At 42.3% G+C, this 57,671-nt stretch carries 43 protein-coding genes (2 of these 43 only partly in view); 16 read left to right on the top strand and 27 right to left on the bottom strand.

What is annotated here, in order from left to right:
• On the top strand, nt 1-624 hold the end of the coding sequence (locus tag J4E06_RS11020; RefSeq protein WP_349523963.1) for an alpha/beta hydrolase-fold protein. Its footprint begins 972 nt before the window's first position; the window shows 624 of its 1,596 coding nt (coding positions 973-1,596); its start codon lies off the left edge, out of view; its stop codon occupies nt 622-624.
• Between the two features lie 57 nt (nt 625-681).
• Nucleotides 682-1,848, top strand: a complete 1,167-nt coding sequence (locus J4E06_RS11015; protein ID WP_349523962.1) for a serine hydrolase domain-containing protein — start codon at nt 682-684, stop codon at nt 1,846-1,848.
• Nucleotides 1,849-1,973: 125 nt separating this feature from the next.
• On the opposite strand, the gene J4E06_RS11010 is transcribed toward J4E06_RS11015, so the two are convergent.
• From J4E06_RS11010 to J4E06_RS10990, 5 genes are all read right to left on the bottom strand, one after another.
• Nucleotides 1,974-2,273: an antibiotic biosynthesis monooxygenase family protein gene (locus tag J4E06_RS11010; RefSeq protein WP_349523961.1), complete on the bottom strand. Its 300-nt coding sequence runs from the start codon at nt 2,271-2,273 to the stop codon at nt 1,974-1,976.
• A 24-nt stretch (nt 2,274-2,297) separates the two neighbouring features.
• Nucleotides 2,298-2,699 (bottom strand): DoxX family protein, encoded by a 402-nt coding sequence (locus J4E06_RS11005; protein WP_349523960.1) that lies wholly within the window; start codon nt 2,697-2,699, stop codon nt 2,298-2,300.
• A 17-nt stretch (nt 2,700-2,716) separates the two neighbouring features.
• Nucleotides 2,717-3,340 (bottom strand): hypothetical protein, encoded by a 624-nt coding sequence (locus tag J4E06_RS11000; protein ID WP_349523959.1) that lies wholly within the window; start codon nt 3,338-3,340, stop codon nt 2,717-2,719.
• Nucleotides 3,341-3,497: 157 nt separating this feature from the next.
• Nucleotides 3,498-4,229 carry a GNAT family N-acetyltransferase gene (locus J4E06_RS10995; protein ID WP_349523958.1) on the bottom strand — a complete coding sequence of 244 codons (732 nt, stop codon included), beginning with the start codon at nt 4,227-4,229 and terminating at the stop codon, nt 3,498-3,500.
• Between the two features lie 84 nt (nt 4,230-4,313).
• The gene (locus J4E06_RS10990; RefSeq protein WP_349523957.1) at nt 4,314-4,892 is read right to left on the bottom strand and encodes a Crp/Fnr family transcriptional regulator; all 579 of its coding nucleotides are present in this window, start codon (nt 4,890-4,892) and stop codon (nt 4,314-4,316) included.
• A gap of 175 nt (nt 4,893-5,067) precedes the next feature.
• On the opposite strand from J4E06_RS10990, the gene J4E06_RS10985 reads away from it, so the two are divergent.
• Nucleotides 5,068-5,748 (top strand): DUF4386 domain-containing protein, encoded by a 681-nt coding sequence (locus tag J4E06_RS10985; protein ID WP_349523956.1) that lies wholly within the window; start codon nt 5,068-5,070, stop codon nt 5,746-5,748.
• Nucleotides 5,749-5,763: 15 nt separating this feature from the next.
• Here J4E06_RS10985 and J4E06_RS10980 read toward each other — a convergent pair whose 3' ends face one another.
• The 3 genes from J4E06_RS10980 to J4E06_RS10970 all read right to left on the bottom strand — a co-directional run bounded on the left by J4E06_RS10980 (nt 5,764) and on the right by J4E06_RS10970 (nt 8,412).
• On the bottom strand, nt 5,764-6,339 hold the full coding sequence (locus J4E06_RS10980; protein ID WP_349523955.1) for a Crp/Fnr family transcriptional regulator: 576 nt from the start codon (nt 6,337-6,339) through the stop codon (nt 5,764-5,766).
• Nucleotides 6,340-6,461: 122 nt separating this feature from the next.
• Nucleotides 6,462-6,929: a VOC family protein gene (locus J4E06_RS10975; protein WP_349523954.1), complete on the bottom strand. Its 468-nt coding sequence runs from the start codon at nt 6,927-6,929 to the stop codon at nt 6,462-6,464.
• Nucleotides 6,930-7,671: 742 nt separating this feature from the next.
• Complete coding sequence (locus J4E06_RS10970) at nt 7,672-8,412, bottom strand: NUDIX hydrolase (RefSeq protein ID WP_349523953.1); 741 nt, start codon at nt 8,410-8,412, stop codon at nt 7,672-7,674.
• 85 nt (nt 8,413-8,497) lie between these two features.
• Here J4E06_RS10970 and J4E06_RS10965 point away from each other — a divergent pair, with 85 nt between their 5' ends.
• Complete coding sequence (locus J4E06_RS10965; RefSeq protein ID WP_349523952.1) at nt 8,498-10,126, top strand: carboxylesterase/lipase family protein; 1,629 nt, start codon at nt 8,498-8,500, stop codon at nt 10,124-10,126.
• A gap of 364 nt (nt 10,127-10,490) precedes the next feature.
• Nucleotides 10,491-11,528 (top strand): PfkB family carbohydrate kinase, encoded by a 1,038-nt coding sequence (locus J4E06_RS10960; RefSeq protein WP_349523951.1) that lies wholly within the window; start codon nt 10,491-10,493, stop codon nt 11,526-11,528.
• Nucleotides 11,529-11,654: 126 nt separating this feature from the next.
• On the opposite strand, the gene J4E06_RS10955 is transcribed toward J4E06_RS10960, so the two are convergent.
• Genes J4E06_RS10955 through J4E06_RS10945 form a run of 3 tightly spaced genes read right to left on the bottom strand, consistent with a single transcriptional unit; the run spans nt 11,655 to nt 16,156 of the window.
• Nucleotides 11,655-13,307, bottom strand: coding sequence for a sodium:solute symporter (locus tag J4E06_RS10955; protein ID WP_349523950.1), 1,653 nt, complete (start codon nt 13,305-13,307; stop codon nt 11,655-11,657).
• Nucleotides 13,308-13,335: 28 nt separating this feature from the next.
• The gene (gene xylA / locus J4E06_RS10950; RefSeq protein ID WP_349523949.1) at nt 13,336-14,661 is read right to left on the bottom strand and encodes a xylose isomerase; all 1,326 of its coding nucleotides are present in this window, start codon (nt 14,659-14,661) and stop codon (nt 13,336-13,338) included.
• A gap of 10 nt (nt 14,662-14,671) precedes the next feature.
• Nucleotides 14,672-16,156 (bottom strand): xylulokinase, encoded by a 1,485-nt coding sequence (locus tag J4E06_RS10945; protein WP_349523948.1) that lies wholly within the window; start codon nt 16,154-16,156, stop codon nt 14,672-14,674.
• A gap of 277 nt (nt 16,157-16,433) precedes the next feature.
• On the opposite strand from J4E06_RS10945, the gene J4E06_RS10940 reads away from it, so the two are divergent.
• On the top strand, nt 16,434-17,483 hold the full coding sequence (locus J4E06_RS10940) for a LacI family DNA-binding transcriptional regulator (protein WP_349523947.1): 1,050 nt from the start codon (nt 16,434-16,436) through the stop codon (nt 17,481-17,483).
• On the opposite strand, the gene J4E06_RS10935 is transcribed toward J4E06_RS10940, so the two are convergent.
• The 6 genes from J4E06_RS10935 to J4E06_RS10910 are packed head-to-tail and all read right to left on the bottom strand — an operon-like array spanning nt 17,469 to nt 22,727.
• Nucleotides 17,469-18,755, bottom strand: coding sequence for a TRAP transporter large permease (locus tag J4E06_RS10935; RefSeq protein WP_349523946.1), 1,287 nt, complete (start codon nt 18,753-18,755; stop codon nt 17,469-17,471). The genes J4E06_RS10940 and J4E06_RS10935 overlap by 15 nt on opposite strands.
• Entirely contained in the window at nt 18,745-19,221 is a 477-nt protein-coding gene (locus tag J4E06_RS10930) for a TRAP transporter small permease (RefSeq protein WP_349523945.1), read from the bottom strand. The genes J4E06_RS10935 and J4E06_RS10930 overlap by 11 nt, the downstream gene beginning before the upstream one ends.
• Nucleotides 19,221-20,195: a TRAP transporter substrate-binding protein gene (locus tag J4E06_RS10925; RefSeq protein ID WP_349523944.1), complete on the bottom strand. Its 975-nt coding sequence runs from the start codon at nt 20,193-20,195 to the stop codon at nt 19,221-19,223. The genes J4E06_RS10930 and J4E06_RS10925 overlap by 1 nt, the downstream gene beginning before the upstream one ends.
• Entirely contained in the window at nt 20,192-20,863 is a 672-nt protein-coding gene (locus tag J4E06_RS10920) for a bifunctional 4-hydroxy-2-oxoglutarate aldolase/2-dehydro-3-deoxy-phosphogluconate aldolase (protein ID WP_349523943.1), read from the bottom strand. Before J4E06_RS10920 ends, J4E06_RS10925 begins: the two co-directional genes overlap by 4 nt.
• A gap of 19 nt (nt 20,864-20,882) precedes the next feature.
• Complete coding sequence (uxaC, locus tag J4E06_RS10915) at nt 20,883-22,325, bottom strand: glucuronate isomerase (protein ID WP_349523942.1); 1,443 nt, start codon at nt 22,323-22,325, stop codon at nt 20,883-20,885.
• A gap of 21 nt (nt 22,326-22,346) precedes the next feature.
• Nucleotides 22,347-22,727 (bottom strand): hypothetical protein, encoded by a 381-nt coding sequence (locus J4E06_RS10910; RefSeq protein WP_349523941.1) that lies wholly within the window; start codon nt 22,725-22,727, stop codon nt 22,347-22,349.
• 239 nt (nt 22,728-22,966) lie between these two features.
• Between J4E06_RS10910 and J4E06_RS10905 the strand changes: the two genes are divergently transcribed.
• From J4E06_RS10905 to J4E06_RS10885, 5 genes are all read left to right on the top strand, one after another.
• Nucleotides 22,967-25,084 carry an alpha-glucuronidase family glycosyl hydrolase gene (locus J4E06_RS10905; RefSeq protein ID WP_349523940.1) on the top strand — a complete coding sequence of 706 codons (2,118 nt, stop codon included), beginning with the start codon at nt 22,967-22,969 and terminating at the stop codon, nt 25,082-25,084.
• 16 nt (nt 25,085-25,100) lie between these two features.
• Nucleotides 25,101-25,841: an SDR family NAD(P)-dependent oxidoreductase gene (locus J4E06_RS10900; protein ID WP_349523939.1), complete on the top strand. Its 741-nt coding sequence runs from the start codon at nt 25,101-25,103 to the stop codon at nt 25,839-25,841.
• A gap of 26 nt (nt 25,842-25,867) precedes the next feature.
• Complete coding sequence (gene uxuA / locus J4E06_RS10895) at nt 25,868-27,043, top strand: mannonate dehydratase (protein ID WP_349524002.1); 1,176 nt, start codon at nt 25,868-25,870, stop codon at nt 27,041-27,043.
• A gap of 47 nt (nt 27,044-27,090) precedes the next feature.
• Entirely contained in the window at nt 27,091-28,278 is a 1,188-nt protein-coding gene (locus J4E06_RS10890; RefSeq protein ID WP_349523938.1) for an endo-1,4-beta-xylanase, read from the top strand.
• Nucleotides 28,279-28,371: 93 nt separating this feature from the next.
• A complete protein-coding gene (locus tag J4E06_RS10885) occupies nt 28,372-28,746 on the top strand; it encodes a hypothetical protein (RefSeq protein ID WP_349523937.1) in 375 nt (124 codons plus the stop codon).
• 30 nt (nt 28,747-28,776) lie between these two features.
• Here J4E06_RS10885 and J4E06_RS10880 read toward each other — a convergent pair whose 3' ends face one another.
• From J4E06_RS10880 to J4E06_RS10870, 3 genes are read right to left on the bottom strand one after another with little or no spacing between them, the layout of a single operon-like run.
• On the bottom strand, nt 28,777-30,735 hold the full coding sequence (locus J4E06_RS10880; protein ID WP_349523936.1) for a sialate O-acetylesterase: 1,959 nt from the start codon (nt 30,733-30,735) through the stop codon (nt 28,777-28,779).
• Between the two features lie 35 nt (nt 30,736-30,770).
• The gene (locus J4E06_RS10875; protein WP_349523935.1) at nt 30,771-33,752 is read right to left on the bottom strand and encodes a glycosyl hydrolase 115 family protein; all 2,982 of its coding nucleotides are present in this window, start codon (nt 33,750-33,752) and stop codon (nt 30,771-30,773) included.
• A gap of 20 nt (nt 33,753-33,772) precedes the next feature.
• Nucleotides 33,773-34,888, bottom strand: a complete 1,116-nt coding sequence (locus J4E06_RS10870) for an endo-1,4-beta-xylanase (RefSeq protein ID WP_349523934.1) — start codon at nt 34,886-34,888, stop codon at nt 33,773-33,775.
• A gap of 209 nt (nt 34,889-35,097) precedes the next feature.
• On the opposite strand from J4E06_RS10870, the gene J4E06_RS10865 reads away from it, so the two are divergent.
• On the top strand, nt 35,098-36,414 hold the full coding sequence (locus tag J4E06_RS10865) for a glycoside hydrolase (protein WP_349523933.1): 1,317 nt from the start codon (nt 35,098-35,100) through the stop codon (nt 36,412-36,414).
• Between the two features lie 120 nt (nt 36,415-36,534).
• The gene (locus J4E06_RS10860) at nt 36,535-38,772 is read left to right on the top strand and encodes a CRTAC1 family protein (RefSeq protein WP_349523932.1); all 2,238 of its coding nucleotides are present in this window, start codon (nt 36,535-36,537) and stop codon (nt 38,770-38,772) included.
• Here J4E06_RS10860 and J4E06_RS10855 read toward each other — a convergent pair.
• The 6 genes from J4E06_RS10855 to J4E06_RS10830 all read right to left on the bottom strand — a co-directional run bounded on the left by J4E06_RS10855 (nt 38,769) and on the right by J4E06_RS10830 (nt 53,194).
• On the bottom strand, nt 38,769-42,059 hold the full coding sequence (locus tag J4E06_RS10855; RefSeq protein WP_349523931.1) for a VCBS repeat-containing protein: 3,291 nt from the start codon (nt 42,057-42,059) through the stop codon (nt 38,769-38,771). The genes J4E06_RS10860 and J4E06_RS10855 overlap by 4 nt on opposite strands.
• A 111-nt stretch (nt 42,060-42,170) precedes the next feature.
• On the bottom strand, nt 42,171-43,685 hold the full coding sequence (locus J4E06_RS10850; protein ID WP_349523930.1) for a carbohydrate binding domain-containing protein: 1,515 nt from the start codon (nt 43,683-43,685) through the stop codon (nt 42,171-42,173).
• A 78-nt stretch (nt 43,686-43,763) separates the two neighbouring features.
• A complete protein-coding gene (locus tag J4E06_RS10845) occupies nt 43,764-44,114 on the bottom strand; it encodes a hypothetical protein (RefSeq protein ID WP_349523929.1) in 351 nt (116 codons plus the stop codon).
• 388 nt (nt 44,115-44,502) lie between these two features.
• Nucleotides 44,503-47,793 carry a VCBS repeat-containing protein gene (locus J4E06_RS10840; protein WP_349523928.1) on the bottom strand — a complete coding sequence of 1,097 codons (3,291 nt, stop codon included), beginning with the start codon at nt 47,791-47,793 and terminating at the stop codon, nt 44,503-44,505.
• Between the two features lie 333 nt (nt 47,794-48,126).
• Entirely contained in the window at nt 48,127-50,046 is a 1,920-nt protein-coding gene (locus tag J4E06_RS10835) for a RagB/SusD family nutrient uptake outer membrane protein (RefSeq protein WP_349524001.1), read from the bottom strand.
• A gap of 10 nt (nt 50,047-50,056) precedes the next feature.
• Entirely contained in the window at nt 50,057-53,194 is a 3,138-nt protein-coding gene (locus tag J4E06_RS10830; protein ID WP_349523927.1) for a SusC/RagA family TonB-linked outer membrane protein, read from the bottom strand.
• Nucleotides 53,195-53,663: 469 nt separating this feature from the next.
• Between J4E06_RS10830 and J4E06_RS10825 the strand changes: the two genes are divergently transcribed.
• From J4E06_RS10825 to J4E06_RS10815, 3 genes are all read left to right on the top strand, one after another.
• Nucleotides 53,664-54,620 carry a glycoside hydrolase family 43 protein gene (locus tag J4E06_RS10825; protein ID WP_349524000.1) on the top strand — a complete coding sequence of 319 codons (957 nt, stop codon included), beginning with the start codon at nt 53,664-53,666 and terminating at the stop codon, nt 54,618-54,620.
• A 311-nt stretch (nt 54,621-54,931) separates the two neighbouring features.
• Nucleotides 54,932-55,537, top strand: coding sequence for a nicotinamide riboside transporter PnuC (pnuC, locus tag J4E06_RS10820; RefSeq protein ID WP_349523926.1), 606 nt, complete (start codon nt 54,932-54,934; stop codon nt 55,535-55,537).
• On the top strand, nt 55,524-56,537 hold the full coding sequence (locus J4E06_RS10815) for an acyl-CoA dehydrogenase family protein (RefSeq protein ID WP_349523925.1): 1,014 nt from the start codon (nt 55,524-55,526) through the stop codon (nt 56,535-56,537). Before pnuC ends, J4E06_RS10815 begins: the two co-directional genes overlap by 14 nt.
• A gap of 58 nt (nt 56,538-56,595) precedes the next feature.
• Here the strand turns inward: J4E06_RS10815 and J4E06_RS10810 are convergent, their stop codons facing one another.
• A protein-coding gene (locus tag J4E06_RS10810) for a sensor histidine kinase (RefSeq protein WP_349523924.1) crosses the window boundary here: on the bottom strand, nt 56,596-57,671 show its 3' portion. 7 nt of this gene lie beyond the right edge of the window; the window shows 1,076 of its 1,083 coding nt (coding positions 8-1,083); its start codon lies off the right edge, out of view; its stop codon occupies nt 56,596-56,598.

The following is a 57,671-nucleotide window of genomic DNA, read 5'->3' as shown; positions in this document are numbered from 1 at the left end:
AAAACAGAGCGCTGGAACAGCACGAACAGTTTAAGTCGCATTGGTGCCATTTTACTCAAGGAGGGAAGAACCTTGGAGGCTATCGAGGTTATGAAGCGTTGGGTATCATATCGCCCAAACTCCATAGATGCCCTAAACGAACTTGCCACTGCATATAAGGCCAATAATGATTTTGAAAAAGCTGCTTCTGTCATGGAAAAAGTGGAAAAGCTATCGAGCAAGGTCAATATTGGATTCAAAGCTCATAAAGATTCCCTAAACCATCTATTGGAACAATACTATAAGTTAAACCTTAAGGTTTTCCAACAAAACTCGACTCCTGAAGACATTGACAACATCTTTGAACTCTTCACGGACGATTTTACCTATGTGCACCCCAAATATGGAGGGGTGTATACCAGGGAAGACCTATATAACGGTTACATGCGCAACCAGAAAAATGGAGGTTATGATGGAAGTGTGGTGGACATTAAAGGGGAAAACAAAATTGTTGGGCTGAATGCCATAGCCGTCAGTAAACGTTTTATCAAAAGGGAAGAGGGTAAAATTGTGGAAGGCGATCCTCAAATGGCCCTCTTTGAATTTAAGGATGGAAAAATCTTTAGGATTTATGAGTATTGGTAGTTCCTAAATGAAATAGTTAAAAAACAAACTGAAAAATCAATTGAAAGAATGTACCGTATGAGAGCTCTTTTATCGTTTTTATGTATTGTAATGGGAGTTTGCTCCCTTCAATCACAACAGCAGACTGATTCGATAACCAAGGAATTGAAAAGGATACAGGAAAGCAGCAATCTTGTGGGCTTCGCCGTAGCTATTGTCAATAAAGATAGTATTGTTTACTCCAAAGGCTTTGGCTATTCGAACAAAGAGCAACAGCAACCCTATACAACAAAAACGGTCCAACCTATTGCCTCCATTTCCAAGACCTTGCTCGGAGTGGCCTTGATGAAAGCGCAGGAAATGGGTTTACTGGATTTAGATGACCCCATCAATGATCATCTGCCCTTTACCGTACAGAACCCATTTTATCCAAATGAGCCAATAACCATTCGTCAACTGGCCAACCATACTTCAAGTATCCTGGACACAGAGCACTACAACAAGATTTATATTTTCAACGATAGTATACCTCCGTTTTATGAAAACCTACCCCAAGAATCTAAACAGGGGGTGAAACAAGAAGTTGATATTTTTAATAATAATCAAATGATGCCGGCATCCCAATTTATTAAAAACCAATATTGTACGGACGGAAAATGGTATACGTCAAATAGCTTTTCAAACACGGTTCCGGGGTCTACATATGATTATAGTAATATGGGAGCAAATATTGCGGCTTATATTATTGCACAGGCGAGTGGTATGGAATACACCGATTTTTTACAGGAGCATATTCTGGACCCGCTCCAAATGGATAATTCCGGTTGGGCATCCAAAGATCATCCGTTGGAAAATGCTTCCAAGCTATACTGGTATGGTAATCCCATTCCCCAATATGAGTTCATTACCTATGGCGATGGCGGATTCATGACCAATATAGAGGACTTCAGTCAATATTTGATGGCGGTGATGAAGGGCCACAATGGGGAGAGTAATATTTTAAAGGCATCCAGCTATAAGGAAATGCTATCTCAGCCGGCCTCAAAAGAATTCAAAAAGAATGTTTTTTGGACTATTGATGATGAAAAAATCGGGCATAGCGGAAATGATCCGGGCATTATTTCCCATGCATATTTTCTTAGGGAAGGAAGTCATGGCATTATTGTGTTTGTCAATACTTCGGAAGTAAAAAACGATATGATATCGGTAAGGGATATCTACCGCACACTGCTTAAACATATGTAATAGCCCTAATGAATCTTTTTAAACCCTACTTAAACATTTCATAGAAGAATCATTCGAAGTCAACTTTAAGACCAAAAACAAATAGGAAATGAATATGGGCACATGTTTGCAATGCGAGTACGACCTTACTTCAATAAATCGTTTTTAACGTCCATATTGAACAATACTGTAATTTCATCACAATACCCGTTCATTCGTTGTAGATTTTCTATAGCAGTTTTTGGTAATTTTTGCCTTGCAGTTACCCAAGCTTTTTTATCTGGCCATTGCGCATAGGCAATATAGCTGCCCGTCTCGTTTTTATGGAGACGGGAGCCTAGACCTCCAGCATGTTGTATAAATGCTTCTGTTACAAGTTTCCATAACACCTCAAAGTCATTTTCCTGACCTTGGATAACATCAAACTGATATATTACTGCATACATGTTGGACCTATTTTATTCCTTTCATTAATCCCAAGAGTTGTTGGTTGAGATGGCATGCTTGCCTGCTCCACTATAGAAAAAGGCAATACCGGCTACAATATAAATAAACAGAAGGTCAATGGACCACCCTCCAAATTGGTTCAAGGTAAATAGGTTTTGGGTTTGCGCCATAAGTACGGCCAATAAACAATTAAATGACAAAATAAGCCCTGCCAAACGGGTCCTGAAACCTATGAGGAGCATTAAGGGAGCGATTATTTCACCTACAAATACGCCATTGGCCAGAAACAAGGGTAAACCATAGGTTTCCAATAGGCTGCCTATAAATCCTGTACCGTTCTTGATTTTATCTATTCCATAAATGAGCATGGTAAAAGGAATGGCGATTCTAAATAAAAAAATAGCAATGGTTTTGTTTCGTTTCATGTTGTGACTATTTGATGTTAAAAATTATATTTTAAAAAAACGCCCGTGTTCGTCAATGTTTTTCGAGCGTTGTTGAACTGATCCAGATTTATGGCAAGCCCGGTCGTGAATTGTTTTTTGCGTATACCAATTTTAAGTTGTTGGAGTCCTCTTGCATACCCACTGGCATTAATGGTACCTGTGGCAAGAAGATTTATGTAACCCTGATTATTGTTTCCAAAAGAGGGTAAATAACTGGCTACAATAGATTGTTCAAATGAAAATCCATCTTGATACGTACTACCGGCCGAATAGGTAAAGCTAAATTGGTGCGATTGGGTAGTAAAGGATAACGACATGGTTCCAAAAGCACCAGGGTTTTTGATTCCTATGGCCGTGTTGGCTCTTATGTTTTTTGTAAGGGCATAGGAAATAGTATTTCTTATGAAATAAAGGTTGTTTAGATCGTTTCCGTATTCGGTATCAAAAAGGGTCAAATTGTCCACCGAAAGTTTTGGATTGATTGAATATTTGATCAGATGTTTGTAGGTCAACGATCGGTTGCCAAATACCACATCCGGGGCGAAACTTAATTCTTGACCAATAACCAAGGTTGAAACGGACAAATAAAATAGCGTGAATAAAGATGTGTTCCTATTCATTGTTATAGATTTTACCGTGGCAAACCTATAATCAATCAAAACCAGAATACTTAAGGTGGCTTAAGAAAGGACTGGATGAGATGCTTCAAATCGAAAAAGGTGTCTGTCTCCCATTTTTTTGAAAGAACGGACACCCTTATAGTGATGGAAGTATATTTTATAAATTCAAGGGCAAGGAATAACTCTCCAAAACCCCATGTGTTGTAAATCCCATTTTGGTATAAATGCGCTCTCCAGCCTGTGAAGCGACCAGATAGACTTTTCTACTTTGGTTTCTAATTGCTTGATCAATCAAAAATTGGGTCATCTTTTTTCCGAGTCCCAAGCCCCTATAACCTGCGTTTGTACCGATCATATGAATTCCGGAAACCCCATTTTTGTCCAAATACACCATGCCACAACTTGGAAAAGCATTTTCATGTTTGCCCAAGAAGAGCGCAAAGGATGGTTTGTTGATCAATGCACGTATGGTTGAAGGGCTAACCGGATAACCAAAGGATTCCGTGGCTACTTGGGCAAACAGTTCCGCTTCAAGTCGTGAACTTACCCCTATAAACTCAGATGCATCAATAGGGTCAAAATTGAATTCAGAAGTATCCAGGGCCATTGCTTTTATTTTTGATGTGGCCCTTAGCCCTTTAGACAGGAGAAGGTCTTTTATGGCTTCGTTTTCAGGAACGGCAATGGAGTTGGGCAGCTTTTCCGATATAATTTTTTCACATAGGGCATGGATATCCAACTTTTCCATAGTTAGGTCAAAAACCTTATTGGGCCAGGAGCCGTTCGTAGGTTTTGTAAAGGAAAAACCATTCTCCTTGGTCAGGAAATTTCCATGTTTTCCAATCTGTTCCCAGAACTCGAATAAATGTTCAATAATTTGCTTGTTCATGATCTATCCTGCATTGATTTGTTTGTCAGTGCAAACCTATTGCTGGAAGATTACAGTAATCTTAAGGTGTATTAAGAAATGGATTTATTTTATCTTTTTTCGGAGGGCACTTAAAAATTCAGGAGTAATGCCCAAATAGGAAGCAATCATATATTGAGGGACACGTTGTTCAATGCTTCTATATTTTGACCGGAATTCCAAATAACGCTCTTCGGCCGATTTGCTCATGGAATTAATGGTGCGGTCTTGCAGGGCAACATAGGCTTTTTCAAACTTTAATCTGTAGAACCGTTCAATAGCTGGAACTTTTTCGTAAAGTTCATTAAGGGTGTCTCGGTGAATTTGAAGCACTATTGTTGGTTCTAAAGCCTGAACAAATTGTTTGGCCGGGGTACGGGTCAGAAAACTGTATAGATCGTTTACCCACCAACCTTCAATACCAAATTGTACGATATGTTCTTTGGCCTCTTCATCCATATGATAAGCGCGTAAACATCCTTTGGCAATAAACCGCATGTGGTTGGAAACTTCCCCTGCAAAAAGTAAAACTTCTTTCTTTTTGAGATGAATTTCCGAATAGCTATCACACACGATGGATTCCTCCTCGTGGGTTAGTTTAATAGTTTCCTTTAAATGAGATAAGAGTTTATCCTTTGCATCCAAAATCTAGAAATTGATATAGAAAATTAATAAAAGTTCATTAATGAAGGCTTTTTTGGAACAAGCAAATTTATATTTCATTCAGATTTGTTTTGATTTTGAAGCGCTTATTGACCAAAGTCAATGAAGTTATTGCCGCCTGCCTCTAATTTTGCCCCAAAATCATTAAGAAGAAGTCATGAATATTAAGCAAGCACTTTTGGTATCGGGCATTAGCTACCTTTTGATTTTTATTTCAGGGTTTTATGCCAATTTTGCCATCTTGGAAACCATGGTGGTGCCCTCCAATGCCGGGGTGACCGTTTCCAATTTTCTGAAGGACCATTCTGGGTTGGGTTGGGGCATTGTAGGTTTTTTGGCTATGCTTGTTTTTGATGTGATCCTGGTGTTTTCCCTTTTTTTGGTGACTAAAAAAGTTAACCGAAAAGTAACGATGGTGGCCTCAGGTTTTCGACTGCTCCATGCCATTTGCTTTGCAATGGCTTTGATGTGCTTGATCGAGATTTACCAAATCACTGCTGATACTGCGGGGTTGGATATGGCAAGTTTACAGCAATCGGTCATGTATTTATTGCAACAGTTTGATGAAATATGGACTTGGGGATTGCTGCTTTTTGGAGTGCATTTGGCTTTTTTGGGCTACTTGTCCATTAAATCGGATATGATTCCCAAAGGCATTGGCTATTTATTGCTCCTTGCTGCCATCGGGTATCTGGTGGATAGTTCCGCCAAGCTCTTTATGTCCACTTATTTGGATTATGCACAAATTTTTGAAATATTGGTGGTGGTATTGGGCGTAGTGGGAGAGCTGTCCTTTACCATCTTTTTGTTGATCAAGGGATTTAAAAACGCTCAATAAAGAACTGATTAAGGCTTACCGTTGAGCGATTCGTTTTCTAATACGACTCAATGATTCCGGTTTTACGCCCAAATAACTAGCCAAATGATATTGTGGAACGCGTTGCAACAATTCCGGTCTATTTTCCATAAGGTCCAGGTATCTTTTTTCTGGACTGGAAATCATGAACTGGGCCAATTTATCTTGATAGGCCCCAAGCTCTTCTTCCACGGAAACTCTGCAAATAGACTCAAAACTGGGTACGCGCTCAAAAAGTTCCTGTTCTTTGTCTCGGGATAAAATGGCCAGCCTACAATCTTCTACACATTCCAAAAAATGATTGGAAGGGACTTTTAGATTAAAGCTCCGCAAAGAGGAAATGGCATCTTTTTCTATATAAAATTCAGTAGTTTTTTCCTCGCCATCGACCAAGTAATACTTTCTTACCAACCCTTCTATGTTAAAGTAGGACTCGTTGGAGACTTGTCCTTCCCGAAGTAAAACATATCCTTTAGCGAAAGTTTTGATAGGAATACATTCTGTAACCGCTTTGGCTTCCTCTTCGTTAAGGGTCAAAGCACCTTCGAGCAGCTGTACAATTTCACTTTTCAATTTGACGGTTTAGGTAAATGACATCAATGCCAAGACTAAACTATGAAATCATTTAACAACTTTTTACCAAATCAAAAAAATATGGGTATGTCCTGTAACTTTTACTTCTAAAAGCTATTTCGTTATTGTTTTGAAGTTATTCTCAAATAGTACCCGTCTGGATCTACCAATCGGAAATCTTCAAGTCCCCAGTTTTGCATGGTCAAAGGCCCGTGTATTGGATATCCACTTGATTTTACCTGTTCATAGATCTCTTTGATATCATCAACTTCCAGAACGATTTCTACCCCATAACCTTTATTTATAACGTTAAGGTTGGGATCAAAGTGGTGATCTTTGGAAAGTTTGCTAATCGGACCGATTCCGATGACTACATTTCCCTTCTTAACAGGTTGGTAGGACTTGTTGATTTTTTTACCCTCCATGGTAAAACCCAAAACTTCGGTATAGAAGTTGACCGATTTTTCCATATTCGAGGCGAATAGTTCCATTCTAAGGGTCATCCCAACCTCCTTGGGATCATTGTTTTTCCTATTGCAAGAATATCCGATTACTAAAAGGATCGATAATATACATAGCCTGCGTTTCATTATATTATTTTTTTTTTGTTTTACACATTATGTACGGCCTTGATGGCTGAAAAGCACATGTTTTTGATTTTTGTTTAACAACGACAAAGAAACAGGGAAACAGCTTTTCAGAACTTAACATAGGTTAAGAAATTAGTATGGTTCTGTCATTTTTTTACATAAGGTTTTGCCCCGCTCAATACCAAAAAAGTTAGTGCGCAGGGGTATGGTTCATTAAAATTTGTGAATTGCTATTTCTTGAACTGTGGTACGTCAAAATCGGTGTTGCCCGCGCTCATACATTATGTTTACAGAGACCCCGACTGAAACTTTATTAAGAACCGGCCCCATTGCCTTTTCCAGATTTTCTTTGTTTTCCATAAAAGGAATATGACCCGTTTCAAGACAAGAAATGAGGGCAGATGATATATCAAACACTAAAGATCTATGTAAATACAATCGCTGTCAAGTACCTAAAAGCAAGGATGTCCACAATATAATGTAGTTGGTTCAGCACTTATTGTTAAGGATTAACAAGAAACAGTACTCTTTTACCAAAGTAGGCAACATATGATATTTTGGGAATGGGCTCCTTTCATACTGTTAAAAATAAAATATTCCAATACCCTTCCTGATGTCAAATGTTGAAACTGAAGACGTTCCCCGCAAATTTTTAAGTCGATTTCGTGTTCCTCCTTTTTTTGAAAGGATGAACATCACAGGTAATTTCATCCTTATTGGCACCAACAACCTCATAAAACGCTTATTTGATTGTTTTCGGCACTTCTTTGGGCTTTTTAAAACTGTACAGGTACGGTGCCTTATGGGAGTTGCCAGAAAACCTTTTTTCATGGCGTACCAAGGTGTTTGCACTTAACATTTTTCGTTGGAACCCACTGCGGTTCAAGGGTGTTCCGATAATGGCTTCATAGACCTGTTGCAGTTCCTTCATGGTGAATTTTTCGGGAAGCAAGTTCATCCCCAATAATTTCTTATCCAGATTATCGCGAAGCGTTTCAAGTGCTTTTTCGATGATTTTTCGGTGATCCATCATCAAGGGGGGCAGCTCATCCAGGGAATACCAATCAATACCGTCGGACAAAGAATCAGGCTTGGGCACCACTTTTTCAAAATTGATCAGGGCATAGTAGGCCACAGTGATGAATCGATTCAGTAACCAGTCATTGGACGCTATATCGATACCGTTCATTTTTAAAATCCGTTTCATAGGTTCTGGATCAAACCTTTCCAAATCCCCAAAGGTCTGGAATTGCTCCAAATAAATATCCTCGATACCGGTTCGTTGTCGGACCCCTTGCTTAACAGCTTGGTCCAAACTTTCATTGTGTTTGATGAAACCGCCGGGAAGAGCAAAAAGACCGGTATTTCGATATTCCAAAACCAATATTTTCAACTTTCTGCCATTGAATCCAAAAATGACGGAATCAAAGGCAAGGTGCGGAATGTATTCCTCTTTGTTAAAAGGGTGTTTTTTTGAGCTCAAAATATTTTTTCTAAATTAAAGTACAATGTTACATAAAAACAAAGTATTATTGTAACATAATGTAACAATAGAAAAACAAAACACAATGAAAAAATTACAACTTGGTGTAGTTACGTTGTTTTGTGCGATGTTAAATCTTCACGCACAGCAAGATAACGCTTTTCCCGTTCAGGTCTTACTGGAAAATGGAGCAATTGAAGGCCTTTACGACACACATACAGGAATTCAGAAGTATTTTGGAGTCCCGTTTGCCAAACCACCTGTAGGGGAACTACGGTGGAAGGCTCCCCAGCCCTTGGAGCCTTGGGAGGGTGTCAAGGAAACAAAGGAGTTTGGGCCAAGGCCCGTACAGGCCATGGTATTTGGTGACATGAAATCGCGTTCCAACGGTCTAAGCGAGGATTGTCTTTACCTGAATGTTTGGACCCCGGCCAAACGCAGCGACAAAAACCTTCCGGTACTGGTATACTTTTACGGAGGTGGAAATGTAGCCGGGGATGCCTCTGAATATCGCTATGATGGTGAAAGCATGGCAAAAAAGGGCATTGTGGTGGTGACTACCAACTACCGTCTGAACATTTTTGGAAATTTGGCTCACCCAGAGTTGACTGCTGAAGCTCCATACAAGGCTTCCGGGAATTATGGTCAGTTAGATCAAAATATGGCCCTTCAATGGGTGCAACAGAATATTACAGCCTTCGGAGGCGACCCGAATCAGGTTACTATCGCTGGAGAGTCAGCTGGCTCCATCGGGGTCAGTGTACAGATGGCATCCCCACTTTCAAAAGACCTGATCGCTGGAGCTATCGGTGAGAGCGGGGCAGCCATTCCTCCCACCATGGCACCAATACCTCTAGCCGAAGCAGAAAAACAGGGTGCTCAGTTCCTTAAAGATGCCGGTATAGCGAATATTGACGAATTAAGAAAATTGAGTACACGAGAGATTTACGAGATTTATAATGAATCACAAAAATTTGGATTCCCTATGGTCATTGATGGATATTTGCTTCCCAAGCCAATACCGGAAATATTTGCCTCGGAGGAACAGGCGCAGGTTCCCCTCCTGGTCGGTTGGAACTCTGCCGAAATTCCTGGTATGGCCTTTACACAAGGCCCTATAACCAAAGAGGGTTTTGTGCAGAAAGTTAAGGAGGCCTACCCAGAGAATTACGCTGCCGTATTGGAATTGTATCCGCACAGTACGGCCGACGAACTGCAATGGGCGGCAACGAATCTGGCTTCTGATCGCTTTATTTCCTATAGTACTTGGAAATGGTTCGACTTACATCGAAACCATAGTGAACAACCGGTTTATCGATACCTTTACAGTAAGATAAGACCACCGCTCAGAGACAATAACTTGGTTTCTGGATTGGCAGGAGGCACCGCTGAAAAAGGGTCTGATGCAATTCAAATGCCAGAGGCCATTGGAGCGCCACATGCTGCAGAAATCGAGTATGCTATGGGAAATCTTCACCTTGTGGAGGATTATGCATGGACGGCTGACGATTACAAGACTTCGGAAACGATGCAACAATTTTTTGCCAATTTCATTAAAAGTGGTAATCCTAATGGTGAAGACTTGCCCAATTGGGATGCTGCTCAGGCTAAAGAGGAGGCTCCACCGGTAATGATCATCAATACGGAGAGCAAACAGACCAAGGCCGTTAAAGATGCGCGGTATGAATTTTTGGACAAGTCCTACAACAATTGATCGATATGTTTCGCTTGAACAGCGATTAGGATAATCTTATATTGGCGCTCATCCTTTTTTTGAGAATGAGCGCCATATCTAAAATAATTAAGGTTCAGGCTTTTTTCCTCCTGCAGTACATCAAGGCTTTTATTGGGCTGGTACCCTGCATAACGGGCCGTGAGCTCTAAAGGCTCGGGCCACCAAGAAAAACTTTGATGAAAGAAATAACCGGCCTGTAGATAATATGCCCTTTATAAGATGTTTAGATAAGTCTTCATAAAAACGTTATTTGTTAAAAAATCTTGTGCAGATACAAGCGCTATTTGCCAAGAATATAGTAGTTTGCTTATTGCAGTAAACTATGTTTAACAAATCAGTTAGAATGAAAAAAATAGTAACATTTGGAGAGATTATGCTCCGATTGGCACCCAAGGAACACCTTCGGTTTTCCCAAGCCTCGGAGTTTAATGCGATCTATGGAGGAGGAGAGTCCAATGTGGCAGTCTCTCTTGCCAATTACGGTCTCCCCGTGGAATTTGTGACGCGTTTGCCCAATAATGATATCGGGGAATGTGCGCTTATGGAAATGAGAAAGCGAAATGTAGGCACCAATCACATTGCGTTCGGTGGAGATAGACTCGGTATTTATTTCTTGGAAACGGGAGCCGTAAGTCGCGGTAGCAAAGTCGTCTACGACCGGGCACATTCTGCAATGGCAGAGATTCAACCGGGAATGATCGATTGGAAAGCTGTGTTCAAGGATGCCCATTGGTTCCATTGGACAGGTATCACTCCGGCAATTTCACAAGGCGCTGCCGATGCATGCCTTGAAGCGGTAAAAGTGGCCAGCGAAATGGGACTTACCATTTCTACGGATCTCAATTATCGTGCTAAACTTTGGAAGTACGGAGTGGAACCAGAAGCTATTATGACACCCTTGGTTTCCTATTGTGATATCATCCTCGGTAATGAAGAAGATGCCCACAAACACTTTGGAATCCATCCCAAGGGATTGGATGTGCACAAGGATGGCAAAGATGTGACAGCTGAAGCCTTTTTATCCGTTTGCGAACAAATGATGGAAAAGTTTCCACGCGCTAAAAAGGTGATCACCACATTAAGAGGTTCCATCAGTGCTTCCCATAATACTTGGGCTGGCGTTATGTACGATGGGGAAAAGATGTACAAATCACCCACTTATCAAATCACACATATTGTGGATAGAGTAGGAGGTGGGGATAGTTTTATGGGAGGTTTGATCTATGGGTTGAACACCTATGATGACGACCAGAAAGCGCTCGAATTTGCTGTAGCTGCCTCTTGTTTAAAACACACTATTTATGGTGATGCAAATATGGCCACCATTGCCGAGGTCGAAAAGCTTATGGAAGGTGATGCATCCGGTCGAGTTGCCCGATAATTTTTTATTTATCCGATAACGCAATCGATTGTGTTAATTTTTGTGGAAAAATGGAAAAATAGCCGTAAAAAAGTAAAAGCCCCGAACGTCGGGGCTTTTTTATGTAGTTTTTTTGAGCTCTAGTCTTTATCCGGTAAAGTACGATAAGATACCGATAACGATAACCACTAAGAGAACAGAGAGCACAATATCGATTGTACTGTAACTATCCTTTGAATTAATACGATCTTCTGGTGACAATGTGCCAAAGGATAGCCCTTTGATTCGTACATAGTCGGGAGGAGAAGTAGCCAATGTTACGGCAATGCAAAGGGCCACAGAAAAAATGAACATAAAAATGGCCATATGTGCGAAGTTCACCGATGCAAATTGGAACAGAAAACCGGATACCTCTGTACCTGCGGTAATCTGCGGTTGATAATAAATTTCAGACCCCAACCGCAGGATTAAAAGCACCAATCCAGCCAACAAAGTTGTAATCGCAGCTTTGGAGTTTACCCGCTTCCAAATAATGCCCAACAAGAATACTGTGGTCACAGGCGGAGCAATATAGGACTGTACATTTTGTAGATACTGGTACATGACCCCACCTCCAATTTTATCCATAATAGGAATCCAAATAATACCCAGGACCACAATAAGACCTGTCGCGATTTTACCAACGGTCAACAGCTCGCGTTCAGATTTTTCCGGACGTAACTTTTTATAGATATCAATGGTAAAGATGGTGGAGCAGGAGTTGAACACAGAAGCCAACGAGCTCATCAGCGCAGCCATAAGACCACCGGCCACCAAACCTTTCAATCCTACAGGTAGAAGTGTTGTTACCAGCATGGGGAATGCCCTATCTGCTCGTTCTACACTAAAAACCTCTGGATTTTGTATAGTCAATGCAAATGCAATGATACCTGGGATCAAGAAGATTAAAATGGGCATTAATTTAAGATAGGCCCCAAAAATGGCCCCTCTTCTACCAATTTTAATATTGTTGGCTGCCAAGGTTCGCTGCACAATATATTGGTCGGTACACCAGTACCAGATACCCACAATGGTTCCACCGAACAACAATCCTGTCCAAGGAAAATCGGGGTCGCTCATCGGCCTCCACATATTAAAGTGGTCAGGACTCACCGATGTCACCGTTGCATGCAATTGGTCCCAGCCACCCACTTCTTGCAGACCCAAATAGGTAATGATCAAGGAGCCCAAAATCAGGATAACGGTTTGCAGGGTCTCGGTATATATCACAGCTTTCATACCACCAATAACCGTATAGATTCCCGTAAATACCACCACTCCAATGGCCCCGTACCAAAAAGGTATTCCCAATAGTTCCGAAACCACGATACCTCCGGCGTAAATGGTTACCGAAACCTTTGTGAGCACGTAAGCGACCAAGGAGAAAATCGATAAAAACCACCGAGAACGGCTATCAAATCGTTTTTCCAAGAACTCGGGCATGGTAAACGCACCACTGCGAATATAGAACGGAAGGAACAACCAACCGAGCAATAGCACAATCCAGGCATGAAGTTCGTAATGGGCCATGGGGGTACCGGATTCAAACCCTGTACCCGCAAGACCTACCACATGTTCCGAACCAATGTTCGAAGCAAAAATGGAGGCTCCAATAACAAACCACCCCACATTTCTACCGGCCAAAAAATAGTCTTCGGTGTTCTTGTTTTTTTGGGATACCACCCAAACGGCAACACCTATCAAGGCCAAAAAGTAGATGCCCAGAACAATCCAATCCGGCTTTTCTAAAACTGATTCCATAATTTAGTTTGATTAGTTAACGAAGCGCTTAAATATATTGGTTGATGATATTCTCAAACAATTCTTGCTTGCCACTACGTTGTTTAATGTCTTGGTTGGCAGATGCATGCTTGTAAAGGTCTTCCAAACCAAGTTGGCCATCCTCAAAAGCTTTTCCAGTTCCTTTATCGAATGAAGCATATCGTTGTTTGCGCATTTCTCTGTATTTGGATTTGGTAAGGATTTCGTCCGCAGCAAGCAACGCACGTGCAAAGGCATCCATACCTCCGATATGGGCATGAAAAATATCCTCTAAATCGGTTGAATTTCTACGGACCTTGGCGTCAAAATTTACTCCACCGCCTTGAAACCCACCGGCTTCAAGAACGATCAGCATGGACTGGGTTAGTTCATAAACATCCACCGGGAACTGATCGGTATCCCATCCATTTTGGTAGTCCCCTCGGTTGGCATCTATACTGCCCAGTAAATTGTTATCCGCTGCAACCTGCAGTTCGTGCTCAAAAGTATGCTGTGCCAAAGTGGCATGGTTTACCTCGATATTCAGTTTAAAGTCATCCTGAAGACCATATTTGTTCAAAAAGCCTAGTACTGTGGCAGAATCAAAATCGTATTGATGCTTGGTCGGCTCCATAGGCTTTGGCTCTATAAAGAACGTTCCCTTAAAACCTTGTGCTCTTGCATAATCTTTTGCCATATGAAGGAACCTTGCCATATGGTCAAGTTCACGTCCCATATCGGTATTGAGCAGGGACATGTATCCTTCACGCCCTCCCCAGAAAACATAGTTTTCACCATTCAGTTTCATAGTGGCGTCAAGGGCATTTTTCACCTGCGCTCCTGCGGCTGCCAATACATCAAAATCTGGATTTGTGGCAGCTCCGTTCATATATTTGGGGTTGCTAAAGCAATTTGCCGTTCCCCACAAGAGTTTCACCCCAGAGGCATCCATTTTTTCCTTGGCATAATCCGTAATGATGTCCAATCTTTTTTCCGTTTCGGCCAGCGTGGCTGCTTCATCAATGAGGTCAACGTCATGAAAGCAGAAGTAAGGTGCTCCGATTTTTGTGATGAATTCGAAAGCGGCGTCCATTTTGTCCTTCGCTTGTTGAACAGGGTCTGTGCTGACGAACCACGGAAAGTTTTTGGTAGGGGCCCCAAAGGGATCGCTGCCCGCGTCATTGAAAGTATGCCAATAGGCAATGGCAAATTTGAAATGTTCTTTCATCGTTTTTCCGGCCACTACCTTATTTTCATCATAATATTTAAAGGCAAACGGATTGTCCGATTCCTTTCCTTCGAAGGAAATTTTGCCTATGCCCTTGAAATATTCCTTGTCTCCTGTTGTAATCATAATATTAAATTCAGTTTTCTATATATTCGTTTAGATTATTTTTCCATGCTTGGTAAGCTTCTTGGTATGCTTCCGTAGAAGCATTAGGGGTGTAGGTCTGCTCAATTTTATCCGAGGCAGTCGCCTCTCCTATACTGGCAAAATCGCCAAAAGCGCACGCCGCTGCTCTGGCTGCACCTACGGCACCCGTGGTTTCAACAATATCAATTTTACTATTTGATAAGGTGGCAATGGTCTTGGAGAAAATGCCTGCTCTAAAGAGATTGTCGTTTCCGGCTTTTATGGATGAAATATCAACCCCGTCATTTTTTAGGATTTCCATACCATATACAAATGAGAAGGCAATTCCCTCCAAGGCAGCCCTGTATATATGTGGGGCCTTGTGTACGTTAAAATTCACGTTCAAGATGCGCGAGCCCTTGTTAATATTGTTCAGCATACGTTCGGCACCATTGCCAAAGGGCAAAATATGGAGCCCATCGGAACCAATCGGGACGGAATCCGCCTGTTGGTTCATAGTATCGTAGCTTAGTCCACTGCTTATTTCGGAGCGCACCCAATTGTATTGTATTCCGGTTCCATTGATGCACAACAGTTTCCCGATTCTAATTTTGTCATTGGTGTGATTCACGTGTGCAAAACTGTTGATGCGCGTATGCTCCTGTGTCTTTTTTTGTCCTGAGATAGCATAAACTACCCCAGAAGTACCGCCTGTTGCAGCAATTTGACCAGGTTCCATAACATTCAGGGCCAGAGCATTGTTGGGCTGGTCCCCGGCCCGATACATCACGGGAATTCCCTCGGGCAGACCAGATTCTTCGCCCCCCTTTTTGCTAACGCGACCTTGTTCGGAAAATGAAGGACGGATTTCTGGAACCAACGATGGGTCGATTCCCGCATCTTCCAACAACCAGTTGGCTACTTTGTTTTCTTTAAAGTCCCACATAATTCCTTCGGAAAGACCGGACGGCGTGGTTACACAAGAACCTGTGAGTTTCATGGCGAGAAAATCACCGGGCAACATAAACTTGTATATCTTGTTATAAAGCTCAGGTTCGTTGTCCTTTACCCATTTTAGCTTGGAAAGTGTAAAATTTCCTGGAGAGTTCAATAAGTGACTCACACACTTTTGTTCTCCTGAGCTTTGAAACAATTGTTCTCCAATGTCCACAGCACGACTATCGCACCAAATAATGGAAGGCCTGAGCACCTCTAAAGATTCATCGACCACTACCAAACCATGCATTTGGTAGGAAATTCCAATACCCTTGATGCTGTTTTTATCAATTGAATTTTTTGAAATGAGCTGTTGAGTCGCCAAGCAGGCATATTTCCACCAAAGTTCTGGGTTTTGTTCTCCCCAACCTATATGGGCAGAGTCAATTGGCATTTCTTTTTTTGGTTCTTGAATGATGTCTTTTACAGCACCATTGCTAGCTTTTATCAACGCCACTTTGATTGAGGAACTACCAATATCGAAACCTATCCAATACATAGATCAAAAATTACATATTTTTTTCATATCTTTTTTCAAATATAGTTAACGGAATCGATTGCGTAAATTAATTTTTAAATTTCTTTTTGTGAAACCTGCGTTTTAAAGGAAGATTAGTGTTTTTATTACACTTTTTTAAAATATTCTTGAATTAGACAGATTTCGAAAATCGATTTCAAATAATTATTCTAAACGAAAAGTAAAAGTTAATTTAGTAACTTGAAATTCAAGTCCGTTAGTAATCCTCGACTTGAATAACCTAAGCGCAATCTGAACAATGAAGATTAAAAAGGAGGTTACCATCTACGATCTTGCCAAAGAATTGAATTATTCTCCCTCCACGATTTCGAGAGCCTTGAACAACCACAAAAGTATCAGTAAGAAGACCATCAAGCTGATCAAGGAGGCAGCAGAGGAGATGGGCTATCGCCCCAATAATTTGGCGGCGGGTCTTAGAAACAACAAAAGTAATACCATTGGCGTGTTGATTTCCCGAATCAACCGACCTTTTATGGCGTCACTGATTAGCGGAATCGAAGAAACCGCTCGAAAGGCCGGCTATAATGTGCTCATCAGTCAGTCCAACGACAAGTACAAGAACGAAATAAGCAATTGCAACGCACTCTACGATAGCAGAATTACAGGATTGATCGTTTCCCTGTCGATGGAAACCGTGGATATGGGACATTTTCAAAAGTTTGTGGACAAGGGAATACCCATTGTATTTGTGGATAGGGTCCCCGATAACTTTAATTCGTACAAAGTGGTCATCGACAATTATACTGCTGGATATTCTGCTACAAAACACTTGATTGAACAGGGCTGTGAAAGAATAGCCCATTTTGCTGGGGCACAGCACCGAAATGTATACCGCGAACGTAAAAAGGGCTATATGGATGCACTTCGTGAGCATGGATTGCCCATAGAGGACAATCTGATCGTTAATTTTAAGACCTTGAGTTTTGAGGAGGGAAACAAAGCCACCAAAAAACTTTTGAAGATGAGCAATCCGCCCGATGGTATATTTTCTGCTAACGATACGGCTGCGGTAAGTGCGATTATGTGCGCCAAAAAACTGGGAGTAAGTGTCCCACACCAACTGGCGGTAATTGGTTTTAACGATGATCCCATTGCGTCCATTGTGCAACCGTCACTTTCAACCGTATCGCATCCCGCCAGTAAAATGGGGGCCATATCGGCAAAAAGAATCCTAGATCATTCCATAAATACTTACGATGCGGGCCTTTCGGAAATTACGGTACTGGGTACGGAAATAGTGGCAAGGGAATCTTCGTTAAAAAAGGCCGAAGTCCTAGAAACCGAATAATCGAGGAAGCCAAAGGCTTAGCTCTGGAAAAACGCTCACCAGGATCAAGGCCAATATCATCGCCAAAAACAAAGGAATAAGTGGCCTAATTACTTTTTGAATGGTCGTTTTGGCCACTCCGACACCTATGAACAAAACGGCCCCCACCGGTGGTGTGCACAATCCGATACAAAGGTTGAGTACCATAATGATTCCAAAATGTACCGGGTCTATACCAAGAGCTATCACCACGGGCAAAAATATTGGGGTAAATATCAATACCGCCGGGGTCATATCCATAAAAATTCCAACGATCAGCAGAATGATATTAATCAAAATAATCACCATAATTTTATTGTTGCTCAGACCCAAGAGAGCCTGTGTCACTGCTTGTGGAATGTTTTCGTAGGAAAGCACCCAGGACATGGAAATGGAAACAGCAATCAACAACATTACTATGGCAATGGTCGATGATGATTCCACCAAAATGGGGCGAATGTCCTTTATGGATATTTCTTTGTAAATCATGGCCAGTACCAAACAATAAATGACCGCTACGGACGATGCTTCTGTCGCCGTGAATATTCCCGCCACGATTCCACCGATCACCACGATTAAAAGGAATAGACTGGGCAATGCATTCAAAAAGGTGGTCAAAATCATTTTAAAGGAGCTTCTGTCCGCTGTGGGATATCCTTTTCTCTTGGCCCAAACATAGGCAACGACCATTAAGAGTAGACCTGTGATTATCCCTGGAAGGTATCCTGCTAAAAACAAGGCACCTATACTTACACCACCGCTTGCTACGGAGTAGATAATAAAAATGTTGCTGGGCGGAATTACAAGGCCCGTGGTTGCCGATGTTACGTTAACCGCTACGCCGAATCCTTTGTCGTAACCAGATTCTTCCATTTTATCGGACATAAAACCGCCTATGGCCGCCGCAGCTGCCCCGGCGGATCCCGCAATGGCCCCGAACAACATGGCTGCAACAATGTTCACATGGGCCAGTCCTCCAGGAAGCGCGCCTACCAAGCTTTTTGCAAAGGCGATCAAACGTTCGGCAATACCCCCCTTGTTCATAATATGGCCTGCCAAGATAAAAAACGGAATGGCCAAGATTGAAAAACTGTCTAGACCGGTGACCAGTCTTTGAGCAATGGTGGTAACGGCAGGAAACGTATCCACACTGACCAACAAGGTCAATAGCGACGATATTCCAAGGCTCCAAGCTACAGGCACACGGATTGAAATCAAAAGGAGAAAACTAAGGATGAGGATGCTAATTTCCATGCTTGATTTTTTTTAGGAGGATATAAAGCTCGGATAGCTTGTAGTAAAGGATAAACGCACCTGATATTGGCAATACCATATACACAAATCCAATGGGCAGTTGTAGGGCAGGGGAGGTTTGTCCCAATGCAAATGAAATATAAACGTACCTGATGCCGCCGACCAAAAAAACCGCGACCGTAAAGAGCAGGACTATCAGGTGTATAAGCAGGTCCAAGTAGTTTTGCTGTTTTTGGTTAAGGCTTTTCGGGAGAAAATCAATGGCAATATGCAGTTTTTTTCCCGAGGCATAGGCAGCTCCCATAATACTGAGCCAAACCAACAAAAAACGGGCAAGTTCATCGGTCCAAGAACTTTGGCTTTCCAAGAGGTACCTTGTGATGACTCCCCAAAAGACATCCAGCACCATAATGCCCAACAAGAACGCCATGGCCCATTCCAGAAAGTTATCGACCCTATCTTTCATCACTGTATGTTTTTAATTTCTTGTACGAGTTCGTATAGATGCCTGTTCTCTTCTTTTAAGGAACGTAGCATAGTTTTTGCCTTATTTTCAAATAGCTCTTTGTCCGGATAGGAAACCTGTACACCAGCTTTTTCAATTTCGGTCAAGGCTTCTTCTTCTGCGCTTTCCCATAGTTTTCGCTGTAAAACCGTAGCTTCTTCAACCGCCTCCATCAACCAATATTTTTCCTGGGAGCTCAAACGGTTCCAAGTCAATGTACCGATGACCAAAATATCGGGGATGGAGCTATGTTCGTTTTTAGAAAAGTACTTACAGACCTCATAATGTTTGGAAGTGTAAAAACTGGGGAGGTTGTTCTCTGCACCGTCTACCACGCCCTGTTGAAGGGAAGTATAGAGTTCCCCCCAGGATATGGGAGTAGGAGATCCCCCAAAGCTCTTTACCATTTCTATGGCGGTGGGACTTTGCATTACCCGTATTTTGAGCCCTTCAAGGTCTTGTGGTCTATCAATTGACGTATCCTTGGTGTAGAAAGACCTATTTCCTGCATCAAAGTAGGTCAATCCCTTTAGCCAAAATTGTTCCGACCCCGAAAGAAGCTTTTTTCCAATGTCGCCATCATACACTTTAAATCGATGTTCATCGTCCTGAAATAGGTAAGGATACCCTAAGACCTTTAGGTCGGGTGAAAAGTTTTCCATTACCGCTGCGGATACCTTCGTCATACCCAGACTTCCTATTTGAAGCAGTTCCAAAGATTGCTTTTCGGAACCCAATTGGCTGCTGGGGTAAATTTCGATTTTGAGCTTGCCCTTCGATTTTTCGGCCACCAGATCGGCCATGTGCACCATAGCCTCGTGAACGGGATGGTTTACTCCTAGACTATGCGCCAACTTGATGGAATTTACATTTTCCTCATCGGGTTGACAGCCAATGAACAAAACGGCGAAAAGAAGAAAGAACCAGGTTCTCATGCCGATTTTATCTCTTGGATAATTTTCAGCACCTCTCTCACCTGATTAGTGATTAGGTCATAATTGCCTTGTACCACAGCCTGCTTGTCAATCAATTTGGATCCCATTCCCACACATGTAGCGCCTGCTTCGAACCAGCCGATCAGATTCTCCTTAGTAGTGTCCACTCCGCCTGTGGGCATTATATTGGTCCAGGGTTGGGGACCTCGAACAGCCTTTATGAATTCGGGACCATAAACCTCGGCAGGGAACAGCTTCACCAGTTCGCAGCCCAGTTCTTCCGCTCTAGCGATTTCGGTTAGAGAACCACAGCCCGGTGACCAAAAGACTTTCTTTCGGTTGCAGATATGGGCAATATCTTCACGCAATACCGGGGTTACCACAAATGAGGCACCCATATTGATGAAGTTAGAGGCGGTCGCAGCATCCGTAACGGAGCCTATCCCCAAGATCATATCGGGGCACTCTTTGTTGCAAAAAGCAACCAGTTCGGCAAACACTTGTTCGGCATTTTCTCCCCTGTGGGTAAACTCGAATAATCGTGCGCCTCCATCATAACAAGCTTTTACAACCTTTTGTACCATTTCGGGGTCGGAATTGTAGAACAATGGAACAAACCCTGTGTTCTCCATTGTCTTAAAAACATCGATGCGGGTATATGTTTTCATGTGAAATGTTTTTGTTGAGTTAAAGGCTTTTATATGTTTTTGTACCAAGCTTTTTTATGGTGCTCGGGAATTCAAAAAATGATTTCGCGTTATTGTAAGTTACGTCCCGTACTATTTTTCCGATCCATTCCATATCATTTGGGAGCAGTCCCGCTTTAAGGTCGTTGCCCAGCATGTTGCATAATACTCGTCTATAATATTCGTGCCTTGGAAATGACAGGAAGCTCCTACTGTCCGTAAGCATGCCCACGGAGCAACTGAGCAATCCCATATTTGAAAGTACATTCAATTGGTCCTCGATTCCATCTTTCTGATCTAAAAACCACCAAGCGGCCCCAAATTGGACCTTGCTTTTGATGCCCTCGCCAGTAAAATTTCCTGCCATCGTTGCAAAAACCTCATTGTCCGAAGGGTTGGAATTGTAAAGAATGGTTTTGGGCAGATTATCGTTATTGTTCAGTCGATTCAGAAAACTTGCCAAATGTTCAGCCTGTTGATAGTCACCAATGCTGTCCACTCCGGCATTTATCCCAACTTTTCCCAGAACCGCCTTGTTGGTGTCTCGAATAGGTCCCAAGTGCAACTGCATTACCCAATTTTTTTCTGCATATAATTCGCCAAGGGCAACCAAGATGGCGGATTTATATTGCGCAGCTTCTTTCTGTGTGATGGATTTTTCTGCTAAACGGAGCTTTAGGATACGGTTAACTTCAGCTTCAGTATATTGAGCACTATAAGCATGGGGCAGACCGTGGTCGGAGAGCCTACATCCATTGTTATGGAAATGATGTACTCTTGAACGAATCGCTTCCTTCAAGGATTCAAAATCCGTGATTTTAATGTCCGTTATCTTGGACAAAGCGGATAGATAATCTATAAAATCAATTTTCTCAATTTCGATCAATCCGTCCGGCCTAAATGTTGGAAGAACTTTAACAGGGTATTCCGATGCAGCCAATCGGGAATGATGCGATAGATCATCCAAAGGGTCGTCCGTTGTGCAGACAACTTCCGTATGCATTCGCTGAATCAGGTTTTGAGGTGAAAACTCAGGACAGCTTAACTTCTCGTTACACGCTTTATAAATGGTAGCAGCACTAGTGGGGTCCAACAGCTGATCAATGCCAAAATACCTGCTCAGCTCCAGATGGGTCCAATGATAAAGGGGATTTCTAAGGGAATACGGTACCGTCTCCGCCCACTTATGAAACTTTTCCTCATCCGTTGCGTTGCCGGTAATATATTTTTCCTCAATACCCAAAGCTCGCATGGCCCTCCATTTGTAATGATCTCCCTCGATCCAAATCTGGGTCAGGTTTGCAAAATTATTGTTTGCTGCAATTTCATCTACCGGAAGATGGCAATGGTAATCTATGATGGGTTGATCTTTCGCGTAGTTGTGATACAGCTCTTTGGCATAATCGGTTTCCAGCAAAAAATCATCATGTATAAATTTTTTCATAGTGTAATCTGTAAGTGAGATTTAATTCAAGCCAATCGATGGTTTCAACACTTTTTTTTGTAGTCTTGGACTATTAGTCGGACACATAGCGCCCCTATCTGCATACCCCTTGAATTTTGCGGCTTCAAGATCTTTTTCCTTATTATCGTTCACCATGTGGGACCCCTTGAATTCCTGTGTGAAGGTACTATTTTTGGTGCTTTTGGTGTACCGTGGCGACCCTTGTATCCAGCAGTATCGGTAATTCAGGAACTTTACATGTGCTTTGTATCCAGAAATATTATGATGAACCTTGGTATATGATAATGCATCGAAGGTGCTGAATCTGTCCATATTTTCTTCGCACATCGAAAGAACAGCGAAGCCTTTGGAACCGAAAATACGAACCGAAGATGACTTCATAGTTTGGCGGTTTTGATCATTTTTTTCTTAAATAGAGTTCAAATTTCGTAAAAATTTCCATTTTTGCAATCGATTGCGTTAAACATTTTGTGAATCTATGAATTTTTTACTTATTTTACTCGACGCAATTGATTGATTAACCGATTAATCGATTTTTTTTTGTGAATTTCCAAATGATGAAGCACCTTTTCAAATTAAAAACAACATTTTTTTTCGTCTTTTTTATACTAATTGGCAGTATGTCGTTCTCCATGAACAATGGATATGACCTTTGGCTGAATTACACCATAATCTCCGACGAAGCGCTGTTGAAAACATATCAAAACCATTTCCAAAGTATTTATTTGAACGATGGGGGAGAAACCATCGAGGTGATAAAGAAAGAACTGAAAATGGGGCTCGGGGGATTGTTGGATATGGAAGTACAATTTAAACCCTATGATGTTTCAGAGAATCAATTGATAGTTTCGAACTACGGCAACCTGCCAGATAGTTTTAAAAATTCAGTCGATGTAAGTGGAATTACAGGTGAAGGTTACATCATAAAAACCATTAAAAAAGGAAAACAATCCTATACCGTAGTAACTGCAACGGAAGACATTGGGCTACTTTACGGTACTTTTCATGTGCTCCGCACACTGAAAATGCACCAATCGTTGGATGGATTGCATATTGAGGAATCACCAAAGGTGGATCTTCGAATGTTGAACCATTGGGACAATCTGGACAGGACCATTGAGCGAGGATATGCCGGTTTTTCGATTTGGAACTGGCAGACACTGCCCGATTATATCGATCAACGATATATTGACTATGCCAGAGCAAATGCATCCATAGGAATAAATGGCACGGCACTGACCAACGTTAATGCCAACGCCCTTATTTTAACGCCTCAATACTTGGAGAAAGTCAAAGCCCTGGCAGATGTGTTCCGTCCCTATGGCATAAAAGTATACCTCACTGCTCGTTTTTCGGCCCCTATGGAAATTGGTGGGCTGCAGACGGCGGACCCCTTGGACTCGCAGGTGATTCAATGGTGGAAGGACAAGGCAGCAGAAATTTATAAAAGCATACCCGATTTTGGCGGATTTTTGGTAAAAGCAAATTCCGAAGGACAACCCGGTCCCCAAAATTATGGACGTACCCATTTGGATGGCGCCAATTTACTGGCGGATGCCGTGGCCCCTTTTAAGGGAAAGGTCATCTGGCGCGCCTTTGTATACTCCGAACACGACGCCGAGGATAGGGCCAAACAAGCCTACAGTGAATTTGTGCCCGATGATGGCAAATACCATGACAATGTATTGATCCAGGTAAAAAACGGTCCGATAGATTTTCAGCCTAGGGAACCCTTTCATCCTATGTTTGGAGCAATGCCCAATACCCCTTTGGTGATGGAATTTCAAATTACCAAGGAGTACTTGGGCTTTGCTACCCATCTTGTGTATTTGCCCAAACTTTTTGAAGAGGTTCTGCAGAGCGATACCTATCAAAAGGGAGAGGGGTCTACCGTGGCCAAAGTGGTCGATGGTTCCCTCTACAATAAAAAATTGACCGCGATGGCGGGCGTTTCCAACATTGGAAATGATGCTAATTGGACAGGTCACCCCTTTGCTCAAGCGGATTGGTATGGATTTGGAAGATTGGCGTGGAATCCCTACATGGATTCCGAACAAATTGCGGATGAATGGCTGCGTTGTACCTTCAACAATAACAATAACTTTTTGGAACCTGTAAAAAAGCTGATGCTGGAGTCCAGGGAAGCCGTGGTCAACTATATGAACCCCTTGGGGCTGCATCATATTTTTGATACCGGCCATCATTACGGTCCGGGGCCTTGGGTCGGAAATCTATCACGTCCAGAATGGAACCCTGTGTATTATCACAAGGCGGATGAAGCGGGAGTTGGTTTTGACAGGACCGAAACAGGGAGTGATGCCTTGTCCCAATACGCCCCGGAGTTTAAAGAAAAGTTCGGCAACTTGGAAACCTGTCCAGAAGAATACCTATTGTGGTTCCATCATTTACCTTGGGATTACAAGCTCAAGAGCGGAAGAACTTTGTGGGACGGCCTGGGGATTAAATATCAGCAGGGTGTAGATCAAGTTCGTGAAATGATAACCATTTGGGAAGATATGAAACCCTATGTGGATGAATATAGGCACAATCAAGTAAGTATGTTGTTGGGCATACAGCTCAAGGAGGCCAAATGGTGGCGAGATGCCTGTATGCTTTATTTTCAAACATTTTCAAAGATGGATTTCCCAGAGGAAATGGAATCTCCAGAGCATACGTTGGAATATTATAAATCACTGAAATTTCCTTATGCGCCAGGAATACGGCCACGATGGGATTAAACTTTAGAATACATAAATGGATAAAAAAATAGCCATAGTAACCGGGGGAAACTCCGGATTGGGGTATGCAACTGCAAAGAAGTTTTGTGATAACGATATCAAAACCTACGTTATTGGGCGAACCAAAGAGCGTACGGAAAATGCTTGTGCGGAAATGGGGGATAATGCAATCCCATTGATTTTTGATTTGACAAAATTGGAGGACATCCCAGGAATGATTCAAGGGATATTCGATAAAGAAGGGCATATTGATATTCTTGTGAACAACGCGGGTATCAACATGAAGAAGGAATTCATAGACGTTACCGATGCTGAGTTTGAACAAATCGTTCAAACCAACCTGTTCAGCGTGTTTGCGATAAGCAGGGAGGTGGTGAAAAAAATGAAGGAAACCGGCGGTGGAAGCATTGTCAACATCAGTTCCATGGCCGCACAGTACGGTATGCCCAAGGTTGTGGCCTATGCTTCAAGTAAAACCGCCATTGAGGGCATGACCAGGTCCATGGCCGTGGACTTGGCCCAATACAACATCAGGACCAACTGTATTGCGCCAGGTTTTATAAAGACCAAAATGACCGCCAAGGCACTTGACTCCGACCCTCCACGGAAGGAAAAAGTCTTCTCAAGAACGCCGATGGGAAAAATGGGACTACCAGAGGATATCGCGGATGCGGTATACTTTATGTGCTCCGACCAAGCAAAATTTATTACAGGGACAGTGCTTCCCGTTGATGGTGGAAACAGTATTGGGTTTTGAGCAGAAACGAATCACATAGAATCACCATGCAAAAGACCATGCGTTGGTACGGTCCGCACGATGGAGTATCCCTTCGGGATATTCGACAATGCGGGGTAACGGGAGTTGTTACCGCTTTGCACCAAATTCCGGTCGGAGAAGTTTGGCAGGTTAAAGATATTCAAGAACGCCAAGAAATTATCCGAAGGGAAGGAATGGAATGGAGCGTGGTGGAAAGTTTGCCCGTTCATGAAGATATCAAAAGAAGGGGAGGAGAGTACCAAACACACATTTTGAACTATAAGAAGAGCTTGGAAAACCTTGCCCAATGTGGTATCAAAGTGGTCGCCTACAACTTTATGCCCATTTTGGACTGGGTGCGCACCGACCAAAGCTACTCCAATCCAGATGGTACAAAAGCACTGTTGTTCGATGAGGTCGCCTTTACATTTTTCGATGTGTTTTTGCTGAAAAGACCAGATGCGCAGGATGATTATTCCAAAGAACAACTGGATGAGGCCAAAGTCTATGGGGACAGTTTGAATGAAGAAGAAAAAGAACGACTCTTTCAAAATGTGTTGTTAGGGTTACCGGGTAGTGACGAAAGCTTCACACCGGAGAAGATTTTGGAATTGCTGGAAGCTTACAGCGGCATTGATGACGACGCTCTGAGAAATAATTTGATTCAATTTCTTTCCGAAGTCGCACCAGTGGCAGAAGAATTGGGGATGAAACTGGCCATTCACCCCGATGACCCACCTTTTTCAGTTTTGGGACTTCCCAGGGTGGTGTCAACAGAAAAAGATATCGCAGCTATTATGTCCAAAGTTCCAGTAAGTGCCAATGGACTTTGTTATTGCACCGGTTCCTTGGGAGCTCAGCCCAATAACAATTTGGTGCGCATTATCGATAAGCACGGAGACCGCATTCATTTTTTGCATTTGAGAAACGTGAAAAGGGAGGACGGTAAACGATTTAGGGAGTCGGAGCACCTGAATGGAGACAACCCGATGGAAGAAATCGTGGAAAAGTTGGTGGTGCTTATGCAAAAGCGCAAAACAGCACTTCCCATGCGCCCCGACCATGGATTTCTGCACTCGTTTGAAGGCAAAGAAAAATATCCAGGCTATTCGTTGATCGGAAGACTTAAGGGACTTGCGGAAATAAGAGGTCTGGAGTTGGGGATTTTGCACAAATTAAAACAAACAGGGACAATAAATTAAATGTTCCAAACATCAAAAATTGCATAATAACTAAAAAGAAAATTGAAATGAAAGTATTCAAAATTATACCCATTTTGTTAGTTGGGTTTTTAATTGGTTGCAGTTCTGGAGACGATGTTACCGGTCCTCAAGTTGGTGGTCCAACAGAAGGTACCGACCCAGATCCAGATCCGACCACGCCACCGACCGATAACGGATCGGACAACAGTGATCCATTTACATATGATGCCACCCAAAACTTGAAGGATGTGGCAAGTTTCCCCATAGGAAATATTGTTTCGGCCAGTAAACTAGCCTCAGTATCCTCGGACAACACCACTTTTAAAACACTTCTTAATCAAGAGTACAATAGCATTACGGCCGAAAACGATATGAAGATGGGCAATATGTTTACAGGCCCTGATACCTATGATTTCAGCGATGGAGATGCCATTGTGTCTTACGCCTCGGCTAACGGATTACGGGTGCATGGCCATGCATTGATCTGGCATTCGTCCATTCCCGGTTGGTTGAACAATTTTGAAGGAACCGATGAAGAATTTGAAGCACAAGTGGAGGGCTATGTCAAGGCAACGGTGGCTCATTTTGCCGAAGCCACGGATGGTGAAGGAAACCCGATTGTGGCATCTTGGGATGTGGTCAACGAGTATTTTGATGGAGCTTCGGTACGTACTTCGCTTTTTACCCAACGTATCGGTACGGATTTCCATAAAAAAGCCTTTCAATGGGCAAGGGAAGCGGACCCGGATGTAAAACTGTTCTACAACGATTATAACATTGCAGGCGAAGTGGGCAAACGCAATTCCATAGTCAATATGGCATCTGAATTTGACGCTGAAGATATTCCAATTGACGGAATTGGTATGCAGATGCACTTGAACCATGATTGGCCATCTTCAGATTTGCCAATTGCAATTCAAGATATTGCGGATACCGGGTTATTGGTGCATGTTTCTGAGTTGGACGTAAAGGCCAACTATAGCGACGATATTGATGAACTTACTGTGGAAAGGGCAGAGGCACAAGAGGTGCAATACCAGAGAGCAGGATATTACTATACCACTATTGTGCCCCAAACGCAACAATTCGGATTGACCCTTTGGGGCTTTAGAGATCAAGATAGTTGGTTGTACGATGGCGGTTCGGATTGGCCATTGCTATACGACAATGATTTTAACACCAAAATCACGCACAGGGGATTGGTTGCGGGATTGAACGGTGAAAGCCCAGAATAATAAAATATTGACCGTATAATGAAGAAGTAACCGTGATGAGAATTTTTATTCATTTTCATCATGGTTTTTTGTTTTTGATTTTAAAAGAAACGGATGAATATTATAAAAAAAGCAACAGTATATGGGTTTTTAATGGTGAGCTTTGCTGGAAATGCCCAAAATAAACTCTCGACGCCCAATGGTGATAAGGCAATGTACTCAGCTTCTATTTATGAATCACCCAAAGTTGACCCTAAGAATTTTGATTCAGAGAGGAGCGCGATGCTTTCCAAGGTAAATAATCCAAAGGAGGTCAATTCGCACATGAAGGAGGGGTCCCCTTTATTTTCATTCAGTAAGGATGATTTGGTGAACCTGAACAATTTGCCTTGGCAGGGCAAAAAAGCAGCCGTTATCCTCACTTATGATGATGCCCTCAATGTACATTTGGACAATGTGGTTCCTTTATGGACTTATCCATTTGATTGAACCATGAGAAAATGGCACAATTACGAATAATCATTCAGTTCTAAAAGGCGATGCCGGTAGCCCTTCCTTATTATATAAATTGGGATTATCTGGATTATCTGCCCAAGCATAGCGTACATATTTTGGATTGGCGATTTCGTCGCTCCATACAATTACTTTGTCCCCTTCAATTTTTGCTTGTGCCCAAACAAAGTTTTTGTCCTCACCGGCAATCTCAAAAGTATCAGGTGCTCCGCCATCATTGGTCATCAATCCTCCACCGACATGTGAAAAGGAAATGACGATTTTACCATCTTTTATTTGAGAAGATTGATAAAGTGGCCCTGAATACACAATATCTTCACCATATACCAAGTTTTGGGCGGCCAGAGCCATTCGTTCCCCTACATCTTTCTTGTTGTCGGGGTGGATGTCGTTCCATTCCCCTAAATCAATATTGACTGTCATTGCGGTGTTCGGGTCGCCCAAAGCCTTTAGTTGGGCTTCCCTGAGTTCGGCCCAGTTGCTCTCGGTGGGAGAGTAGGTCACATCACCAAAATTGGGAAGCTGGGCATAGATAAAGGGCAGCTCGGGATCATTGTAAATTCCTCTCCATCCATTCATCAGAGCGTGCATCAAGTCCAGGTATTCCTCAGGTCTGCCAGCGTTGCTCTCGCCTTGATACCACAACACCCCTTTTATGGGAAGTTGAACATAGGGAGCCACCATACCGTTGTACAAGGCCGTGGGCTCATTTTGGGGATTGATGGTTCTTTCTTCGGGTTTGTCATCATTCTGTGAAAAAGAAGAGAAATCAACGGGCGGATACACCTCTCCAACCTTGTATTGCCAATATCCTTTTAAATCCACGGTATCCTTGTCCGTAAAAATATAATAGGGCTTGTCCGGCACAAAACCCCCTTTACCAAAATTATTGGTCACACGAATGACAAAAGTGTTTTTCCCGGCTTTCAGAATATTTGCAGGAACATCATATCTTCTTTGTGGATATTGGTAGGTGGTGTTGCCCACTTTTTCACCATTGATATACAATTCGTCGGCGTCTACGATACGGCCCAAAAACACGGTCGCCTCTTCGTTGTCCATGGATTGGGGCAGAACGATTTCCTTTCTGTACCATACCACTCCGTTGAGGTCTCTGGCTCCTTGATCTTCCCAATAGCCAGGAATGTTTATCCTGCGCCAGTTCTCAGGGGTGAAATCCACATCATACCAAGGTTTTTCGCCGATAAGGCCTTTGTCCTTTGGTTGTTGAGCCTTTTGTTCGCCAGGGAAGCGCTTTCTGGAATGGCTGTTCACAAAGGCAGTATCCTTGTTTTCTTCAATGATTTTTAAAATATCTGGGAATTCTTGGTAGCCCTGCTCGTTTATCCAAGCCTCGATCGGAGTGCCGCCGACACTTGCATTGATTAGCCCGATGGGCACCCCATATTTTTTGTACAATTTGCGTGCAAAAAAATAAGCGACGGCTGAAAAAGGCCGAACCTCCTCGGATACGGCAACTTTCCAAGAGCCTCCGTCCAAATCTTTGCTCGGGCCTTGTAGGTCAGTCTTTCGAGGTACCTTAAAATGCCTGATTTCTGGGTAATCGGCATTAACAATATCTTTTGCATAGGTAACATCATGAATGTCCATTTGATGCACCATATTCGATTGTCCGGAGCAAAGCCATACATCCCCGATCAAGATATCTTCCAGACGGATATCGTTTTTTCCGGAAATTGCTAGGGTGTAGGGGCCTCCCGCCTTCATTTTGGGGAATTCCAAGCTCCAGTTCCCTTCGGAATCGGCAGACGTTTTTCTTTGCTTTCCGTTGAATGTCGCTGTTATTCGTTCTCCCGTCGATGCCCAGCCCCAAATGGTGATTTTGGCATTGCGCTGGATGACCATACTGTCCCTGATGATTTCAGGAAGTGTTATTTGTGATATTCCTGCAGTGACCGAGAACACCAATAAGATAAATGTTGCAAAGGTTTTACCGTTTTTCACAATACGTGTTTAATTGATTTATGTTGAAAATTAAATTATTTCTTAATCAAGCTTTCTGGCGGACCTAAGTAACTTTCTACATCAACACCTTCTTTTTGCAGCACTATTTTTTGCAATACAAGCCCGGGGTCAACGGCCCAATACCTGATGGTGTGCGTTCCTGCCGAAAGTTCTTTGGAAAGCACGGTTTGTTTCATGATGTTGTCCTTGACCGCTTCGTTCCACCAAGTGGGATAGGTCCAATCCGCGGCTATGGCATCTTTGTGCAAATTTATCATTTGTGGGGCATCTCCATCAATGGAAACGGCATAAATCAAACCTTCATCTTTTTGAAAGTTAAGGGTAGGTGAAAAGTATGTCGTCAGGTTGTAAGTGCCTGAATCCATAAGATAAATATCGTATTCCAAATACGGACCGTTATCGTTAGGATTCTGTTTTGTAGCGGTAACGGGCTTAGTGGTTATGGCAGACCCTGTTCGTCCAAGATTGGGTATGGTTTGCCAGGAAACATCTTCTGTTTCATTCGCACTTTGATAATTTACTGCATCCATGCTCACTATACCTTGATTTTCTACAAAACCTGTGATGTTTTCCGGGAGGTCGTTTCGGATAGGTAAGCTAACCTTGATTTCTTCTTCAGAATGATCAGCTTTAATTATTATTTCCCCTAGGTCTTGACCACTGGGAGCTTTATTCCAGTCAATACTGACAAAAACTTTTTCATCATATTGAATGGTGCCTCCTTTCGAAGACAACTTGATCCATTCGTTTTCCGTGGTGATGGTATAGCTCAATTTTTCCTGCCCCATATTGAAGATCTCCACATAATAGTTTTGATCGTTGATGGGGTCAAAAGAGGGAAAACTGCTACTGTTGAGACCACCTGGCATCCAAGGGGAGCGACTAACACCATCCTCCACTACGTAACCCAAATTGGCTTGGTTTCCAGATTGGATGTATGACACCGGGGGCATTTTGTTATAAGCTGGGTCCCTCCAGTCGGTATGCCCCATATGAGTTTGGGACATCATATGGTTCCATTTGCCATTGGCCAGACCATGATAGTGATTGGTGAACACGGTATCCTTAAAAAACAGTTCTCGAGCTTTGTCGGCAAAGTGGTTTGTGGATGCCCTGTTCTGAAAACCATACAATCTGTTCTTGCCGGCTGACACGTACATTTCGTTCAGGTTTGCGCACGCTTCCACCGGATATAGCACCAATTGATAAAAAGCATCAAGGGCTCCCGCTGGCAATTGCTCTTCAACTTTTTTTGCACGGGTCACCAAGGAATTGTAATCTTCGACCATTTTTTCTGCCTCATTGAAGTTTTGAAGACTGTAGGTGGTCGGTTCAATCAATTCTGGTTTTCTGCGTGAATTGTATTTTGTGTACAAGGCTATGATTTCACCGATTTCTTTGGCGTGCTCGGTTCCAAATTGTTTTTGGGACCAAGTGGTGTAATATTTTGACAGTTGCTCAGCAGGGAATTCCTCAGGGTTCCAAGCATAATCCAAAAAGAAACTGATCGGGAACTCCATAGGTTTGATGTCCCCCACATTGACCAACCAAATTTCATCCACGCCGTAAGAATATGTTAAGTTCATTTGCTCCCAGACCCTTTCAATTTGGGTAGTGTTCAACCATTTGTAGCTCCGGGGCCCGCCAACAAAATCAAAATGATAGTACATGCCATAGCCGCCCTCACGAGGTTCGCTGTCCAAAGCTGGCAAAACCCGTACCTGACCCCAGTTGTCATCACACAGCAATAAGGTTACATCGTCGGGAACGCGCATACCTTTGTCATAATAATCTTGAACTTCTTTGTACAATGCCCAAACCTGTGGGGTTTCCGCAATAGGTTTGCCGGTAACTTCTTCTATGATCTCTCTTTGATCTTTTACAATTTTTTCCAAGAGATCGATATTGGTGCCTTCACTCATCGCTTCATCCCCGTCTCCTCGCATGGCAAGGGTAACCACTTTTTCTTGTCCTTTGGTACGCTCCATTCCTTCCCTCCAAAACTCCCTTAGTTTTTCAGGGTTTTTGTCGTAATCCCAAGGACCTTCCCCATGGCGGTCCCATTCCACGTGCGAACGCATCAACGGTTCGTGGTGCGATGTGGCCAAAACTATACCCATTTCATCGGCTAAGGGGGCAGTGGTGGGGTCATCGTCCCATAGTGACCTTCCCCACATGGCAGGCCAGAGGTAGTTTCCTTTCATCCGAAGGATCAATTCAAAAACCTTTTCATAAAACTGTTTGTTGAAATCACCATATTTTTCTGTCACCCATCCCGATAATGCGGGGGCTTCGTCATTGATGAAGATGCCCCTATATTTTACTTTGGGCTCGCCAAGAGTATAGGTTTCTGGTTTGGCGTAGATGTTCTGGCGGACTTTTATGGGAACATCGGCCCACCAATACCAAGGGGAGACCCCCATTTTTTCTGAAAGGTCGAACATCCCGAAAATGGTTCCCCGTTTGTCGCTACCGGCTATGATAAGGGCGTTTTCCACCCCTTCCATCGGGTTTTCCACAGAAGTAATCAAGAACTGCTCCCATTTGCCTTCCAATTGGGCTACATCGATTTTGCCTTCTTGACCCAAACGATCGATCAAACTGCTTTTGCCAACGGTACCGACTATGATGAGATTTTTTGATTGATATTCGTCACCAACGATCAATTCAGGTTCTTGGCCGGAGACATGGCCCAAATCCTTTTGGAACATACCTGCTATCCTTAACACGCCTGGATGGTCGGATGGGCTGACCAAAATATCACTAGCAACCCCATTTTCAACAATGGTAAATCCACTTTCTTCCTTATTAGTAGTCAAGAAAGAGCTTTGAGGAAAGGTATCCTTTGTCGGGAGGGTAAGTATTCTTTCCAGATTGTTTTTTTCATTGCCAACTTGTTGTGATTCACCCTTTTCACAAGAAACGAGAAGGGTAAGCATAGTCAAACCCAATAAGCCCCTTTGAGCCCACTGGGTAAAATTGGTCGTTGTCTTCATGGATGTTTTTATGATAAAAATTAGTCTTTAGCCGAATTGATCACTGCATCGAATGCCTTTTTGGGTTTCATTTCCCTATCGAAAAGCAAGGTATAATCCGTTCTTCCTCGAATGGGGAAATTATTTTTCCAAGACAGGCCATCGTGCAATCCCCAGAAGGTTACTCTACTGATTTTGTCTGAATGCTTGTTGAAAAGCTTAAAAATTTCTTCATACCGTTTTGCCAATTGGGTTTGTACCGAATCGGGCAAGCCGTTGGGGTAGGGGTTCATCGTCGGATTGTTTTCAAAGCGTGCCGAAATATCTGCCGTAGGGGAGTTCCAAGGACTTGGCAAAACAGAGATGTCCAACTCTGTGAACATAACCTTGACACCTGTCTCCGCATACATTTCAATGGCTGTTTCAATTTCTTCGATGGATGGACCTTCCAAGCTCCAATGGGCCTGAACACCAACCCCGTCTATCTTGATGCCCTTGCTCTTAAGGTTATTGATGATGCGTATGGCGCCATCCCTCTTTGCCGGGGTGATGAGATTATAGTCGTTGTAGTACAGTTCGGCCTCAGGATCCGCAGCATTTGCAAATTGGAACGCTTTTTCTATAAAGGCTTCTCCACCTATTTTGAAAAACGGTGATTTTCTATACGATCCATCTTCTTCCAAAGCTTCGTTGACCACATCCCAAGCGTCTATCTTGCCCTTGTAGTTCCCAACAATGGTGGCGATGTGCTTTTGTATACGGTCGGTCAATTTTGCATTGTCAATGGTGTCCCCATTGTCGGACGTAAACACCCAGGGAGCCAATTGGCTATGCCAAACAAGCGTGTGGCCAACCACGAACATATCATTTTCCTCTGCCAGTTCCACCAATTTATCCGCCTGTTCAAAATTATAGGCGTCCTGCTTTGGGTGTATGTACATCCATTTCATGTCATTTTCCGCGGTCAACGCATTGAATTGCGAAGTAATCAAATCGATTTCTTCTTGGTTGCTTTGGTTGATTTGCGAACGGTTGATGGCAACACCCATCAAGAATTTGTCTTTGAACGCATCTTTCAATGATGCTTCCTTTTGTGCTTTGGATTGATTTGGTGCCAGTGCAAATGCGGCAACCAATAGAATTAGAAACTTGTTCACGATTAAGTATTTGTTAAAATAATCACCATTATTCGGTGGCTATAATGATTTCTTCCAAAAATAATTAATAAATTGGCAAAATGCAATCGATTGCGTAAATTTATGATGTTGTAGTGAAAGGGTGTGGATAACGCTTCTCTACGGGTTTTTAAATTAAAGGGATTGATGTTCGCATCATTGACTTAAACAGTAATTGAAAATAAAAATGCATGAAAAGAATAAAACGATTTTTTTTGATCTTAACTGTGATTTTGGGATACAGTTGTAGTAGTGATAATGGTCAAACCAATACTGTCGGAGGGCCTGAACCAACACCGGAACCGACTGATCCCACGGTGCTGCAATCCGATGCTGCTACCATCACGCCTGCTGAAACTGAACAAAACATCAGTGGTTTTGGCGCTGCCACGGTTTTTAGGTTGAACAGTCCACTTACAACTTCTGATATGGATAAACTGTTCGGAAACGATGAGGGAGAGGTTGGTTTATCCATTTTGAGAATACGTGTCGCTCCAGATGACAACGCAAGGGCCATTGAACTTGAGCATGCACAACTGGCAGCCGAGAGGGGCGCTAAAATCATGGCGACCCCGTGGAGCCCCCCGGCCGAAATGAAGACCAACAACGATTTGATAGGTGGATCTTTGAAAACCGAATCCTATGAGGATTACGCCAACTATTTAAATGATTTTGCCGCATATATGGAGACAAATGGAGTTCCTTTGGAAGTGATAAGCATCCAAAATGAAGGCGATTATGAAGTTTCTTATGAGTCCTGCAATTGGTCAGCGGTACAAGTGCGGGATTTTATGAGGGATTACGGAGGACTTATCACCAATTCCAAGCTAATGCCCTCGGAATCGTTTCAGTTTAGGCACGAACACACCGATTTAACATTAAATGATCCCGTGGCAGAAGCAAATGTGGATATTGTAGGCGGGCATATTTATGGGACTGCGGTGGCGGATTATCCTTACCCTCTTGCCCTGGAAAAAGGAAAAGAACTATGGATGACAGAACATTACAGCACTAGCGATAGAAGTGCAAATTTGTGGCCCGATGCCTTATTGGTGGGTAGGGAAATTCACGACTGTATGACGATTGGTCAATACAGTGCCTATATTTGGTGGTATGGCAAACGATATTATGGCTTTATTGGCGATGGTGAAGAGGGAACTTCCAGCGGAGTTGTTACAAAGCGGGGTTATGTTATGTCCAATTTTTCCAAGTTCATTAGACCTGGCTATACACGAATTGATGCTGATGCAAGTCCACAGACAGATGTATTCGTTAGCGCATACTCTGGGGAGGGAAAAACTGTAATAGTGGCAATAAATGAATCCGACCAGACCAAGGAACAGCAGTTTGTGATCACAGGAACGAACAGCACTGCGGTAACCCCTTACATTACGAGTTCATCCAAAAATCTAGAAGCGCAAGAAACTGTTGATATCGAATCCAGTATAGATGCCTTTTTATATTTGTTGCCACCCAATAGCATCACAACTTTTGTTACAGAAAACTAATGCATTGAGTTTGATTAAGTGATTGTTTGTTTTATGATTGAAGAAATTGATTTGGACATAAGTTCACATCGTAATAATTTTTACGTCTCAAAAGGAAATATTTTCCCAATCTTGATTTGGATGATAGTGCTGTGTTCGGGCTGTGTGAACTCCGAGAAGGAAAATCAATCTAAGACCAGTGCTGAAACGAATCGTATTTCTGAAAATAAAAGGAATACCACCCAAGAGATGATTGATGATATCCAACAGAGAGTTGCAAGCATCAATGTGGAAAACGTACCTTATATTTTTAACAATGCCAAAGTTGACATTTTAAGACAGAAGCTTCAATCGGCACAGGGCAATGAGATGTTAAATCTGCTGTTCACTTATGGGCTGGAGTTGCTAAATGCGGGTAAAACGGACGAATCCATTGCAGTTTTGAACCAAGTATTGCAGGTTGTTGAAAGTCAAAATATCCCGTCAAAGGAAGAGTTGGTGTTTTTTATAAAAAAACAATTGGCCATTGCTTATATGAGAAAGGCGGAGCAGGACAACTGTATCGCAAACCATACCAATGAATCGTGTATCGTTCCCATAAGCCCGAAGGCCCAGCACATTATTAAGGAAGGGGCACAACAAAGCATAGCATTGCTTAAGGAATTGCTCGTGTTAAACCCAGATGATCTGGAATGTCAATATCTATTGAACATTGCCCATATGACGTTGGGCCAGTATCCCGAAAAAGTACCCAGTGAATTTAGGATTCCCGAGTCGCACTTTTCCAATGCCGCAACGTTCCCACATTTTACGGATATCGCTATGGATTTGGGTGTTGATGTAAACCTGCTGTCCGGAGGTACTTGCTTGGATGACTTTAATGGTGACGGCTATTTGGACATCATCGCATCTTCTTGGGGCCTTAACGACCAAATCAAATATTTCGAGAATGATAAAAAAGGTGGCTTCATTGACAAAACCGATGATGCCGGATTGCAAGGTGTTACAGGAGGACTGAATTTAAGACATGCCGACTATGACAACGACGGCCATATGGATTTTGTGATTCTACGGGGCGCTTGGTTGTCCGTTTTTGGCAGTATTCCCAATTCCTTGATGCGAAACAATGGGGATGGCACCTTTACCGACGTCACCAAAGCTTCAGGGATATACTCCTTGAACCCAACGCAAACGGCTGTTTGGGTAGATGCCAACTTGGATGGATTGCTCGATTTGTTCATCGCCAATGAATGGACAGAGGCGAAACAAAGTTATTGCGAGCTGTTTTTGAACAATGGGGATGGCACCTTCAACAACATTGCCAAAGATGCAGGGATAACCGTGCCGGGTTTTTTTAAAGGTGTGGCAACAGGAGATGTCAACAATGATCTATACCCCGATTTGTATTTGTCCGATTACGATGGACTCAACACCTTGTACATCAACACCACCAAGGAAACGGGTAAGCCTTCTTTTGCAATTGCAGACAAAACTGCCGGAGTTGCCGAACCAAAATTAAGCTTCCCCACTTGGTTTTTTGATTATAACAATGATGGTTATGAGGACATTTTTGTTTCAGGATACTCTTCTTCGGAGGTATTGCCCTCTGAGATGCTCCTCAGAAATATAAAAACCAACACTACGGATTACAGGCCGCTATTGTATCAAAACAATGGGGACAACACCTTTACGGAAGTATCTTTAAAAGCCAATTTAACCGAACCCGTTGCCACGATGGGCTGTAATTTTGGCGATTTGGACAATGATGGCTATTTGGACTTTTATTTGGCAACGGGCGACCCTGATTTTTTCTCCATCGTGCCGAACAAAATGTACCGAAATGTGAACGGTAAAAGGTTTGAAGATGTTACTTACAGTGGCGGTTTTGGACACATTCAAAAAGGGCATGCCATCGGTTTTGGGGATATGGACATGGATGGAGACCAAGATATTTACGCCGTGATGGGCGGCGCTGTGGAAGGTGATGTTTTCCGAAACTTACTTTTTGAAAACCCAATGGGCAATAAAAACAATTGGATCAATATGGTTTTGGAAGGAAAGCTGAGCAACCGTTCTGCCATTGGGGCCAAAATTATCATAACCATTAAAGAGAATCAAAAAGAACGAAAAATATACAACACAGTCGATTCAGGGGCGAGTTTTGGGGGCAATAGCCTTATGTCCGAAATTGGATTGGGAAAAGCCACCGTCATCAAAAAATTGGAAATCAAATGGCCTTATCATACCAAACCCGTTTCCACTTTTGAAGGGGTAGAGGTAAATCAAACCATTAAAATCATTGAGGGAGGAGAAATTCAGCAGCTAGACCTTCCCGAAGTTTCTTTTGCGTCAAAAATGTCAGAACATCAGCATCACTAACCCTTCTTCATTCTGAAAATAGTCAATGCTTCATCATTATTGGCAATCAAATAACAATCTTCTCCACCAATAGATATCTTTTTCATATCCTTTACATTGTTCTGGGTAAAAAAGCTAGTATCTGTGTATGGTGTAAGATTACCTGCTGAATCCCCCAAAAGAATATAGCCGGTATTGGCATCATAGCGAATGGTTTCCACTTCAGCTTCGTAAATGTTGCCAACCCCCAAAACATCCAAATGACCATCTTGGTTGATATCCGTTACCTCAAAACCCATCGTTGGACCAAATTGGGCCTTCGTGGGAAGCTTTTGTACCTTAAAAGAGCCATTGCCTTTGTTTTTTAAATAGACAGTGCCAAACTCGTACGCTTGTTTATGGTAGGCGGCATCCAATTCTTCCTCTCCGTAAATGTCAATCAAGGTGGAGTTGGCAAATTCTTTATAGGTTTCAATCTTTTCGCTCACAAAAGGGTTTTGTTCCGTGGAACATTCCTTGCCTCGAACGGGAACAAGTTTGCCTTTGTAGTATTTGCTCAATACCATATCGTATTTACCATCCGCATCAAAATTGGTGGAATAGATATGGAGCGGTTTGTCTTTTGTGGGGTGGAACTTGTTGTTGTCCCCCAAATTGCCCACCAGATAATCCATCTGGCCGTCCTTGTCCAGATCCACTTCGGTAATGGTATTCCACCAACCCTCGGTTTGGTTTAAAGATGGCATTGTTGTTTTTGAGAATTTCCCGTTTTGGTTCTCAAAAAAGGTAATGGGAATCCATTCCCCGACAACAGCTAAGTCTGCATCCCCATCCCCATCATAATCCGTAAAAAGCAAATCGTTTACAATTCCAATATCCGATAGTTCTGGAGCGAGTTCTTCTGTTGCGTCCATAAAGCGGCCATTTTCATTCTTCAGTACATAGGTCATGGATGAAAGGGGGTATTTGCCGGGAATTACCTGTCCACCAATTAGCAAATCCAAGTCTCCGTCGCGATCAATGTCGTTGGTGGCAACTGTTTTTGTGACGCCCAACATTTTGGGCAACCTGTTGGTTTTTGAAAAATTGCCCTTTCCATCATTTATATAAAGTCGGTCTTGGAGTAACGGATTGTCTTCACCGACCTCGTAACTGCCACTGCCCACATATAAATCCAAATCCCCATCGGTATCGGCATCAAAGAAAAGAGAGGTGGTATCTTCGTATCTGCTTTCACTTGAAAGCAAGGATGTAATGGCCTTATTGAATTTTCCATCTTGGGTTTGCAGGTACATTTCTCCCGCTTGATCCAATGCGCCGCCCACGTAGAAATCCTCCAGTCCGTCTCCGTTCACATCTGCAACGGATAGTGCAGGGCCTTTTTGTGACTGCTTTTGAGGCAGTAAGGTCTGTAAATCAAAATCGTTAAAGTTGTTTTCTTGGTGGTTGAACGTTATTCCCAAACTATCGGGATCGATGCTTACGAAATTTTCAACTTTCTTTTCGGGCATTATTCCGTCAAACTTAAAATCTTTTTTATCGAAAACAAGTGTTTGATTAACCGCTACGTCGTCCATGGCCAATACCGTATTATCGCCCCATATCACCTCAATCCGGTCAATTTTTTCTTCATCGCCCAGACCAAAATTTAGTTGATACCCCATGGATGACTGGTATCCTCTCGAGGGAAACAGTTCTTGGTATTGCGTTTTTTCTTTGGAGTATACTTTCACTTTGGCGCCAACCGCCTTCACATTTTTTTCATCGCCAATAAGCTTAATGTTAATGAAGTTATGGGTCGCATTGTTTTCATATACCGTTGCCTGATCGGACATGTTGTTCATGACCAGATCTAGGTCACCGTCGTTGTCCAGATCGGCATAGGCAGCGCCATTGGTGTTTATTTTTTTGCTCAAACCCCAATCATCAATCTTTTTTTCAAAGGTGAAATCACCATTGTTTTTGTAGATGTAATTTGAGATTTTCTCCGAAGGCATGATGTCCATCATCTCTTGAACGGTCATGGCTCCTTTTTCCTTTTGCTGTCTAACGGACTCTTTTTTGTAATCCTGATTGCCCAGTTCCCTTTCGATTCCGTTGGAAACAAAAATGTCCTTGTACCCGTCATTATCAAAATCGGCGATCAATGGCGCCCAGCTCCAATCTGTTTTGGATATACCTGCCAACTGACCGATGTCGCTAAAAGAACCGTTACCGTTGTTCAATTGGAGTGTGTTTGCCATAAAGGAATAATGGTAGCCCGAATTGACCATTTTCCAAAAGCCCTGAGTGTTCATTGAGGCCATATTTTCCTTACCACGTCTATGGTCTTCGGCGAGCATGTCCAAAACCACCAAATCGGGGAAAGAATCATTGTTTATATCAGCATAATCAGAACCCATCCCATTGAATGGAATGTGCTTGAACCTAGTATCTATTTGGTTTGAAAAAGTTCCATCTTGGTTGTTTATATATAAATAATCAGGATGAATAAAATCGTTGGCCACATACACATCGAGCCAACCATCATTGTTAAAATCACCTATGGCGGCACTCAAGCCCCATTCTTTGTTGATTATTTTGGCCTGAAGCGTAACATTCGTGAAGGTGTCCCCATCGTTTCTGAACAAATGGTCCGAGGTCTCTTTAAAATATTCCCGTTCCGCTCTATTTTCTATGGTATTGCTCTGGCCAAAATCGTGACGGTGATTGACCAAATACATATCCAAGTCCCCGTCTTTGTCGTAATCAAAAAAATAGGACTGCACGGAGAAGCCATTTTGGTCCAATCCCCATTGCTTTGCTTCATTTTTAAAAGTTCCATCTTTTTGATTGATGAAAAGCTTGTTTTTTCGAAGTTCATCATTTCTGAGGGATGCCGATTTGCATACGTAGATGTCCAGCCAACCATCGTTGTTTATGTCCACCATGGATACTCCCGTGGTCCAGCCATCGCTATCCTCCAGACCAGCTTTTTCCGTTACATCCATAAACTTAAAATCACCTTGATTTAGGTATAGCTTATTGGAATTTTGATTTGAGGTAAGATAGATGTCCTCGAGGCCATCATTATTGATGTCTCCAATTGCCACTCCCGCTCCATTGAATGCATACACATATTCGATGTAGTTGAAATCGATATTTTGCTCGACGGTATTTTTAAAATCGATCCCCGTTGTGGTTCTGGGCACCAATGAAAATAGGGTAGGGGCATCTGAGGCCTTTTTCTTTTTGACATCAACTTTGTCACAGTTTATCAAGGCGGCTAAAAGGAATATAAAAACCCAATGTTTATGTGTTCTTCCCATAATTCTTAAGGATAGCAAAGTAAAAAAAGGCCATCACAATGACAGCCTTTCAAAAATCTTAGTTTAATATGAAAAAGAATATTGATCCATTCCTTAGTACCAAGTTAGGCGCTACTCTTCTTGCGGTGGTGCCAAAACACTGACATCATCAATAAAATAAACTGCATTCTCTGTAGCTCCAAGGTCTAACACAATTTGTGTCTGTGTGCTGTTGGCAGTCAATAGCCACTCAACTTTTTGCCATTCGGTAGTTACGGTTACATCAGCTTGGTATTGGGGATCACCGTTACCTGCGGTGGACATTCTTATGATACCGCCATCACCTGGGCCCACTGCCGCTTTGATCCATAAACTGACTGCATATTCTACACCATCCTCGGTAGGAACGGCATCACTGGCTATCTGGGTCCTCCATGGGTCTGATCCAAATCCAACCGCCCTAAGTGCTCTATCGCCACTGCGGACTTCATCGGCCACTGTGGTAGCAGTCAACAAGTCAGCTCCATTGAATTTGCTCCAATTGGTAAATTCATCTCCATCTCCTTCTTCAAAACCTCCGTTGAGAAGAATTTCGGTAGGTTGTGGCCCGGAAAGACCTGTGGCAACCAAAGTGACGTTATCTACAAAATATACAGCATCTGCCACAACACCGAGGTCTAGTACTGCACTTGCCGGTGAAGCATTGGCAGTAAATACCCACTCAATTTGTTGCCATTCCGCTGTGATGTCATAATTGGCACTGTAAAGTGCGTCTGGAGTAGTTGAAAATCTGATATTCCCACCGTCCCCAGGAGTTCCGGGCTGCCCTTTTATCCACATGGACAAGGTGTATTCCACATCAGTTTGCGTTGCGGCAGCATCGCTGGCCAATTGTGTTCTCCAAGCATCTCCACCTACACCTACGGCACGTAAAGATCTTCCATAAAAAGCTTCACCATCTTCGGTGGTGGCAGTCATTCCGTCACCGCCATTAAACTTGGACCAGTTGGTGAATTCATCTCCGTCACCTAGTTCAAATCCTCCGTTCAACAGTAAATTCTCACCCACATAAAATTTTCCGGGAGCTGATGCTTCCCCTCCAGAGGTAACTACTGTAATGGGAGCTTCCAAGTTTTCCTCTAGACCCGAGGGAACGGTTATTGTCAACTCGGTAGCAGTTGAAGAAACCACGCTTGCTTCAATCTCTCCAATGGTTACGGACTGGACGTTATTTAAAGATGTTCCTTTAAGTGTAACTTCGCCTCCCTCTGGAGCGGCGCTGGTGGACAGTGCCGTAATAATTGGAAACGGTCTTGCGACTACTTCAATATTGCGGGTAACGATATAGCCATCGGGCATTACCAAGGTAACTGTTCCTTCGCCAATGGGTGCGTTATCTGGAAGTGTAAAAGTTAAGACATCCCCATCCAATTGAAAGGGGATCTGATTATTTTCCAAAAAGACAAATAGAACTGCCTCAAAATTACTACCCTGCATACTTACTTCATCACCAGGATAAAAATTATCCGACTCAACGCTGGTCACATTTACGGCAGTGGCAGATAAATCGTCATCTTCACAGCTTACGGTAAGAACAATTGCAAGAACTGCTAAAAAGCTACCTATGAATTTAAGAGTTTTTGACATGATTTTAGTGGTTTAATTTAGTTATCTTATGTTTTGTGCTAATAGATGAATCCAATGGAATTTTAGTAACAAACCATCTTATGCGTTATTGTTATTTTGTTGATTTCTATGATCTAGACTGGAATTTAACCTTGCCTTGGCAACAGCATCTTGTTTGATAAGTTCGAAGTAAGCGAATTCCAATATCGGGTTTGATGTCTCCCAGTGTAAGTTATGGTTACTTTCTAAATCGATTGCGATACGTGATACGGGTCTATCAATAAAAATGGATAAACTTAAAACTGATAATCCGGATTCAGCTGATACTGCTCCGGGAACTGTTAAATCTTGCGCATTTACATCAATGAAAAACAACAAGCTCAAACAAAGTATAAGCTGTAATTTAAACCGATTATCGCTAAATAAGCATCTAAAGAAATAATTGGTCATGTTATGAAGTTTTAAATTTGCATGGTTAATTAATTTGATTACAGTAAAAAAGTATGAGTAAAAATCCCAATATTGTAAATATACATAATAAACGTTATGATGCAATCGATTGCGTAAAATTTTTGTAAAAAAATATATTTTTTTTAGCGATTGGCTTTTTCAGAAAGTGATTTTTTGAAGAGAATAAAATTTTGTTGAATTTTTAGCAATTTTCAAAGAACAAAAACACTGTCGAACGAGTGTTTCGATTAACCTATTTTTGATCATTATCTTGGGTTTTCAATGGAAAAGTATCCAAGTTGCGGCAGGAGTCAAGCTTTACAAGCTCCGACCGAACAATTTAATATTTAAGGTTAGTTAGTAGTAATCTAAATCCAAATTTAGTCCCCTAGTTAACCTTAAATACGGTTACGGGTCTGTCGTTGTTCGCTATAATGACATAAGGTTCATTTTTAATATTGACCAGCTTCATTTTTTTGGCGTTTAGGTCGTTGTAAAAATTGATGTCTTTAAATGGGTCAAAACCACCTTCAGCGCTTCCTAGCAGCACATAGCCAATGTTTGAATCGTAGCGAACGGTCTCCACTTCAGCCTCATGAATAGCGCCCGCACCAATAACGTCCATATTTCCGTCTTGATTGACATCCATAAATACAAAGGACATTGTAGGGCCCATCTGGGCTGGGTTGGGCAACGGTTTCACCTCAAAATCCCCACCTCCTTTATTCTCTAAATATACCGAGCCAAACTCAGTAACCTTTCTATGGTATGAACTTTCCAGTACATTTTCTCCATAAATATCTTCCAAAGTGGAATTTGCAAATTCTTTATAAGACTTAATTTTTTCGCTAACAAAGGGATTTTGTTGGGTAGAACATTCCTTGCCTCTGACCGGGACAAGGTTGCCTTGATAATTTTTGCTGAGGAACATATCATAATTGGCATCATCACCAAGGTTGGTACCGTAAATATGAAGTGGTTTTTCGGCAGACGGGTGAAACTTATTGTTTTTTCCCAAATTTCCAACAAAATAATCAAGGTCACCATCTTGATCAAAGTCAATTTCAGCGATAGTATTCCACCACCCAGCGGTTTGCTCCAAAGCCTTTGGTTCAGCCTTGGTATAAACACCGTCGGTATTGCTCAAAATGGTGATGGGCATCCACTCTCCGGCAACCATGAGATCTTTGTCACCATCTTGATCGTAATCGGAAAACAACAAATCATTGATAATGCCCAGATTCTTAAAATCCGGGGCAACCGATTCCGTGACATCAACAAATCGGGAGCCCTTATTTTCCAGGACATAAGAACTGGAAGGCAAGGGATATTTGCCCGGTACCACATGGCCCCCTATAAAAAGGTCCATATCCCCGTCACCATCATAGTCATGGGATTGAACGGCTTTGGTATTCGAAATGATGTTAGGCAGCCTTCTGGACCGTGTAAAATTTCCATTTCCATCGTTCAGGTACAGTCTATCCTGGAGCAAAGGGTTTCGCTCATCCAATTCATATCCACCACTGGCCACATAAAGATCTAGGTCTTTGTCGTTATCGGCATCAAAAAAATGTGCGCCTACATCTTCATATTCCTTATCGTTTTCAAAAATCGATTGGTCTAGCCTTTCAAATTTACCATTCGGTTTTTGAAGGTATATTTTCCCAGCTTGGTCCAATGCACCTCCCACAAAGAAATCATCCAAACCATCTTTGTTGATATCAGCAACAGCAAAAGCCGGTCCTTGTTGCGATTGTTTCTGAGGTAATAGCACCTGTTTTGAAAAGTCATTAAAGTTATTTTCTTCGTGCCGATAGTCAATACCCAAATCTTCGGGATGTATCCTTTGGAAATGTGTTGAAAAAGCGAGTTTGGATTCCTGAACCCCGGCTTTGGCATTTTTTTGTTGAAACGTAAGGGTCTGATTGGCTGCAATATGCTCCTGAACGGTTATATTTCCATTGCCCCAGACCACTTCAATCCGTTTTATTTCTGTTTGGTCACCAATGCCAAAATTTAAGGTAGGGGATACGGAAGATTGGTAGCCCCTTGACAAAAACAGCTCTTGATACTGATTTCCCAGATTGGTAAAAACCTTGACCTTGGTTCCGATGGCATTAAGGTTTTGCCCGTCGCCTTTGAGTTTAACATTTATAAAATTGTGCGTTGCGTTGTTTCTGTAAATACTGGCCTCATCCTCAAGATTATTGATGACCAGATCTAAATCTCCATCATTGTCCAGGTCAGCGTATGCAGCTCCATTGGAGTTTACGGTTTGCCCAAAGCCCCAATCATTGGTCGCTTTGGTAAACTCCAGTCCCCCGTCGTTTTTAAAGGCGTAGTTCTGTAATTTTTCTGACGGCATTTTATCCAAGAGTGAACCAATGGGCATATTCTTCACGGTTTCCTGTTCCGTGTCCAGGAAATTACCGAAGTCCTGGTTTGCAATTTCACGTTTAATACCATTGGTGATAAAAACGTCCTTAAAACCATCACCGTCATAGTCCGCGATAAGGGGTCCCCAACTCCAATCGGTTTTTGATACGCCGGCCAATTGGCCAATGTCACTGAAATATCCGTTCCCATTGTTCAAATTGAGCACATTGGACATATAGGGATAGTGAAAACCTGCCCTAACGATCCACCAAAACCCATTAGTGTTCATACTGGGCATATTTTGCTTGCCCCTGCTATGGTCTTCCGCAGACATGTCCAAGACCATTAAATCCGGTAAAAGGTCATTGTTGATATCGGCAATATCTGACCCCATACTGCTATAGGAAATATGCTTTAGGCGCTGATCAATCTGATTGGAAAACGTACCGTCCTTGTTATTGATATAGAGTTTGTCGGGGGTGATGAAATCGTTGGCCACAAATACATCCAACCAACCATCGTTGTTATAATCACCTATGGCGGCACTTAGGCTGAATTCCTTGTTCATGAGTCCGCTATTGATGGTAACATCGGTAAAACCGTTTCCGTCATTTCTATATAAGTGATCGGAGGTTTGGGGATAAAAATCTTGGTCTTTGAGAATGCCCTCCAAATTGATGGAATTTAAAAAATCCACCCTGTGATTGATGAGATACATATCCAAATCACCATCTTTATCGTAGTCAAAGAAATAAGCCTGTGTTGAAAAACCATCGTCATCCAGCCCCCATTTTGCGGCTTCTTCCTTAAAAGTTCCATCTTTCTGGTTGACAAAGAGTTTGTTTCTACGCAGCAAATTATTATTCAAGGAGGCAGATTTGCAGACATAAATGTCCATCCATCCGTCGTTGTTGATATCGATCATAGTCGTTCCAGTGCTCCACCCTTGGGCATCCGATACCTTGGCTGTAGCCGTAACATCCTCGAATTTAAAATCGCCCTTGTTTAAATATAGTTTATTGGATTGTTGGTTAGAGGTAAAATAGAGGTCGTCCAGCCCATCGTTATTAACGTCCCCAATCGCAACTCCTCCACCGTTATAGGTATAGTAGTAATTTAGGACATTAAAATCTGCCGTTTCCTTTACTGTGTTTTTAAAGTGAACATTGGTTTGCCCATTGTCCAGCAAACTAAAAAGAGCGGCCCCTTCCGCTTTTTTACTCTTAAGTTCATTTTTTGGATTACAGGAGGATAAAAAAATTGGAAACAAGATCAATGTCAAGATTCTTTGGGTACCCGTCATTGGAATAATATTAAGAATATCAATAGGTGTAGTGGTTTTATGTATAGGTAAAGGAATAAGCTATGTTTAATTCACGAAAATAGTTCTGAATGATTATGCAAAGTATCTACTCTCTATAGAATAGGTCATTGAACCAAGTTCCGACAATACGATAAGGTTGGATGTATTTTATCAGAAAAAAATGATAACCAACAATGGATTCCTATGGTAAAATAACCAAAACGCATTCAATTAAATTTAATACATAAAAAGGCTATCTAATATTTTTAGACAACCTTTTTACAGTAATGAAATAAAAATTAACTAAACTAACTCAAACAAACTCAAAGCTTTTTAGTATCCAGGGTTTTGATATGTATCTTTTTCAGCTTCCGTAAAATCCAAATCATCGAGTTGACTTTGTGGTATTGGCCTGAGATAATGGAATGGTTGAATAGTCCTATTCGTGGTGGTTGGACTGTGATCTGCTGCATCGTTTCCTGCAATTTCATAAGAATCTGCATATTCGTTCCATTTTTGGGTACGAACCAAATCATACCAACGATGACATTCGCCAAAATATTCCCTTGATCGCTCTGCCAAAATATAATCAATATCGATAGTGGCTGGAGTTGCTGCAGTCATAGCGGCACTATTGTCTTCAATACGCTCTTCCTGCTCTCCATTATCAAAACGCCACATACCGGCACGTGCACGGATAACATTCACCAATTCACGAGCGGTGAAGGCTCCGGTCGCACCTTTTACAGCCGCTTCGGCCGCTACAAGGTAGAATTCTGAAAATTTGGCGATGGGAAATGGTCTTGTCAATCCTGCATTTGGCTGACCTAAACCACCGTCATTGTCCGTACGGTAGGTTCCAATTTTCCAAAGACCTGGATAAAACCTTCGGTTGATCTCATTAAGGTTTATTACATAATCGGACCTGCCGGGAATTACGCCTCCGCCAATACCGCCTCCATTCACACTGTAATCCACATTGGGATTAAATTCATCCAAAAACGAAACCACAGCATCTCCAGGCTCGATTTCGAGACCGTTCGCAGCAGTAAGGCTAGGCGTTTCATCGCCTGCTCTGTCCCAGTTACCTCTATAACTGGTGACAAAGGTGCCATCGTATCGGGAGTCAATGTCCTTATCGGTAAAGGTTTCGGTCAATGCACCAATGGTAGGTGCCATACGGGTCCATGGTCTTCCATAACTTTGGCCTGCCTCACGTTGCACTGCGGCGACCCCATCAACACTGATGGTGGTATAATTGGAAGTTACCATCCATGCCGCAGTATTGGTGCCGTCCGTACCTCCAAAACCGTTTATAGGTGCACCATTGGCGATTGCGCTTCCTTCGGTTCTGTCAGAATAGAGCATCATTTCCTCGTGTCTGTCGTTGGCACCATCGTGAACGTCATAAAAATATTCCAGCAATCGGTAAGGTCCAGGATCTTGAATACCTGCTACCGCTTGGTTGTAAGCTTGTTGAAAATAAAATGCAGGACCGTTACCATCCGGATCGGTTCTTGGAGCCTCTGGATAGGTTGGTATTCCATTCGGGTTTTCCAACCACCAACCATAGGTCAAAGATGCTTTTGCCAAATATAGACGGGCGACATTTTTGGTTACCGCTCCGGTCAATCGTGGACTTTCTGGCAAACCATTTACCGCCGCAATCAAATCGGGTAAGATGGCTTTGGTATACACTTCGGGCACGGTATTTCGTACTGAAGTTCTAACCGCCGATTGATTGAATGCCAATTCGCCAGACCCTAAATCCAAAGGAACTCCTCCATAGGTCTGAACCAACAAGAAGTAGTAAAAAGCCCGGAAAAATCGAGCTTCAGCGATCAATGCATCATCCAAGCCTACGGCGCTTGCATTTTCGATGATACCGTTTGCTGTATTGATTGCAGGAAAACTGGAACCCCAAACGATTCCTACGGAAAAACCTGAATTGGAATTCAAATTTCCTTCTCCTGCAAAATCCAAATCAAAAAAGTTGTTGTCCGCACTTTGGGCGGCACAATATTCGTCTGTTCCTGTCTCCGCTAAATTCATAAAGTAAGCGAATCCATAAATGTCACGCATGGTTTCATATAAAAATGTCAAACCACCCTGAACACCAAGCTCTGTTGTGAAAAACTCAGGGGTCAACACACCCCTTGGTTCTTCCTCCAGGATATCTTTTGTACACGACCCTATGAACAGTGCAATGGATAGGACTGCCGTTGTTAAAACTTTTCTATTCATCCTTTTCATCATGTATTTTTTAAAATGTTATGTTTAATCCTAAAATAAAATTTCTTGTAGTCGGTGCATTTGAACCAACTGTTGGGATACCATCGGAGATATTACCAGTATCAACGGCCACGTTTTGACGTGTTCCGTCAGGATTGGTTCCAGAGTTGGTTTCTGGATCTAAACCGGATTCATCGTGAAATGGTGAAAACAGTACAAAGGGATTTTGCACGGTGGCATAGAGGCGAAGACTCTTGAATCCTGCATCCGACATTAACTTTTGGTCAAAATTGTAGCCCAATGTAATAGCGCGAAACTTTAAATAAGACCCATCAAAATAACCCAAAGTACTTGCGTATTTTTGATTGTCTCCACTTTGAATTCCACCTGGAGCAGGGTATTTGGCATCGGTGTTTGTTGGTGTCCAGTAGTCTACATCCACGTTATTTCTTCTACCGGTCAATAAGTTAAGATAGCCGGCTGATGAATACAGTGTACTCACGAGAATACCCCCGCTTTGGAAAGCACCGATCACATTTAAATCCCAGTTTTTGTAGGCCAATCGTGTATTGAAACCACCCAGAAAATCGGGTTGGGGATCTTGCACAATTCTATCATCAGGATCAACTGCTCTAACAGGCGAGCCGTCCTCATTGAATTCCCCGGTATATCTTACTCTGATCATACCTTCATTACCGCCTGGTTCAAACTGGTCCAAATATTCAAAACCTGGATCGTCCTGATTCCAAAGCCCCAATCTTTCGTAGTCAAAGATCACATTGATCGGGGATCCGACAAACCAAAGGTTTCCTTCATCTCTTTCAACCCCAGAGGCCAATGCGGTAATTTTGTTTCTGTTTCTATAGGCGTTAAATCCAATATCCCAAGAAAATCCATCGGGATTATCAAAAATAGTTGCGTTAAGTGCAACTTCAATACCTTTGTTCTCCGTATCACCAATGTTTCTTGTTGTAAAGCCCACACCTGAAGATTCAGGCAGTCCTACTCCGAGCAAGATATCTTTGGTCTGGGTCACGTAGTATTCGACACTACCGGAGAGACGATTGTTGAACAAACCGAAATCCAAACCGTAGTTAAAGGTCTCGGAAAACTCCCATCCCAAATCCGGAGCGGGTAGCTGATTTACAAATGCACCCGTGGTATAGGTCTCACCAAAGTTGTAGTTGACCAAGCTTAACGCACCTTGTACTGAATAAGGGGCTATGGCCTGGTTGGAGGTTTCTCCATAACCTGCTCTAAATTTTAATTGGTTTACCCAATCCACATTTTCCATAAAGGATTCGTTGGCAACATTCCACCCCACGGACATTGCGGGATAGGTAAAGTACTTATTTCCGGGCGCCAATCTTGAGGACCCGTCGGTACGAAGGGTTGCCGTGAATAGATAACGGTTGTCATATTGGTACAATACCCTTGCCATATATGACAGTAATCCCGTCTCAGAGAATCCGGTACCATATCTGGTGAGGTCTTCGGCAAGTATCACATCATCATCCAGCTGGTACCATAAAGAAGATTCATTGGGAATATTCTGGGCAGCATAACCAATATTGTCAAACTGGGTTTTTTGGGCAGAGAACAATCCAACAAAATTGACTTGATGCTTGCCAAAGGTTTTGTCGTACAACAGTTGGTTCTCAATTACATAATCACGTGTAAAGGATGCATCATAACTTGCTGTGGATGGATTGGTTGGATTAAAGTTAAATACACCTTGTCCGGTAAAATTACCATCCCTTGAGGCACGATAGTTCAAACCGATGTTCAAACGATATTTCAGACCATCGACACCGGGTATCTTCACCTCACCATAAATGTTGTTGTAGGTACCAAAGTCGAGCTGCTCATTGGCTCGCCCTTTTCCAATACGTCTAATCTCATTTCTTGTGGGGTACCATACATCATCGGCTTGGGTTTGCAATCGAACCGATTCCAAATAGTTTCCATTTTCATCAAAAGGACTCAATAATGGCGAAGCATCCAATGCAGGACCCACAATGCCGCTGGTTTCACTAAAATTGGTGACCGAGTTTACTCCAAAACGGAGCCAATCACCAACATTCTGGTCGATTTGTACTCGTAAGGAGTATCTATCAAAAGAATCCCCGGGCAACACCGAAGTTTCTTTGAAATAACCTAAACCAATATTGTAAGAACCGTTTTCGGTACCTCCTTTAATACTAAAATCGTGTGCGGTTTGCAAACCAGTACCATATAGTTGGTCTTGCCAATCGGTATCGTTCCCCAAAAATTCGTCTCCTCCCAAATTAAAAATAGGGACACCACCATTGTTTGCCGCTACATCAGCGCGCAATTGAATCAATTGGGCGGCATTCATCATTGGGAATTTAGCAAATACTTGCTTTGATGCATAATAGGTATTGTAGGAGACAGTTGCCTTTTGGCCTTTGGTACCGGACTTTGTGGTAATCAAGATAACACCGTTCGCTCCTCGAGAACCATAAATGGCTGTTGCAGAAGCATCCTTTAAGATATCTAGACTTTCAATGTCATTTGGATTGATGTCGTTGAGTCCACCGGAAAAAGGGATACCGTTCAGAACAACCAAAGGATTGTTGTCTGCTGAGAGGGAACGCGTGCCACGAATACGTATTTGCGGTGCGGCCCCGGGTCTGGTGCTTGTTGTGGTAATGTTGACCCCGGCAGCTCGCCCTTGAAGCGCTTGTTGAAAGTTACCTGCTTGCACTTCGTTCAAATTGTCTCCTTTAATGGAAACCACCGAACCCGTTACGGATTCTTTCCTTTGGGTACCGTAACCTATTACAACCACCTCATCTAGTTTTTGGGTGTCTTCTGCCAATTGAACATTGATGGATGATCTTCCGTTGACTGCAATCGTTTGAGTAACGAATCCAAGATAACGAAACTCCAAGGTGGCATTGGATGCTGCTTCCAATGTATAGTTCCCGTCAAAGTCCGTTGATGTCCCGTTTGTTGTGTTTTGTACAAGTACGCTTACCCCGGGAATAGGCGTGCCAGATTCATCCGAAACCGTTCCGGATACCGTAATGGTATTCTGTGCAAATGCAGTGGTACAAAAAACAAACAACAAAAAGCTTGTTAGATACAAATGCAGCGGAGAGGACCATTTGCTATTTGTAAAAACAAAAAATGATTTTTTAGTCATGTTACTAAGTTTTGATTTTGTTTAGTTATTTAATTCTATTATGGCAAAAAAGAGCGCTCAATATTTAGAATGTGATAAATATACATAATATATTGATTAACGCAATCGGTTGCGTTAAAAAATTGCAAATTGTTGAAAAATTATTGATCTTGCTAAAGAATAAATATTTAACCTATTGTAAATCAGTTTATTTTTATTGTATCATGTTTTAAGCAAACGATTGTTTGTGCTCTAGAAGTTATATTTTTAACATTTTAATGCTGAAATTTTTATGAAAAATGTAGTTAGTTACCTCAAAGTATTCCAAAATGGTGGTGTAAATAGAGTTTTTTTATCATTTGCACTTGTTTTTTCCGTAATCGGTTGCAAACCCAAAAAGGAGCGGCCCGCCGAAAGCCAGAAAGTAGCAGAAGAGGTAGTTGATACCATCGGAACCACACCGGAACAGGTGTATCTGTTGACGACCGATATGTATACCGCTGATCCTTCTGCACATGTTTTTAATGGTAAACTCTACGTATATCCATCCCATGACTTTGAATCTGGGATACCGGAAGATGATCTTGGGAGTCATTTTAATATGGAAGATTATCACGTTTTTTCCATGGATAGCGTTGGGGGAGAGGTAACCGACCATGGTTTGGCGCTACATATTGATGATGTGCCTTGGGCAGGAAGGCAAATGTGGGCGCCCGACGCCGCCAAGAAAGGCGATGAATACTTTTTGTACTTTCCGGTCAAGGACAAAGAAGATATCTTCCATATCGGAGTGGCAATAAGCAAAAATCCAGAAGGTCCATTTGAGGCCATGGACAATCCCATTGAAGGAAGTTACAGTATGGACCCCGCGGTTTTTGAAGATACCGATGGCAAATACTATATGTACTTTGGAGGTATTTGGGGCGGACAATTACAACAATGGGATCAAGGTGAGTACCTCGGAGAAGATCGGTACCCGGCGGATGATGAACCGGCACTTGCGCCAAAGGTGGCACTGATGGGCGATGATATGGTCAGTTTTGCCGAAGAACCCAAAGATGTACTGGTTTTGGACGAAAAAGGCGATCCCATAGTTACAGGTGATAACGACCGCCGTTTTTTTGAAGCTGCGTGGGTCCATAAATATGATGGTAAATACTATTTGTCCTATTCCACGGGCGACACACATAATATAGTCTATGCGATAGGGGATAGCCCATATGGACCATTTACTTACAAAGGGGTAATATTAGATCCTGTTTTAGGCTGGACCAATCATCATTCCATTGTAAAATATCAAGGGAAATGGTGGTTGTTTTTTCACGATAGTTCCATGTCAGGTGGAAAGACACACCTGAGAAGCGTAAAAATGACCGAGCTTACCCATAATCCTGATGGTAGCATAAAAAGATTGAACGCCTTTGTGGAAGCAGAATCGAATAAATAAATTATCCTTCGGTCTCATATTTAAATAAACATACGAAGCTCCCGGCCAATTTTGGCTTGGAGCTTTTTGATTTTCCCTAGAAAAGAGCCCCCGGTTTTTATACTTTATTAGGATTTTTCAAAAACCTATTACAATTACATACCTTTGTCTTTGTAATGGGGTGCCCATATTTTTTAGGCTGAGATTATACCCGGAAGCTTATCGCTTCACACCTGATCCAGGTAATACTGGCGTAGGGATTTTAGCAGGCTTGTCCTGACTGTTTTCCAATTTGGGTATCCCATTGATTGTAAATTTTAAGGATTGCTCAAATGCATATGGAATTTCTTTCACAACTTACCTTACTGCAATGGCTGGGAACTATTTTTGGTGTACTCCAAGTTCTTTTGGCAAGGCAAAATAACATTCATAATTACCTTTTTGGCATGGTTGCCATTTTAATCAGTATTTGGGTATTGTACCAATCCCAATTATATGCCGATATCTTGCTCAATCTCTATTATTTGGCAATGAGTATTTACGGTTGGTTTTATTGGAAGAGTGGAAAGCAAAAAAAGGAAGCTCCCATTTCTTATTCAAGCCAAAAAGAACATAAAATTGCTGTTGGCATTGTATTGGGATGCTTCGTTCTGATGGCTTATTGGTTGGAGCAACATACCGATTCCGATGTGCCCTATTGGGATGCCGTGGTATGTGCCTTTGCATGGGCAGGTATGTGGTTGATGGCCAAGCGCAAAATAGAGAATTGGATTTATTTGAACATTAGTAATCTTATATCCGTACCGCTTTTGATTTATAAGGAACTTTATATCTACGCCGGATTAACGGCTTTTTTGTTTGCGGTAGCTGTTTCGGGATATATCAAATGGAAAAAAATAATTGCACAAAAAAGAGACAAAACTTATGCGGGTGCCTAAACAGTTAAATTGGGAAGAAAAGGAGTTTGATGCAGAAGTTTTGGATTGGATTGCCCAACAAAACTTATGGAACCTTTGGGTGCCGAAAACCTATGGCGGACTGGAAATGACTTTGCCCGAAGGTTTGGTAAAGCTGAGGTCCTTGGCACAAATGGATGGAAGCCTTGGATGGACCGTAACCCTGTGCAGTGGCGCCAATTTCTTTATTGGAAATTTACAAAAAGAGGTTGCCGATGAAATTTTTCATAATCCGGAAAGGCCCGTATGCTTCGGTGGGAGCGGCGGTGTTTTTGGAACGGCTGAGAAACAGGGGGAAGGGTACATTATTTCAGGTATATGGAAATATGCCACTGGAGCACCATATCTGACACACTTTACCTTGAATGCAAAAATCCAGAAAGGGGGCAAGGATGTACTTCAAGCAGATGGCACTCCCACGGTTCGTTCATTTGTATTGGGAAAGGACGATGTCGAGATAATCAAGGACTGGAATACCATGGGGTTAAAAGCCACGGCAACACATTCTTTCAGGATAGATTCAAAATGGGTGCACGGAAAATACAGTTTTGTTTACAATGAACTTTATCAGCCCCATACCATTTTTAAAGTCCCTTTTTCCGTTTTTGCGGATTTGACCTTATGGGCGAATTATATCGGAATGGCATGGCATTTTTTAGAAGAAGGACGTAAGGTGCTGCGAACCCATAAATCTTTGACCGAGCTTGAAAACACAATCAAATCCTCAGATAAATTGATGATGGACTATGCGGGTCAAATACAAGGACAAATAGGGAAAAGTGCGACGTTTTCAGAAACCTTTATAAAAAAGGTGCATAGAAAAGCATCGGAGTCCGTAATGTCGCTATCCCATGCCATTATTGAGGCCTACCCTATATTGGGTATTTATGCAAGTAAAGAGGCACACAGGTTGAACCAAATTTTTAAGGACTATTTTACGGCAACACAACATCATATTTTTAGGGAAGGTACACAAAGCTGAATAGTCATCTTTTGTTGATGTTTCACTTTCAAGTAAAAATTGAAGTTTTTCGGCAGATTCAATCCTTAAACCGGATAACGAAAGTGGTTCCTTGGTTGACTTGGCTATCCACGGAAATACTTCCTCCAAGGCTGGTAACCTGCTCGTGGACCAAATATAGCCCAACACCTTTGCTATCTTCGTTGCCGTGGAATTTTTCGTTCAATTTAAAGATAAGACTGCCCACCTTCTCCATATCAAAGCCAAGTCCATTGTCCTTATAGATCAGTTTTTTTTCTCCATTTTCCTGAGAGGTGCTAATCGATATGATCGGCGGAACATTTGGCCGAGAATATTTAATGGAATTGGTGATTAAATTCAAAAAAACACTTTCCAGGTAGATATTTTTGAAATTTACGCTGGCCAAAGCGCCAAAATCTATTCGAAATGTAACTCCAGCTCGTTGTATCAAAGAACTTATGGAACCTTGCACTTTGTCGAGGACTTTTTTAAAATCGACCTCCTCCAGTTCTGTATCCGGCAAGTCGGATGCTTTGTAAGAGTCGATATAGGCGTTCAAGGTATTTTTTAACCCTTCGGTCGAAAGTTTTATTAAACTGAGTATTTCCTTGGTCTCCGTATCATCTATTTTTCTCAAATCCAATAAGTTGGCGAGGGACATAATATTGTTCAGTGGAGACCTAAGGTCATGAGAAGCACTGTAATTCTGGTATTTAAGTTTTTCATTGACCTTTGAAAGCTGGCTTAAATGTAAAATACGCTCTTTCTCAAGTGTCTTAGTATGCGTAATATCTTTGGCTATAGCGTAGATCAACCGTTTGCTTTCCAATGGTATGGATGTCCAATGCAGCCATACAATGGCCCCTGATTTACATACATATCTGTTTTCAAAATCCACAAGTGGAACATTGTTTTTCAGTCTTTCCCTAAAGGAGGCTGTTCGTTCCCTGTCCTCGGGATGAATGAATTCGGAAATTAATTTTGATTTCAGTTCCTCTTCGGTGTATCCCAAAAGCTTTATGAGAGCAGGATTTATTTTTACAAAATACCCATCGTAGTTTGCGATGCACAAACAATCCATGGATTGGTCAAAAAATGGTTTTAATTGGGGGTTCATTGGTTTGTTAAAGGTAT

The organism is Allomuricauda sp. NFXS6 (assembly GCF_040148835.1).
Lineage (GTDB): Bacteria > Bacteroidota > Bacteroidia > Flavobacteriales > Flavobacteriaceae > Flagellimonas.
The sequence above is the reverse complement of the archived record's forward strand: the minus strand, read 5'-3'. Positions and strand labels throughout refer to the sequence as shown.

Coding starts and splice junctions, on each gene's coding strand:
- J4E06_RS11015 (WP_349523962.1), top strand. CDS start 682: ATGAGAGCTCTTTTATCGTTTTTATGTATTGTAATGGGAGTTTGCTCC.
- J4E06_RS11010 (WP_349523961.1), bottom strand. CDS start 2,273: ATGTATGCAGTAATATATCAGTTTGATGTTATCCAAGGTCAGGAAAAT.
- J4E06_RS11005 (WP_349523960.1), bottom strand. CDS start 2,699: ATGAAACGAAACAAAACCATTGCTATTTTTTTATTTAGAATCGCCATT.
- J4E06_RS11000 (WP_349523959.1), bottom strand. CDS start 3,340: ATGAATAGGAACACATCTTTATTCACGCTATTTTATTTGTCCGTTTCA.
- J4E06_RS10995 (WP_349523958.1), bottom strand. CDS start 4,229: ATGAACAAGCAAATTATTGAACATTTATTCGAGTTCTGGGAACAGATT.
- J4E06_RS10985 (WP_349523956.1), top strand. CDS start 5,068: ATGAATATTAAGCAAGCACTTTTGGTATCGGGCATTAGCTACCTTTTG.
- J4E06_RS10975 (WP_349523954.1), bottom strand. CDS start 6,929: ATGAAACGCAGGCTATGTATATTATCGATCCTTTTAGTAATCGGATAT.
- J4E06_RS10965 (WP_349523952.1), top strand. CDS start 8,498: ATGAAAAAATTACAACTTGGTGTAGTTACGTTGTTTTGTGCGATGTTA.
- J4E06_RS10960 (WP_349523951.1), top strand. CDS start 10,491: ATGAAAAAAATAGTAACATTTGGAGAGATTATGCTCCGATTGGCACCC.
- J4E06_RS10955 (WP_349523950.1), bottom strand. CDS start 13,307: ATGGAATCAGTTTTAGAAAAGCCGGATTGGATTGTTCTGGGCATCTAC.
- xylA (WP_349523949.1), bottom strand. CDS start 14,661: ATGATTACAACAGGAGACAAGGAATATTTCAAGGGCATAGGCAAAATT.
- J4E06_RS10945 (WP_349523948.1), bottom strand. CDS start 16,156: ATGTATTGGATAGGTTTCGATATTGGTAGTTCCTCAATCAAAGTGGCG.
- J4E06_RS10940 (WP_349523947.1), top strand. CDS start 16,434: ATGAAGATTAAAAAGGAGGTTACCATCTACGATCTTGCCAAAGAATTG.
- J4E06_RS10935 (WP_349523946.1), bottom strand. CDS start 18,755: ATGGAAATTAGCATCCTCATCCTTAGTTTTCTCCTTTTGATTTCAATC.
- J4E06_RS10930 (WP_349523945.1), bottom strand. CDS start 19,221: ATGAAAGATAGGGTCGATAACTTTCTGGAATGGGCCATGGCGTTCTTG.
- J4E06_RS10925 (WP_349523944.1), bottom strand. CDS start 20,195: ATGAGAACCTGGTTCTTTCTTCTTTTCGCCGTTTTGTTCATTGGCTGT.
- J4E06_RS10920 (WP_349523943.1), bottom strand. CDS start 20,863: ATGAAAACATATACCCGCATCGATGTTTTTAAGACAATGGAGAACACA.
- uxaC (WP_349523942.1), bottom strand. CDS start 22,325: ATGAAAAAATTTATACATGATGATTTTTTGCTGGAAACCGATTATGCC.
- J4E06_RS10910 (WP_349523941.1), bottom strand. CDS start 22,727: ATGAAGTCATCTTCGGTTCGTATTTTCGGTTCCAAAGGCTTCGCTGTT.
- J4E06_RS10905 (WP_349523940.1), top strand. CDS start 22,967: ATGTCGTTCTCCATGAACAATGGATATGACCTTTGGCTGAATTACACC.
- J4E06_RS10900 (WP_349523939.1), top strand. CDS start 25,101: ATGGATAAAAAAATAGCCATAGTAACCGGGGGAAACTCCGGATTGGGG.
- uxuA (WP_349524002.1), top strand. CDS start 25,868: ATGCAAAAGACCATGCGTTGGTACGGTCCGCACGATGGAGTATCCCTT.
- J4E06_RS10890 (WP_349523938.1), top strand. CDS start 27,091: ATGAAAGTATTCAAAATTATACCCATTTTGTTAGTTGGGTTTTTAATT.
- J4E06_RS10885 (WP_349523937.1), top strand. CDS start 28,372: ATGAATATTATAAAAAAAGCAACAGTATATGGGTTTTTAATGGTGAGC.
- J4E06_RS10875 (WP_349523935.1), bottom strand. CDS start 33,752: ATGAAGACAACGACCAATTTTACCCAGTGGGCTCAAAGGGGCTTATTG.
- J4E06_RS10865 (WP_349523933.1), top strand. CDS start 35,098: ATGAAAAGAATAAAACGATTTTTTTTGATCTTAACTGTGATTTTGGGA.
- J4E06_RS10860 (WP_349523932.1), top strand. CDS start 36,535: ATGATAGTGCTGTGTTCGGGCTGTGTGAACTCCGAGAAGGAAAATCAA.
- J4E06_RS10855 (WP_349523931.1), bottom strand. CDS start 42,059: ATGGGAAGAACACATAAACATTGGGTTTTTATATTCCTTTTAGCCGCC.
- J4E06_RS10850 (WP_349523930.1), bottom strand. CDS start 43,685: ATGTCAAAAACTCTTAAATTCATAGGTAGCTTTTTAGCAGTTCTTGCA.
- J4E06_RS10845 (WP_349523929.1), bottom strand. CDS start 44,114: ATGACCAATTATTTCTTTAGATGCTTATTTAGCGATAATCGGTTTAAA.
- J4E06_RS10840 (WP_349523928.1), bottom strand. CDS start 47,793: ATGACGGGTACCCAAAGAATCTTGACATTGATCTTGTTTCCAATTTTT.
- J4E06_RS10835 (WP_349524001.1), bottom strand. CDS start 50,046: ATGAAAAGGATGAATAGAAAAGTTTTAACAACGGCAGTCCTATCCATT.
- J4E06_RS10830 (WP_349523927.1), bottom strand. CDS start 53,194: ATGACTAAAAAATCATTTTTTGTTTTTACAAATAGCAAATGGTCCTCT.
- J4E06_RS10825 (WP_349524000.1), top strand. CDS start 53,664: ATGTATACCGCTGATCCTTCTGCACATGTTTTTAATGGTAAACTCTAC.
- pnuC (WP_349523926.1), top strand. CDS start 54,932: ATGCATATGGAATTTCTTTCACAACTTACCTTACTGCAATGGCTGGGA.
- J4E06_RS10815 (WP_349523925.1), top strand. CDS start 55,524: ATGCGGGTGCCTAAACAGTTAAATTGGGAAGAAAAGGAGTTTGATGCA.